Below are 56618 nucleotides of genomic sequence, written 5' to 3'. Positions count from 1 at the left end.
GCTTTGCCTGCCCGAGGAAAAATGAATTTCCGTGCAAATCATGATACGATAGAAGCGGATATTGGATAGGACAAAGAGAGAGAGGTGGCAGCCATATGGTTCAGGTAAAAATTTACGGCATTCGCGAGCGGCTCGGAGCGGTGCGGGAGACGTTGTCGGACATTATTCATTCCTGTCTGACCAAGGCGTTGGGCATCCCCGAGGAGAAACGGTTCCAACGTTTTATCGGTCTGGACAAGGCGGAGTTCGTCTTCCCCGCGGACCGGTCCGAGCATTACACGATCGTGGAGATTATGCTGCTTGAAGGCCGTTCGGCGGAAACGAAAAAAAACCTGATCCGGCTGCTTTACGAAGAAGCGGGAGCGTGCGGGTTGACGGAGAACGACCTGGAAATCATGCTCTTCGAAGTGCCGCGAGGCCATTGGGGCATCCGCGGGAAGCCGGCAGACGAGCTGCGCTGAACGCCCCGTTCGAGGTTGGAAGCCGTTGCCATGCCGATCAGAGAGAGGGAGAGGGAACCATTGATCAAAGCTGTCGTGTTTGACTTTGACGGGACGATTCTGGACACCGAGTCCGTTGCTTACGATGTTTTTCGCGACATTTTCTCGGAATACGGGGCGGAGCTGAAGCTGGAAAAATGGGCGCTCGGCATCGGCACCTGGGGGGCGTACGATCCCTATGACGATCTGGAGTCGCTGACCGGACAGCCGATCGACCGCCGCGCGTTGGAACAGCGGTACAACGAAATCTTCGCCGAGCGGGTGAAGAAGGTCGAGCTGCGGCCGGGCGTGGCGGCGGCGCTGGAAGAGGCCAAGCGCCGCGGCTTGCGCATCGGCCTGGCCACAAGCTCGTATCGCCGCTCGGTGGAGCCGCATCTGAAGGCGTTCGGGCTGCTGCCTTATTTCGACGCGATCCATACCGCCGACGAGGTGCGGAAGGTGAAGCCCGATCCGGCGCTGTACCTTCTTGCGCTCGCGTCGCTCGGCGTCCAAGGCCGCGAGGCGGTCGCGATCGAGGACTCGTTCAACGGGCTTCGCGCCGCCAAAGCCGCCGGCCTGTACGGCGTCGCCGTGCCGAATCCGCTGACGGCGGGCATGGATTTCTCCGAGGCCGATCTCGTCATTTCTTCGCTTGCCGAGCAGCCGCTCGGCAGCTGGATCGACCGTCTCGGCCCGCCGGAAAGCGGGAACGAAGCGGCCGGCTGAAGCCCGGCGCAACCGGAGGAGGGTGCCTTCACGATGAAGGCCCCTCCTCCGGCCGCTTCCGCACGCTTTTGCGGACAAGCCGGCCCATCCGGGCATGCCGCTCAGCCTTTGCGGTACCGGTTGGGCGATTGCCCCTCCAGCTTCTTGAACACTTTGCTGAAGTATTTTTCGTCCGCATAGCCGACCATGTTCGCCACCTCGGCGATCCGCAACGCGGGATTGCGCAGCAGCCGCTTCGCTTTCCCGATCCGGATGCGTTCGAGGAAGTCGGACAGGTTCTCCCCGAATTCCTGCTTGAACCTCCGCGAGATGTATTCCCGGCTGAGATGGAACTGTCCGGCGATCTCCTGCAGCGTCAATTCCCGGTTGTAGTTTTGCTCGATGTACCTGGCGATTTCGCGCATCATGTTGTTGTCCTTCTGCCGCTCGCCGCCCCATGCCGCGGCGAGAGCGGCGAGCCGCGCGTTCAGCTCCTGTTCCCACAAAGACAAGGACAGCCGTCCTTCCGCGTCCAGCGGGAACGTAAACGGCGCGGCTCCATGCGCCGGATCCCGATACGGCCCCGAAGATGCGGTCTCTTCCGGCTCCCGGCCAAGGGTTCCGCCTTCCCGGCCGCCTCCGGGCAGATCGCGCGCCCAGCGCGATTGCATCGCCTGAAACTGCATTCGCCACAGGTCCAGCTGCTCCGGCGTAATGACAGGAAGGCCCGCCACCGCCCGCATCCAGTCCGCGACGGCAGCCCGGATTTCGGCCTCGCTGCGGCTCAGCAGCGCAATTCGGAAGCGCTCCTCGTAATCCGTCGCCTGCGGCGCGGCCACAGCCGGCTTCGGCGGCTCGCCGGGCCCGAAATACCGCGTCCGCCGCTCGAGCAGGTTCCGCTGCCGAAGCGCCGCACGCGCCGCGGCGTAGGAATCGCCGGCGCCTTGCGGAAAGTCGGCCGCCGGGCCGATCCCGAAGTCGAAGCGGCTGCCCAGCGCCAGCTCAAGCCCGTCGTTGATCCGGACAAGCAGGCTCTGCAGCTCCGCGAACCGGTTCCAATAAAAGATCAGCAGTTCGTCTTCGCTGCTCCAATGCCGGCAGGCGAACCCGAGATTGTCCGGCCGCAAAAACTCGTTGCACACGTTGGCCAGCGAGAAAAACAGCAGATCGCGGTTCCGCTCGTATTTCTCCAGAACGGCCGGGGCCGCCGACAGCGCGCTCATGACGACGACTTGGCAGCGGTCGCCGGCTTTGAGCCCGAATTCCTCCTTCAGCATGTCGCTCGCCGCCGCGTAAGCGCCCGGCTCCGACACGAGGCTGGAAAACATCCGATCCCAGTACGCCGGCTTGAACCGGTTCATCTCCATGCTGCGCTTGCAGCTGAGCAGCCGGTCCCGCTCTTCCCGGCGCAGCTCGTCGACCGCCTTGCGCAGCGCTTCGGCAAGCTCCTCCTGGTCGATCGGCTTGAGCAAATAATCCTGCCCGCCGTATTTCATCGTACTGCGCACGAGATCGAAATCGTCGTGCCCGCTGATGACGATCCGGCGGACGGGATGCCCGCTTTCCTGAATCCAGCGAAGCAGGTCGCAGCCGTCCCGGACCGGCATTTTCATGTCCGTAATGACGATGTCCGGCCGCTTCTCCCCGATCAGCCGGATCGCCTCGTCGCCGTTGTCCGCCTCGACGATTTCGCCGATGCCGAACGCCGGCCAGTCGACCAGCATTTTCACCGCTTCGCGAACGTGCCGCTCGTCGTCCACAATCAACACCTTCATGGCTTCACCTCCCCCGAATGCGTAACCGGAATCGCGAGCGAGACGGCAAATCCCCCGGACGGCGGGGACTCGATCGCCATCTCCGCGGCCTCGCCAAAGTACAGCTTCAGCCGCATCCATACGTTGCTCAGCCCGATATGTTCCCTCCCGTCCAGCCAGATGCCGGAATGGGCCGTGCGGAACAGGCGCTGCCGCAGCTCGTCGAGCTTCGCCGGCTCCATGCCGGCGCCGTTGTCCTTCACCGTGACGGAGAGCCTTCCGTCCGCCTCGATCCGCGTGCGCAGCCTGATTTCCATGCGGCCTCCCTGCGGCTCGCAGCCGTGCTTGAACACGTTTTCCAAGATCGGCTGCAGCAGCATCTTGGGGACGAGCGCGTCAAGGGATGCCGGATCGAGCTCGTAAAGCACGTCAAGCTTCTCCCCGAACCGCTGCTGCTGCAGCTCCAGAAACGCTTTGGCGTGCTTCAGCTCGGCGCCGAGCGGCACGACCGTCTCGCTTGCGCTCATGTTGTAGCGCATCATTTTCGCCACGGCATTGATGAGCGAATACACCTTCGGCGCGCCCGACTGAAGCGCCAGCGTTCCGATCGATTGCAGCGCGTTGTAGAGGAAGTGGGGATTGATCTGCGCTTGCATCGCTTTGAGCTGATTCGTTTTGTTGGCGAGTTCCAGCTTGTATTCCCGGTTGATCAGGTCGTTGATCGTCGCAATCATCGCATTGAACCGCCGTGCGAGAATGCCGATTTCGTCGTTGCTTCGGACCGGAACGGAGACGTTCAGATTGCCTGTCTGCACTTGGCTGATATGCTGGATGAGCCGCCGGATCGGCTTCGTGAACCGGAACGAGATGAACAAGGTGGCGATGACGACGACGACGAGAAAAAACGCGAGAATGCCCGTGTTGATCGCACGGATTCCTTGCGCATTCTGGTAGAGGTAGGAATAGGGAAGCTGCTTGACGACGATCCAGTCCATATAGGGCGTGCGGAGCGTGTCGTAGACGACGATGCCGGAAAAGGCTTTGTCCTTCCATTTGAGGGTCCCGCTTTCGCCGGACGAGGCGAGCAGGCTGGCCGCCCACGGAGCCTCGAGCACGGCGCTTTCGGGATCGGCGTTCTCGGCGCAGACGATACGGCCGCCGCGGTCGATCAGGTATAGCGTCTCCTGCCCGGACAGCGCGAGCTTGCGGCAGATGGCGGCCAGCTCGTTCGTCTTGACGTCGATGGACAAGTAGCCGATGATTTCGTCGCTGGGCGTGCGGATGATCGGCCTGCGCAGCGTGACGACATCCGCCTGGGGAATTTTGCGGTTCCAATCCAGCTCGTAATGGCCGCTTGCGTGCGACGCTTCCATGAACGGCTTCGGATCGGACAGGCGCTCTGCGGGCCAGTTGATCCCGCTCTCCGTTCCTCCCCGGAAAAAACCGCGGGCGAGCAAATACGAAAGGCGATGGCCGCCGGCGATTTGCAGGTGAATCTGGTGAATTTCCTTGAGCGACTGGTACATGTTCAGCAGGTGGGCGTAGATCGTCGTCCGGTTGGCCAGATCGAACGCTTGCGGATCGATGTGGGGGCTTGCCCCTTTCTCGATCATCGCGAACAAGGAGGCGGGCGAATTGACGGAATGGTATGCGGCGAGCGAAATGCGGTTGATATTGTCCGTGTAGTTCAAAATGTTGGTTTTGCCCAATGCCAACAGTGTCCGATTGTCCCGGATGGACTTGCGTGTGACGGCATCCTTGATGTAATAGTCCGAAAGAAACATGGAAAGGGCAATCGGAATGATCGTGGCCGCCAGCAGCAGCCCCATCAGCTTCTTGCGGATGCTCGTTCCCGGCATGTCGGCGTCTCCCCTCAGGTCAATATATTACACCAAACCCATCATATCTATCGGTGGTTCAAAAAACAATATGTCTTTATATTTTAGGTAAATCGCAAGGATGAAAAGGGGGCTAGGGCATGTCTTGGCGCAAAAGGGCAAGCGAGTGGGCGCAGCAGTGGATCTTCGTCGGACCGGGGCTTGCGGCCTTCGGACTCATCGTGCTCGTTCCGTTTCTGCTCGGCTTTTACTATTCGTTTACGGAATGGAACGGGCTTGACATGGACAAAGCCGTGTGGATCGGTTTTGACAATGTCGAGCGGATCATGAACGACGAGAAATTCTGGAAGTCGTTCTGGTTTACGATCCGGTTCACGGCTGTGACCGTCGCGGCGGCGAACGCGCTCGCCTTCGGGCTCGCGCTGCTTCTGACCCGCCCGCTCAAAACGCGGAACGCGCTGCGCACGATTTTCTTTTTGCCGAACGTGATCGGCGGGATCCTGCTCGGCTTTATATGGCAGTTCATTTTCACCAAGGGCTTCAAGACGATCGGAGAACGGACCGGCTGGCCGCTGTTCGAGCTGCCGTGGCTGGGCACGCCGGGCACCGGGTTCTGGGGGTTGGTCATCGTCTTCGTCTGGCAGACGGCCGGCTACATGATGATCATTTACATTGCGGCCATGGTCGGCGTGCCCAAGGATCTTCAGGAAGCGGCCAAAATCGACGGAGCGGGCTACTGGCAAACCGTGCGCCGCGTCACGCTGCCGCTCGTCATGCCGGCGATTACCGTCTGCCTGTTCCTGACCACGTCGAACGCGTTCAAGATGTTCGATCTGAACCTGTCGCTGACCAAGGGCGGCCCGGGCACGTCGACGCAGTCGCTCGCCTACAACATTTACGCGGAGGCGCTCGTCAACAACCGTTACGGGCTCGGAACGGCGAAGGCGATGCTGTTTTTCCTGTTCGTGTCGGTCATCGCCGTTACGCAGGTATGGCTGACGAAGCGCAAGGAGGTGGAGGCCTAATGAGCAGGGAACGCGCCGCGAAGCTGCGTCTTTTGGGTCTGGAGTCGGGGGGCATTGTGCTTGCGCTGTTGTTTTTGTCTCCCTTTTATTTCGTGCTGGTCAATTCGGTCAAGTCGCTGGGGGAGATTCTGGTCGACGCGGCTTCCTTGCCGAAAACGTACCTGTTCTCCAATTACGCGAAAGTGTGGGACGTCATCCGGTTTCCGAAGGTGCTGTTGAACTCGTTTGCGATCACCGCCGCGAGCGTGGCCTGCATCGTCATCATCGGCTCGATGACGGCGTACCGGCTCGTGCGCCGGCCTTCCTTGTTTAACAAAATGCTGTTCGGCTGCTTCATCGCCTCGATGACGATTCCGTTCCAATCGATCATGCTGCAGCTTGTCCGGGTGACGAGCCTGCTCGAATTGCGCGGCAACCTGCCCGGCATCGTCGTTTGTTACCTCGGCTTCGGACTGGCGCTGTCGGTCGTCCTGTTTCACGGTTTTATCAAAGGCGTGCCGACGGAAATCGAGGAAGCGGCGGTCGCGGACGGCTGCACGCCCTACGGCGTTTTCTGGAAAATCGTGTTCCCGCTGCTGCTGCCGATTGCGGTGACGGTCGTGATTTTGAATGCGCTGTGGATTTGGAACGATTACTTGCTGCCGGTGCTGATCATCGGCTCGAACAAGGATTTGACCACCATACCGCTTGCGGTGACGCGGTTTTTCGGCCAATATACGAAGCAATGGGATTTGGCGCTGGCGGGGCTGGCGATGAGCGTGGCGCCGATCGTGGCGATGTTTCTGCTGCTGCAGAAATATATCGTCGAAGGGATCACATCCGGTTCCATAAAAGGATAAAAAATCAATAGGTTACACTAAATTGAACAATACCGTCGGTAGTTCGGCATGACAGCGTTTTCTATAATGGGGGTCGTAGCAGGCAGAACACAGCCCAAAAGGGGAGGATGTCAGAATGAAACGTTGGTCCGTATGGATGCTGATTGCGGTGATGCTCGCGGTCGCCGGCTGCGGTTCGAGCGGGGGGAACGGTGCTAACTCGGGAGATGCGTCCGGCCCGTCCGGCTCGAACGCTTCGCCCTCGGCGGAGAAGAAAGACGTGACGATCAAGATTTTCAACTTCAAGGTGGAAATCGCGGACGCCTTCAACCAACTGGCGGAGGCATACGAGCAGGAGACGGGGGTCAAGGTCGAGATCGAGACGCACGGAGGAGGCGAAGATTACAACGCGCTGTTGAAAGCGGAAATCGCCTCCGGGTCCGAGCCGGAAATTTTCAACGCCGAAGGCTACGCGGCGCTTGAGCCGTACTACGACCGCGCGACCGATCTGTCGAACGAGCCTTGGGCGAAAGACGTCGTTCCGTCCGCGGCGGCGCCGGCGAGAGTGGACGGCAAGCTGCTTGGCATGCCGATGAATATCGAGGGCTACGGGATCATTTACAACAAGGACCTGTTCGCCCAGGCGGGCATTGCCGAGCTTCCGACGACGCTGACCCAGCTTGAGGATGCGGCGAAGAAGCTTCAGGAGAAAGGCATTACGCCGTTCTCGACGACGAACGAATGGTGGTCGATCGGGCATCATACGATTAACGTCGGCCTCGCCGAACAGTCCGATCCGGTCAAGTTCGTCGAAGGAACGAAGGACGGCACGGCGTCGTTCAAGGGCAACGAAGTGTTCGAAAAGTGGATCAACTACGTCGACCTCGTATTCAAATACAGCCAGAAGGATAAGCTGACGACCGACTATGCGACGCAGGTGGCCAACTTCGCCACGGGCAAGGCGGCCATGATTCAGCAGGGCAACTGGATTCAAGGCGATATCGACAAAGTGGCGCAGTTGAATCTCGGCATGATGCCGATCCCGATCGACGACAGCGGCAAGGGACGCATCTACACGGGTCCGGCCAACTTCTGGATCGTCAACAGCAAGTCCAAGCATCCGGAGGAAGCGAAAGCGTTTCTGAACTGGCTTGTCTCTTCCGAAACGGGCAAAAACTACCTGGTTAAGGAATTCAAGTTCATTCCGGCGCTCGTCACGATTCCGGCCGCGTCCGAGGACATCGGACAGCTCGGCGCCGCGGTGTCGGCGCAGGCGAAGGATGCGGGCGGCTGGCATTGGGGCCGCTACCCGGACGGCGTCATTCAGGGCTGGGGCGCGGCGATGCAGGAGTATCAAGGCGGACAGATCGGCAAGGATGAGCTGTTCGGGAAGCTGGATCAGGCGGTCAAGGATATCGTGCAGAAATAAAAAATGAAGGAAGCGACAGGCGCCCGCGGGCGCCTGTTTGCGTATTAAACGGCAACCCTGTACGTACAAGTTGGATCGTGTGGTATAATGAAAAAAAACGTCTTGAGGTGAACGGTTTGAATTCGCATTCCCCGAAATACTTGCGGCTGAAAGAAGAGATCGTCTCCTGGATCGCCGGCGGACGCTACCGGCCCGGAGACAAACTACCTTCGGAGAACGAGCTGTCCGAGCAGTTCGGCTTAAGCCGCCAAACGGTTCGCCAATCGATCGGGGAACTTGTGCAGGAAGGCTGGCTGTCCCGCGAGCAGGGAAAGGGAACGTTCGTCTCCCGCCTGTCCGGAGAGCGGAGGAACACGGGGATGAACCGGACGGTCGGCTTGATTACGACTTATATATCCGATTATATTTTTCCGTCGATCGTCCGGGGGGTGGAGGCGGCGCTCAAGGACCGGGGCTACCGGCTGCTTCTCTCCAGCACGGACAACCGCAAGGACCGCGAGCGCGAAAGCCTGGAAATGATGCTCGGTCAGGGGGTATGCGGGCTGATCGTGGAGCCGACCCGCAGCGCCGAGGGGAACCCGAACTTCGACGCCTACATGGCGCTTGAGTACCACGGCATTCCGCTGCTGATGATCAACGAAAGCTACCCGGACCTGGACTGCCCCTGCGTCAAGCTCGACGACGAAGCGGGCGGGAAGCTCGCCGCCGATCATTTGCTCAAATTGGGCCACCGGCGCGTCGCCGGCTTTTTCAAAACCGACGACCTGCAAGGCAGCCGCCGGCTGAAAGGATTTCTGCAGGCGCACCGCGAGCGGAAGCTGCCGGTCGATCCCGCGCTGCTGATCCGGTACGCCACCGAGCAGAAGGAGGAGCGGCCGCAGGCGGCGCTGCGCGAGATGCTGGCCCGGCCGGACCGGCCGACCGCGATCGTCTGCTACAACGACCAATTGGCGGTGGCGCTGCTCGACGTGGTGCGGGAAGCCGGCTTGCGCGTGCCCGAGGACTTGTCGGTCGTCGGCTTCGACGATTCGTTTCTCGCGACGGCGACCGAGATCAAGCTGACGACCGTGGCGCATCCGAAGGCGGAAATGGGCGAGGCGGCGGCGGACATGCTCGTCACCATGCTGGAGAGCGGGCAGCCGCCGGAAGAGACGGCGAAAGTCTACGCGCCGAAGCTGATCGTCCGGCAGTCGACGGCGCCTGCGCAAAGCCAGGCTCCATCCTGACGGAAGCGGAACGGGGACGGCCAAGCCGAACCCGTTCCCGTTCGAGTTTGTTCTCATTCCGAGTCTGTTCCTGATCCGAATCTGTTCTCATTCCGAAACTCGTCTGCGTTCCGAAAATGGTTCCCGTTCTGAAACCGGTTCCGAAACCTGTGCCGGACATATGATGTCGGAACAAGCTTAGGCAAGACACTCTCCTCTCGACATACATGTACGTACAAGTGTATAATGAAGCCGCATACATTTTTGAATATTCATAAGATACGGCCGGAAAGGGTGAGCCTGCTTTGCTGGAAGCGTTAAAAGAAAGCGTTTGCCGCGCCAATAAGGCATTGCCGGAATACGGGCTTGTCACCTTCACATGGGGCAACGTCAGCGGCTTCGATCCGGGCAGCGGACTGATGGTCATCAAACCGAGCGGAGTGGCGTACGAAGAGCTGACGCCGGAGCATATGGTTGTCGTCGATCTGGACGGCAACGTCGTCGAGGGCGGTCTTCGTCCGTCCTCGGACACGCCGACGCATCTTGTGCTGTACCGGAATTTTTCCGGCATCGGCGGCATCGTGCATACCCATTCGACCTGGGCGACGATCTGGTCGCAGGCGGGTCAAGGGATCCCCGCGCTCGGGACGACGCACGGCGATTATTTCTACGGAACGATACCGTGCACCCGCCCGATGACGCCGGAGGAGATCCGGGGGGATTACGAGCTCGAGACGGGCAACGTCATCGTGGAAACGTTCCGCGGCATCGACCCCAAAGCCGTGCCCGGCGTGCTCGTATACAGCCACGCTCCGTTCGCATGGGGCAAAAATCCGATGGAAGCGCTGCACAACGCCGTCGTGCTGGAGGAGGTCGCGAAGATGGCCTACCACACCCGACAGTTGAATGCCGGCATTCCTTCGATGCAGCAGGAGTTGCTCGACAAGCATTATCTACGCAAGCACGGCGCTTCCGCCTACTACGGCCAGCCGGGCAAGGAGCATGAAGCGTCGGCTTGAAGCGGCATTTTCGCATGATGCGCGAGGCGCTGCCATTTTTCTTGAAATCGGAGGAGGCTTACGATGAGCAAAAAGTATGCGATCGGTGTCGACTACGGCACGCAGTCCGGACGCGCGGTGTTGGTGGATCTGTCGAACGGCCGCGAGGTGGCCGACCACGTTACGCCGTACCCGCACGGCGTCATCGACGAGAAGCTGCCGGGTTCGGGCAAGCCGCTGGAACACGATTGGGCGCTTCAGCACCCGGACGACTACCTCGAGGTGCTTCGCCGCTCGATTCCCGCCGTGCTGAAGGAATCGGGCGTCTCCAAGGACGACGTCATCGGCCTTGGCATCGACTTCACGGCATGCACGATGCTGCCGGTGGACAAGGAGGGCGTTCCGCTCTGCTTCAAGCCGGAATGGAAGGACAATCCGCACAGCTGGGTCAAGCTGTGGAAGCATCACGCGGCGCAGGACGAGGCGGACCGTCTCAATGCGATCGCGGCGGAGCGCGGGGAGAAATTTCTGCCACGGTACGGCGGAAAAATTTCGTCGGAATGGATGATCGCGAAGATTTGGCAAATTTTGAACGAGGCCCCGAACGTGTACGAGGCGACCGACCGGTTCACCGAAGCGACCGACTGGGTCGTATCGCAGCTGACCGGCAACTTTGTCCGCAACAGCTGCACGGCCGGGTATAAATCGATCTGGCACAAGCGCGACGGTTATCCGAGCCGCGAGTTCTTCAAGGCGCTGGACCCGCGCCTGGAAAACTTGATCGACACGAAGCTACGGGGAGACATCGTGCCGCTCGGCACGAAAGCGGGCGAAATCACGCCGGCGATGGCGGAGCTGACGGGGCTTGCGGCCGGCACCGCCGTAGCGGTCGGCAACGTCGACGCGCATGCGGCCGTGCCGGCGGTCGGCGTGGTCGACGAAGGCAAGCTGGTCATGGCGATGGGCACCTCGATTTGCCACATGCTGCTCGGCAAGAAGGAAGTCGCCGTCGAAGGCATGTGCGGCGTCGTCGAGGACGGCATTATTCCGGGTTATATGGGTTATGAAGCGGGCCAGTCCGCCGTCGGCGACATCTTCGAATGGTTTGTCGAGGAAGCGGTTCCGGCATATGTGAAGGAAGCGGCGGACAAGGAAGGCGTCAGCGTTCACGAATGGCTGACGGAGCGGGCGGCCGCCTACAAGCCGGGGCAGTCGGGACTGGTGGCGCTGGACTGGTGGAACGGCAACCGGTCGGTGCTGGTGGATACGAACCTGACGGGCGTGATGGTCGGATACACGCTGCTGACGAAGCCGGAGGAAGTGTACCGGGCGCTTCTGGAAGCGACGGCGTACGGCACGCGGACGATCATCGACGCGTTCCACAGCCACGGCGTGGAGGTGAACGAAGTGTACGCCTGCGGCGGCCTGCCGCAGAAAAACCGGCTGCTGATGCAGATTTATGCGGACGTGACGAACCGCGAAATCAAGATTGCGGATTCGAAGCAGACGCCGGCGGTCGGCGCGGCGATGTTCGGGGCGGTCGCGGCCGGCTCGGCCAAAGGCGGCTACGACAGCATCGTGGACGCAGCGAAAGCGATGGCGCGCGTGCGGGAGGAAACGTTTAAGCCGATTCCCGAAAACGTGGCCGTGTACGAACGGTTGTACCAGGAATACCGCAAGCTGCACGATTACTTCGGCCGCGGCGAGAACGACGTGATGAAGCGGCTGAAAGCGCTCAAGGACGAAGTGTCGGCTTCCGCGCATTAAGCGGGAAGACGGCGGTTTGTTCCATGCGACGGGGCGAAGCAGACATCTGCGCGATGTCTGCTTCGTCCCGTTTTTTTTCTGCGCGCCGAGCCTCCGCTGGTCCTCCGCCGAGCCTCCGTTGGTCCTCCGCCGAGCCTTCGCCGGGCTACCGCCGGCCACTACCGGTCAGGTCCGGTTTTGGCTTCTTCGGTCCAAGCGAACGATTCGGGCAGCCGGATGCTCCTCGCCGAGAATCAAATCGCGGATGAGGCGGGAGGCGATGGCGCTGTACACGGTGCCGTTGCCCCCGTAACCCAGCGCGTAATAGCAGCCCGGCCGCAGCGGGTCTTCGCCCAGCCAGGGGAGGCCGTCGGCGGATTCGCCGAAAGTGCCGCACCACCCGTAGGCGAGCTGCAGCTCCTGCCCCCAGGCGGGGAACAGCTTTCGCACCTCGGACAGCAAGCGTTGGGAACGCCGATTCAGCTCTTCGCCAGTCGTCACCGGTTGGCTGTGAGGCTCATCCAATCCGCCTGCCATGATTCTTCCGTCGTTTGTCGTTCGCAAATACAGATAAGGTCTAGCCGTCTCCCACAGCAGCCAGCGATCGCGCCAATCGGCAAGCGATGGAAGCGGCTTGGTCACGATAACGTAGGACCGGTTCAGCCTGGCGTTGATCCACGGATGGCTGGCGGCTTCAGGGGTGTAGCCGATCGCGCGGACGACAAACTCCGACTCGATGGTGCCTGATGGGGTCTTCGCGATAAAGCGGCCTTTTTGTCCGGAAATAGACAGCAGAGGCGTGCGTTCGTAAATCGCCAGTCCGTGAGCGGCGGCGTCTTCGGCGAGGGAAACGACGAACAGATAGGGATTGATCTCGCCGTCGCCGCGCGTGACGATGCCGGCGGGCTTGCGGAACGGGAACTCGCTCTGGATGCGTTCGGCATCCCACCACTCGACCCCGAAACCGTGCTTGTCCAGCATCTCGTATTCGCGTCGCAGTTTCGGCACGTCCGCTTCCGAACTGGCCAGGTACAGGCTGGTCCTGGGTTTGTAGCCGACATCCCGGGCAAGCAGGCCGGCGGTGAGCCCGAGCTGTTGGACAGCGGCTTTGCATTCGCGGTAAAAGGCGGCGGCATCCGCTTCACCGATCTGCGCGGCGAGCTCGGACAGCATCATATCGTTGGAATACTGCAGCAGACCGGTGTTGGCGGAAGTGCTTCCGGAGGCGATTCTGTCCCGCTCGATCACCGCAGCCGAAATGCCGCTGCGCGCCAGCACGTGGCCGCACATGATGCCGGCCATTCCGCCTCCGACGATAAGCGCCCGACATCGGGCGGTGCCTTCGAGCGAAGGATAAGCCGGGGGATTCGGCCGGGTCGACGGCCAATACAGCGAGCCGTAATGCAGCGTCAATTCAGTCCCTCCATCGATGTACGGATGTTCAAAGTATGCGCAAAAACCGCGCCGGGCTTTCGCCCGCTCCGGCTTTCGACTACAATAAAGGACAGATTGACAAAAAAAGAAAAGCCGTCCGGCGAGGAGAACGAACAAGGCGAACAAGAGAGATCGGACAAAACGAACGAGAGAGATCGGACAGACCGAAGGAGAGGCGAGAGTAGACATGGACGGGACAATGTACGGGGACCGGTCGTCCCCGTTCGGCTGGGGGGACGAAACGGATTCCCGCAAGCGGCGCGATCGCCGCTGGATCGGGCTTGATTGGCTGCTGGTCGCGATACTGACGCTTTTCGCGGCATTGACCTCATTCAGCGATCTCGGCGACCGTTCCGCCGCGCAGACCTATTGGAAACCCGGCGCGCCGGGCGAAGGCTTCATCGCGGATTTCGGGGAAGTGCGGCAGGTCGACCGGACCACCCTTTACGAAGGACCGGGCGCGACGGGAGAAAGCAGAATCGAATATTCGGTCGACGGGGTTCGATGGGAGCCTTATCTGACAGTCGAGCACAAGACGAACCGGGTTTTTACGTGGAAATACGAGGACAAACCGGTCGAGGCCCGCTATATGCGCTTTACGGCCGTGCGCACCGGGTTTCGCCTGTACGAGGCGGGATTTTTCACGAAGGATAACTGGACGCCGATCGCCGTTGCCGACGTTGCGCCGGTCGGCCGTCCCGATTCGAACGCCGAAGGGGACGTCCGGCACGTTTTCGACGAGCAATCCGAGGTTCCCTATCGTCCCGATTACCGCAACAGCATGTATTTCGACGAAATTTACCACGGCCGGACGGCCTACGAGTTTATCGAGCGGATGGAACCGTATGAGAACACGCATCCTCCGCTCGGCAAATGGCTGCTTTCGTGGGGCATCGAGCTGTTCGGGATGACGCCGTACGGCTGGCGGTTTATGGCCGCCGTTTGCGGCACGGCGATGGTGCCCGTCTTTTACGCCGCGGCCAAAGGCATGTTCGGCCGCACCCGATACGCCTTTTTGGCAACGCTTCTGCTCGTGCTGGAAGGCTTCCATATCGTCCATTCCCGCATGGCCAACGTCGATATTTTCGGCGTCACCTTCACCATCGTCATGTATTATGCGATGTACCGTTTCGGAGAATCGGAATGGCGCGCAGGCCGGCTCGGCCGTCCGCTCGGCTGGCTGGCTTTGTCCGGCTTTTTCTTCGGCTGCGCCGCGGCGGTCAAATGGAACTATCTTTACGGCGGGGCGGGACTTGCGATCCTGTTTTTCCTCGCCTTGTACAGACGCCTGCGGGAGCACAGGCTGCGCCGGGAGAGGGGCTATTTCAAACGGCTGATCGCCGTACTCACGGCGGCCGTGCTGTTTTTTGTCGTTGTGCCTGTCGGCGTTTACAGCCTGTCGTATATTCCGTTCGTGAAAGCGACCAAAGCCGACGACGGCATCAACGTCCAGGATTTGTGGAAATACCAGGAAAATATGTACAATTACCATAAAGGCGTTAAGGAAAAGCATCCGTATTCTTCGAAATGGTATACGTGGCCGGAAATGCTGAGACCGGTCTGGTATTACGGCGGCAAGGATTTGCCTGCCGGACAGGCCCAGAGCATCGCGGCCATCGGCAATCCGCTGATTTGGTGGGGAGGGCTCGCCGCGCTGCTCGCGTCGTGGTTCCTCGGCTGGCTGCGCCGGGACCGGGTGGTGCTGACGATCGCGGTCATGTACCTGTCCTTCTACGTTCCGTGGATCGTCGCGCCGCGCAGCATTACGTTCCTGTATCATTATTTTCCGATGGTTCCGCTGCTCATTCTGTCCATCGTCTGGATGCTCCGCTGGATGGAGGAGAATTTCCGGTTCGGCCGGAGAGCGACGGCGCTGACGGTCTGCGGAGCTGCCTTTTTGTTTGTCTGGTTTTATCCGGTGTTCACGGGAATGATGATTAGCAGGGAATGGATGAACGTGGCGCTTCGCTGGCTGCCGAGCTGGGGATTCTAGTAATGAAAGGGGTGAACCTATGAGCCGTGCCGTTTTTCTGTCGGTCGTCGTTCCGATGTATAACGAAGAAGAAGTGATCGAAACGACGTACCGGCGAATCACGCAAGTGCTGGAGGCGCTGGGCGAGACGTACGAGATCGTGTTCGTCAACGACGGAAGCCGGGATCGGACGGCCCCGATCGTGCGGGAGCTGGGCGCAAGCGACAAAAGGGTGAAGCTCATTGATTTCTCCCGCAATTTCGGGCACCAGATCGCCGTGACGGCGGGCATGGATTACGCTTCGGGGCGGGTCGTCGTGTTGATCGACGCCGATTTGCAGGACCCCCCGGAGCTGATTCCGGACATGATCGCCCGCTGGCGGGAAGGCTACGACGTCGTTTACGGAAAGCGCATCGCCCGAAAAGGAGAGTCCTGGTTCAAAAAAGCGACCGCATCGGCTTTTTACCGCATTCTTCAGGCCATGACGTCGGTCGATATCCCGCTGGACACGGGGGATTTCCGGCTGATGGACCGCAAGGTGTGCGACGCGATCCGGCAAATGCGCGAGCGCAGCCGCTTTATCCGCGGCATGGTCAGCTGGGCGGGCTTCCGTCAAACGGCGCTCGAGTACGTCCGCGAGGAACGCTTTGCCGGCGAGACCAAGTACCCGCTGCGCAAAATGATTCGCCTGTCGCTCGACGCGCTCACCTCCTTTTCGACCAAGCCGCTGAAATTCGCCGGCATTCTCGGCTTCATGATGTCGGCGGCCGGGTTCATCTACTTGCTGGTCGTCCTGTACCAGAAATTTTTTACGGATACGACCTTGCAGGGCTGGACCTCCATGGTCGTCATCAGCCTTCTGTTTCACGGCATTACGCTTTCGCTGCTCGGCGTGTTCGGCGAATATATCGGCCGCATTTACGAGGAAACGAAAGGAAGGCCGCTTTATGTGGTGGCGGAAACGCTCAATGTGGAGCGGGAAGAAGAAGCGGAGCTTCGTGAGCGGCAGCTTGATTTGAGGAGGTAAGCTGGATGTGTGAAATGTGCAATCGGGAGCATCCGGACGCGTTTCCCGCGGACGTGCCGCTGGTCGTGACGACAAGAGGAGGCTTGCCGGAAAACCAGCACCGGGGAAGAATTAGCATCGTCTCGGTGGACCGCGGGGAGGAGCTGGAGGCGTACGGAGATACGAAGGCGCCTGTTTTTATCCGCTCGACGGGCAAGCCGATGCAGGCGATCGAGCCCTTGCTTGGCGGCGCGGCCGAAGCGTTCGGCTGGGAGGACCGGCATTTGGCGATGCTGGCGGCCTCGCACCGAGGCCATCCGGAGCAGATCGCCGCGCTTGAGGACATGCTGGCGAAGTCGGGCGTGCCGGAGGACGCCTATGCCTTCCGGGCGTCGGAGCCGATTAATGCGCGGGCGCGCGATGAGTGGGCGCGCGGCGGCGGCGTTCCGCGCAAGATTTATCATACGTGCGCGGGCAAGCATCTTGGCATGCTGGCCTGGTGCAAGCTTATGGGATGGCCGCTGGAAGGGTACGAGCGGCCGGAGCATCCGGCGCAGCAGCGCATTGTCCGCCGCGTCCGCGAGTGGCTGGGCGCAAGCGAGGCGGAGACGGTCGTCGGCCGCGACGGCTGCGGCGTGCCCGTTGCGGCGGTTCCGCTGTGGCGCGCGGCGCTCGGATACGGGCGGCTTGCGTGCCCGGATGCCGCTCCGGACCGCAAGGCGGCTGCGGCGGCCGCCCGAGTAACCGCGGCGATGAACCGCCATCCGGAGCTTGTGGAAGGGCCGGGCAGGCTGGCCAGCTTGCTGCTGGCCGACCCGAACGTCGTCGCCAAAAGCGGGGCGCAAGGCCTGTTTACATTTGGCTTGCGCAAGGAACGGATCGGCGTCGCCATTCATCTGTCGGACGGCTCGGAAGCTTCCTGGGGCCCGGTCGTCATTTCCTTGCTCGAACGGCTCGGGGGCGTGTCGGAAACGACGATGGCTTCGCTTCGCGACCGTTTTCCCCGCGCGTTCGTCAACGATGCGGGCGCGGTGGCGGGAACCCGGGAAGCGGTGTTTTAAGCGTTCACCGAAGCGCGGTATTCGCTCGGCGATTGACCGTAATACCGGCGAAATTGCTTGGAGAAGTAAAGCGCGTCGACAAATCCGACGGAAGAGGCGATTTGTTCGATCGTCAGCTCCGGGCGCTCGCGAAGCAATCGGCGGCCGTGGTCGACTCGCGTCCGCGTCAGAAAGGCGATCGGCGTCAGGCCCGTATGGCGGCGGAACAACCGGGACAGATAAGCCCGGTTGTAGCCGAGCGCCTCGGCCATCGATTCGATGGTGATCGGCTCGGCATATTGCGTGGACAGATAGCTGGCCGCCTGGCGAACCAGCTCTTCGGCATGCGAGTCGGGCCTGAGCTTGGCGGGCCGCTCCTCCCGCCTTGCTTCCTGCAATTCCGCCAGCAGCAAATATAAATGCCCCGTCGCCTCCAGCGAGGAGGAACGCCGCCTCGACCGGAAGGCTTCGTAAATTTTTTTGCATCTTTCTCCCGGACGCCGGTCGCTTCCGCTGTCTACGGTCGGGGACTCGGGATCGAGCCCGGCTTCTTCGACAAGAGCGGCGGCCCGTTCGCCCGAAAACGCTACCCACCGGTAGCGCCACGGTTCCTCCGAATCGGATACATAACTGACGAGCTGGCCGGGATGAATGAGGAAGCTGTGTCCCGCTCTCAACGCCATCGCCGCATCTCCCGCAACGAACGTCCCTCGCCCCGAAATCACATGATGGAGCAAATAGTAGTCGACGATTTTGGGCCCGACCCGGTGTTCCGGACGCGTCTGGCTTTCGCCGGCGAACAGCACGGAGAGCCCTTGCTTATGGTCCGTCTCCGGCCGGACGGGGTTGGACGCGACCCGGTACGTTGGCGCTTTAGGCATTAACGGCAACCTCCTTGTTTTCTTCTTCATATTTTAACACGTTGCAGCCTTTACGGGCTGCCGGAAGTCACATTTATCCATATGAAGCGCACTTCCCGCCATTTTGCCGCGGCCTTGCGTTCAGTATACTGGTAGCAAATCCGCTTTCCATAAGGAGAGGTAACGAGATGCCGCAAATCACGGAACTAAAAAAGGAATTCACGAAGCGCTTTGGCGGAAGCGAAGACGGAATTCGCGTGTTTCACGCGCCCGGCCGCGTCAATCTCATCGGGGAGCATACCGATTACAACGGCGGCGCCGTTTTTCCGGCTGCGCTTACGTTCGGCACGACGCTGTTGATCCGTCCCCGCGGCGATTTGCAGCTTGGCCTTGCGTCGACGAATTTTCCGGTCTCAAGCACGATTTCGGCCCGCGGACTTACGTTTAAGGAAGAAGACGACTGGTTGAATTATCCCAAGGCGGTCGTATGGGAATTGGCCCGTCGCGGCATCGATCTGAGCGTCGGCTACGACTTGCTGTACCATGGCGAGATTCCGAACGGGGCGGGACTTTCCTCCTCCGCTTCGATCGAGGTCGTTACCGCTTATGCGCTGCTGCGGATGGAAGGAAAAAAGACGGACCCGGTGGAAATCGCCGTCTGGTCGCAGCATGCGGAAAATGAATTCGTCGGCGTCAAATGCGGCATTATGGATCAGTTTGCCGTCGCCAACGGCAAGAAGGATCATGCCATCCATCTGAACTGCGATACGCTGGAATATGAGCTCGTCCCGTTCCGCTCCGGCGATTACCGGCTGGTCATCGGCAACACGAACAAGCGGCGGGGGCTTGTCGACTCCAAATATAACGAACGCCGCTCGCAGTGCGAACAAGCCGTGCGCGAGCTTAGGGCCGCGTTTCCGGAATTGAAGCTGCTCGGTCAACTGACACTGGCCGAATTCGAGGCAAACAAGTCCCTCATCGGAGATGAAACGGTTCGCCGCCGAGCCAGACACGTCGTGGAAGAGATCGATCGCGTCAAGCAATCGATCGACGTACTGAAGCGGGGCGATTTGGCCGCCTTCGGTTCCCTGATGAACGCCTCGCACGATTCGCTTCGCGATCTGTACGAAGTCACCGGCCCCGAACTCGATGCGATGGTCGACGCCGCGCGAGCCGTTCCCGGGGTGCTGGGTTCCCGCATGACGGGCGCAGGCTTCGGCGGCTGCACGATTTCGCTCGTTCACGGGCAATCCGTAGACCGGTTCATCGAAGAAGTTGGCCGGAAGTACGAAACGGCAACCGGCCTGAAACCGGATTTCTATGTATGCGATATCGGCGACGGCGTTCGCGAATGGGAAGGAGAGGCGTAAAATGGCTGTTCTTGTTACCGGCGGAGCCGGGTATATCGGTTCGCATGCGGTTGCGGCGCTGCTCGAAAAAGGCGAAGACGTCGTCGTCGTCGACAACCTCTATCAGGGCCACCGCGAAGCGGTATTGGGCGGCAAGCTGTATGTAGGGGATATTCGGGACGAAGCGTTTCTGGCCGGCGTGTTCGCGGAAAACGACATCGACGGCGTCATCCACTTCGCCGCCCATTCGCTGGTCGGCGAAAGCATGCAGGACCCGGGGAAATATTACCATAACAATGTGTACGGCACGTTGTGCCTGCTCGAAGCCATGAAGAAAGCGGGCGTTCGCAACATCGTGTTTTCGTCGACGGCCGCGACCTATGGCGAACCGGAACGGGTGCCGATCGACGAGTATGATCGGACGCTGCCTACCAACGCTTACGGCGAAACGAAGCTGGCCATGGAAAAGATGATTCGTTGGTTCGACACGGCGCACGGCGTCAAATCAGTATCGCTGCGGTATTTCAATGCGGCGGGCGCCCACGAGAGCGGCCAAATCGGGGAGGACCACAAGCCGGAGTCCCATCTCATTCCGCTCATTCTGCAGGTCGCGCTCGGCCAACGCGAAACGATTTCCATCTTCGGCGAGGATTACCCGACGGAGGACGGAACCTGTATCCGCGATTATATTCATGTCAGCGATTTGGCCGACGCGCACATTCTCGCGCTCGAAAAATTGCGGCAAGGCGGGGAAAGCGCAATTTACAACTTGGGCAACGGAACCGGATTTTCCGTCAAGCAGGTTGTCGAGACGGTTCGCCGGGTGACCGGCCATCCGATTCCCGCCGAAGTGAAAGCCCGGAGGGCCGGGGATCCGGCTGTGCTGATCGCTTCCTCGGCGCGCGCCCGTACGGAGCTCGGATGGCAGCCTCGCCGCAACCGCCTGGAAGACATCGTGGCCAGCGCCTGGGAATGGCATCGCAACCATCCGAACGGTTACGGAAAGTAACGGGAGGCGATGCCGATGAACGCAAGAACGACGGCGCCGACCAGCACCCAACAAACGGTCGGATTGCATATCGAACGTCTTGTCGCTTATGCGCTGCGCAACGGTCTCATCGAGCCGCTCGATGCCGATGCCGCGAGAAACGCGCTGCTCGATCTGTTCGGCCTTTCCGAACCGCCCGATCTCACCGGTTCCGCCAACGCCCCTGGCGATTTCTCGGCCGACAGCCTCGTTTCCCTGTTGGAACCGTTGCTGGATGCGGCTGCGGAGATGGGACTCATTCCGGATGATACGGTCACATCCCGCGACTTGTTCGACGCGCGCATTATGGGCCTGCTGTTGCCCAGGCCTTCCGAGACGGCAGCCAGGTTCCGGTCGCTGGTGCGGGAGCGCGGCATTGAAGCCGCAACCGCCTGGTTCTACAAGCTGAATATCGACTCCAACTATATTCGGATGGATCGCATTCGCAAGAACGGCTATTGGCTGCACGCCACCGAGTATGGGGAGTTGGAAATCACCATCAATCTTTCCAAGCCGGAAAAAGATCCGAAAGAAATTGCGCTGCTGAAGACGCTGCCGCAGTCCCATTATCCGAAATGCCTGCTTTGCAAGGAAAACGTCGGCTACGCGGGACGCCTCGACCATCCGGCGCGTCAGAATTTGCGGATTTTGCCGCTGGAGCTGCAAGGGCAGACCTGGTATTTCCAATATTCGCCGTATGTATACTACAACGAGCACAGCATCGTGTTCAGCGGCGAGCACGTTCCGATGCGGATCACCCCGGCAACGTTCAGGCGGCTTTTGGACTTTATCGACCGGATGCCGCACTATTTTATCGGATCTAACGCCGACCTGCCGATCGTGGGCGGCTCGATTTTAAATCACGACCATTTTCAGGCCGGCCGCCACACGTTTCCGATGGAAAAAGCCCCCGTCGACGAATGGGGCGAGCATAACCGCGAGCCCGAAGTGCAGGGCGGTATCGTCAAATGGCCGATGTCGGTGTTGAGGCTTCGCTCCAAGGATCGGGAGGCCCTTCTTCGCGTCGCCGACCAAGTGCTGGCGCAGTGGCGCGAATACAGCGATCCGGAGGCCGAAATCGTGGCCTATACGGGCGACACGCCGCATAATACCATCACTCCGATCGCGCGCCTGAAGGACGGAGCATACGAACTGGATCTCGTGCTGCGGAACAACCGTACGAGCGAAGAGCATCCGTCCGGCATTTTTCATCCGCATCAAGAGCTGCATCACATCAAAAAAGAAAACATCGGCCTGATCGAAGTCATGGGCCTTGCTGTACTTCCGGGACGTCTGCAGCAGGAACTGGCCCAGATTGCCGACATCCTTGCCGGCAGAGCGGCATACGATGAAACGGCGCTGGCCGATTCCGGCCATCCGCTCGCCAAGCATGCCGGCTGGATCGCCGACCTCGTCCGGGTCCACGGCACGTCCCTGTCCTCCGAAGCTGCCGATGCTGTACTGCGCTCGGCTGTCGGAGACAAATTCCGCGACGTGCTGCGCGACTCCGGCGTATTCAAAGACGATGAGAACGGCCGCTTGGCGTTCGCCAAGTTCCTTCGCGGCGTAGGCTTTGCGTAAAGGCCGGCTTTTCAAGGAGCCCCTGCGTGTTCCGGGTTTGTTCGGAGGCGCGGGGGCTCGTCGTATCTCTCGTTCCCGCTCTTTTATTCGATATCCCCTTCGCTCAGGAAAAGGAGATACCGGATCGGATTTCTACATGCAAAATCTCAAAAAGATGCACGAACTTCCCCACGGATGCAAAACCTCCAACGGATGCAAATCCTCCAATGGATGCAAATCCTCCAACGGATGCAAATCCTCCAACGGATGCAAATCCTCCAATGGATGTAAACCCTCCAAAGGATGTAAACCCTCCAAAGGATGCAAATTTTCAAAAGATACGTAAATCTCAAGGATGCAAATCCTCAAAAGATACCTAAATATCAAAAGGTTGCACAAACCTCAAATAGCTGAGCAAAACCTCAAAAGGATATGCAAACCTCGAAGGATACGTAAATATCAAGGATTCGCAGATCTCGAGGGATACCGCAAACATCAAAGGATGTGCAGACTCCAATGGATGCGCAAACATCAAAGAATGCAAAGACCTCGAAGGAAACGCAAACCTCAACAGGATGCCCAGACCTCCAATGGATGCGCAAAACTACGCTTGAGAACCAGGTCACTTCCGAAGCGATGCGGAGTGCAATCCGAAGCTGCGCCTTGGAAATGCAAGGGAACGCAAGATCGATATGACGGTAGGATCGGTAGCGAACGGTACGCAGATGGCGTGCAACGGGTATTTTAGTTGGCTGCTTTAACAAGAACTGCGGCGATTCGCGAAAGTCTGCGTCGGCTTGTTTTGGAGCCTGTCAACCTCGGGTAGGTAATGGCCGGCGTGATCGCGCAATCTCGAAGGAGTTCTTCGAACATCGGTCGGGCTCGACGGTTCCACATATAGCAGAAATGGTCAAGATAAACTTGCAGATGTTTACCCCCAATGCCGCGGAACCGTTTGGCCATCCAGGACTCGGATTCCCAGACAAGTTTGCCCAGCAGCATCTTGAGCTCGCTTCCTTTGTATGCGGGCAGCATAACCACCTGCGCTGTGCGGTCCACATGCTGAGCCAGGAACGAATCCGTCTTGGGAACTCTATACTTTGAGGCGCCGTCCGGAATAGGTTGAACTTTAATTTTTAGCCGGGTAAAACGGTTTTCCCTATCGATCGATGCTCCGGCGAGAAGGGGATGCTCCTGTTTATGCCATTTGGGCGAAGCGCTGATTTTCCGATGATAGATGGCGTTTTTGACGTGTACGATTCCGGTCAGAAGCTGCTTTGCCTCAGCGCGGCTCATCGCGTATCGGAGCTTGTGGCAGATCAGCCATGCCGTTTTGTACGTAACTTTTAAAATCTTGGAGAGTTGGCGCGCGTTGACGCCCTCCGGACGGGAATGAAGATAAATCGCCTGAAACCAAATGCGGAGCGGGGTGCGGCTGCCTTCCATGACCGTTCCGGCAATTAACGAAGTCTGCTTTCGGCAAGCGCGGCATTCATACAGCGGGAGACGGCGCGAGGAAATGACATATGCATGAGGATGTCCGCAGCGCGCGCAGCGAAACCCATCCGGCCATTTGGCGGCGAACAAAGCGTCGATGCAGTCTTCTTCCCTGCCGAACATGCGGCAGAAATCCGCAAAAGCAACCAGGATTTCCATCGTTTTGCCCTCCCGCTATTCCGAACGGAATCATTTTCCATAACAAGTATACCAAACGTATGTTCGCATTTCAAGGGGTTTTCCTTCTTTGATTGTAAAATTGCCAGAAAAAAGAAACAGATCGAAAATTACCTGAGCGAACGGGATATCGAAGCAAGGGAAAGGGGAAGGGCGACCGGCATTCTGAATCGAGGGGATATCGGCGAAAAGGACGAACACGGCGTCATAGGCGTCATAGGCGTCATAGGCGTTATAGGCGTTATAGGCGTCATAAACCTCATAAACCTCATAAACGTCATAAATGTCATAACGTCATAAATGTCATAGATGTCATAGACGTTATATTAGACGGCAAGCATGTCTTGTTGGCTTGTGTTTGACGGCATGTCGAGGGCAAAGAGGACGGAGGGTTCTGAGCGGACGGGACAACCAAAGGCCGAGGCCGAACCGGAAGGAAGGGGGATTTTCTGAGGCGACGGGATATCGAATAAATATCCGAAAAATCGGAAACGGACGGCTTGCCGACCAAAAGAAACGGACGGTCTGCCGATCAAACAAACCGTCCGCGCGGCCGTTCCTGCGGAAAGAGCAAAGAGACGGCAATCTTTACGGAAAGAGCAATGAGGCGGCAGTCCTTACGGGAAGAGCGAAGAGGCGGCCATCCCTAAGGGAAAAGCAAAGAGGCGGCCGTTCTAGCCCCGAAGCTTCCCGAGCTCCGATACTAAAGCTTCGACTTCGCGAATGCTGAAGCGGTCTTTGGACTCGACCATATCGTAAATGTCTTTGATGTCTTCGTAACGGTCGACGCCGAAATGGGAAGCCTGCATCGCCGCGCCCGAGGCCATGCGCAGCTTGGTTTTGATCGCCTCGATCATATACGCGATGTTTTCTTTGGTGGGTTGGGACAAATCCATATTACCTCTTCCTCTCCTTCGTTCTGGCCGATTATCGGATACGGACATTGTACCATTACCGCCCGAGCGGGGCCAGACGCATCGAAAAGTGGCATTGTCCCCCCTATCGTGATAACCTTGTTACAGGTATACAGAACGCATTTTTCAAGGAGTCGCCCTGACCGAATGTCTGAGTTTGCAAATGTTTGGACCGAAATGGCGGACGCCGGCGGACTAAACCGTTTTTTTGCCCGGATTGCCGCGCGGCATGCCAAGGAGGATGTCGTTTTTCTATGCATCGGCACCGATTGTTCGACAGGAGACAGCCTGGGGCCGTTGACGGGCACGATGCTGCGCGAGAAAGGGTTCCCGAATGTCGTCGGTTCGCTTGAAGCTCCCTGCGACGCCGACCGGTTCGCGGAGATGACGGGTTCCATCCCACCGGAGCTGGTTGTGATCGCCATCGACGCCTGCCTTGGAAAACCGGCTCATGTCGGGCGCTTTCGGGTCGCGGACGGTCCGCTGCAGCCGGCGCGTTCGGTCGGAAAGGCGTTGCCGCCTGTAGGCTTATACAGCGTAGCGGCCGTCGTGAATGAAGCCGGTCCCAAGCCCTACTGGACGCTGCAATCGACGTCGCTGCGCAGGGTTATCGGGATGGCGCGGGACATTGCGGAAGCGGCGGCGCGAAATTGGCTGTGATGATGCGATTACGCTGTGATTGCGCAATTACGTAGAGAGGATGTGTTATCGTGATGAAAAAAATGAAGCTTGCCGACGGGCTGACGGTCGCGTACAAAGACGAAGGGCAAGGAGCCCCCGTCGTATTGCTGCACGGTTACTGCGGTAGCAGCCGCTATTGGGACAAGGCTCTGCCGCTGCTGGCGAAGGAAATGCGGATTATCGCGCCCGATGCGAGAGGCCATGGCGATTCCGGCGCGACCGAAGGCGTGTATTCGATGGAACTGCTCGCGGACGACGTCGAAAGGCTGCTCGACGCCCTGCAGCTGCCCAAGGCGTATGTGCTGGGCCATTCGATGGGGGGCTATACGGCGCTGGCCTTCGCCGAGAAGCACCCGGACCGTCTGCTTGGCGTAGGCCTCGTGCATTCGACGGCCTATCCGGATGACGAAGCCGGCAAAGCCGGGCGGCTTAAAGTGGCGGAGCGCGTAGAGAAGGAAGGCGTGCGGCCGTTTATCGACGAGCTGGTTCCGAAGCTGTTCGCTCCGGAGCACAGAAACGCGATGCCGGACGAGCTTGAGGCCGCCAAGCGGATCGGTTACGGCACTTCCGCGCAGGGGGCGATCGGATGCGCGCTCGGCATGCGGGAGCGGCCCGACCGGCGCCATGTGCTGGAGCAGGTCCGCGTGCCCGCCCTGCTTCTGGCCGGGGAAGCGGATGCCGTCGTGCCGCCGGAGAAAAGGTTCCCCGTGGATCGGCCGAACGTGGTCCGTCACGAATTGAAAGCGGCGGGGCATATGAGCATGATGGAAGCGCCGGAAGCGTTCGCGCAGGCGGTCGTCTCTTTTGTCCGGGAAGCGGAAAAAGCGCGTGCGTCCGGCCGGGAGGAGACCGGCGGAAATGTATGATCGGGATTACCTGATGCGGCTCATCAACCAGACGTCGGCCGTGCTCGCCCGTCTTCTGGGGCTGAAGGAGCAGAAGAAGCCGGACGAGGCGCTTGAGGCGATCGACGAGTTTTTAAGCAAAGAGCTGCGGATGCGCTCCAGGCTTGCGCTCGGGCTGTCCGATTCGGATTTGCTCGCCATGCTGTCCGTAGGCGGCGTGCCGAATCCGGAGATGATCGGGACGGTAGCGGTCTTTTTGCAGGAAGAGGGATATTTGCTGTTCGAAACGGGGCGTTTGGACGAAAGTCTGATGCGATATGAGAAAGCGTTGCGGCTTATGATGCACGTCCTGCGCGAGAACGGGCCGATCGACGGGCTCAGGCTTGAGGAGCGCGCGGACGAGCTGGCGGCGAAGCTTGCTCCTTACGAAGTCGCTCCCGCCACGAGAAAAGCGGCGTGGGAGTGGTCGGAGCGCGCCGGAAAGTATGCGGACGCAGAAAATATGCTTTATGAGCTGTACGAGATAAACGCCGTGACTCCGGAAGAAGGCGGCGCCTTCTACGACCGGCTTGAGGCGTTGGATGACGCGTTGCTGGAAAAGGGCGGGCTGCCCCGGGCGGAGCTGAGGGACGGCAAACGACAATGGAGCAAGCTGGCCGGCGAGGCATTGCCAGGCGAGGAATTGTCAGGCGAGGAAGAGGAAAGAGAAAGGGAAAAGGCAGAATGAAAGACGATACGGTAAAGGAAAACCGGCGGAGCGATTCCGCGGACCCGCAGCGGCAGTTGGACTTTTTGCTTCGGGAGGCGGTGGCGGAACAATCGCTGCTCCATGCCACGTTCAGCCAGCCGAGACGCAAGGACGACGCGCAATCGCGCAAGGTGACCGTGCGGCCGATGCTGCTGAAAAGCGGGCTGCGCTACCAGTTCGAGCGGCAAGTCGGAAACAAAGCCTTGCACGAGAACCGGCCTCCGGAGGAGGCGGTAACGGAGATGTTGCGGCTGCTTGCCGAGGACTACCGGCAGGGGCTGATCAAGACACCGCAGGCCGATCTGCAGATATTGGTAAGCAAAAAAGGAAAGACGACGCTTCTCCGCCAGCCTCCGAGCGCCAAAGGGGACCGTCTGACCCCGCCCGGGCACAATCGGACGAAATCGTATTTGCTGCCGGAAGGAGACCCCGTTCCCTTTCTCGTCGAGCTGGGCGTCATGACGCCCGAAGGGCGCGTCGTCAAGGCCAAGTACGATAAATTCCGCCAGATCAACCGGTTCCTGGAGATGGTCGCGGATGTGTCCGTCCATCTGCCGAAGGACAGGGAGATCCGCATTGTCGATTTCGGCTGCGGCAAATCGTACTTGACCTTTGCGCTCTACCATTTGCTTGCCGTCAAAGAAAAGCGCAACGTCCGCATCGTCGGCCTGGACCTGAAAGCGGAGGTCATCGAAGCCTGCTCCCGCCTTGCGGAGCGTCTCGGCTGGGACCGCCTCTCGTTTGCGGTCGGCGATATCGCCCGGTACGAAGGAGAAAACCAAGTCGATATGGTCGTCACGCTGCATGCCTGCGACACCGCGACCGACGCCGCGCTGCTGAAAGCGATTGGCTGGAACGCGCAGGTTATCCTGTCGGTGCCCTGCTGCCAGCACGAATTGTTCGGGCAACTGTCGCAGCCGCTGCTGAAGCCGCTTCTCAAGCACGGCATTCTCAAGGAGCGGTTCGCCTCCTTGGTAACCGACGCCGTGCGGGCGCAACTGCTGGAGCTTGCCGGGTATCGGACGCAGCTGCTGGAATTCATCGATTTGGAGCATACGCCCAAAAACCTGCTGATCCGGGCCGTAAGGCTCGAGAATGCGCCCGGGCGGGATGCGGCGAGGGAGCGGGAGCTGCTGCGGGAGTACGCAGCGTTTCGTGATTTTCTTCATCTATCGCCTTACATGGAAAAGATGGCCGAAGGAAGGCTGGCAGACCGGCTGGCGGAGAAATAAGAAGAATAATAATTTTTGGAAATCAATTTGGAGTTATTGTTGAAAAAATCCAGACTATGGTAGAATAGAGGAATAAAGTCCCATTATTTTGGGAGCAGAAACATGAAAAGGTGAGCCGAATTGGGACTCCTACGGCCTGACTTTGTTCTTTTTGTCTGTTTGTTTGCCATGCTTGTCGGCGTAATTGCGTTTAGCCGCATTACGCGAACGCATAAGGCGTATTTGGCGTTCCATTTTGTGCTGATGCTCTGGCCGTTCGGACAGTTCAGCGCCAGAATGACCGATTTGCTGGAATACAAGATGTTTTACTGCAAGCTGTCCTTCGTCGGCATTGGAATGCTGGGGCCGGGATGGCTCTTCTTCGTGCTGATTTTGACCCAGCTCGCCTCCCGGCTTAACGCTCTTCGGGCAGCGCTTTATATGACGCCGGCTCTGGCCAGCATCGCCGTCATGATCTGGAATCCCGGCAACGCTTTCCTGAATCTGGCAGACGAGCAGGGGGGAAGAGAGTACGGGTTTTTGTTCTGGCTGTTCGTCTTCGTCCAGCTATGCTATCTGTCGGTGACCCTGGTCGTCATGTTTCACTCTTTCCGCCATACCCGTTCCATCCACCAGCGCAAGCAGCTCGGTATCGCCCTGCTCGGAATGTTTATCATGTCGGGTTTTACGGTCGTCGATCTGCTCGTCAACGTGCTGCTGAACAAATGGCTTGCCGTCATCCCCGGTATTACCTCGGCGGGCATTCTTTTTTCTTGCGGCTGCTTTGTTTTGGCAATTTACCGCTACGGCTTGTCCGATACGCTCAGCATGGCCCAGCGGGATATCATCGAGCATATGCCGATGGGCATCGTTGTAGTGGACGAGCACGGCAAGGTCCTGGCCGCCAACAAGGCCGCGGGCCTGTTCGTTCAGGTCAGGCAGGGCGATACGTTCTCGATCGAACAATTCCTTGCTCCCCTGCAGCCCCAAAGCGAAGCGAAAGAATTCCTGTACCGCTACCGCTACCATCCCGCCGAAAAAGCGCAAACCGAGCTGTCGTTCCCGGACGATACGGGAAGGTACATATCGATTCAAATGTCGCCGGTCATCGGTTCCATGAACAGCGTGCTCGGCCGCGTGATCACGTTTCACGAGGTGACGGAGCTGCGGAAGCTGGTCGATGAGATGAACCGCAAAAACGAAGCGCTGCACGAGCGCAATCTGGAGTTGATCACGGTCCAGGAGGAGTTGTTCCGCCTCAACCAGAAGCTGGAGCAGATGGCCATAACCGACAGCCTCACCGGCTGTTACAACCGGCGGTTCCTGATGCAGCAGCTGGAGCATGAGGTTCTGCGGAACATGAGGCACAGAATCCCGTTTTCCATTTTTCTGTTCGATATCGACCATTTCAAGCAGATCAACGACCGGTTCGGCCATCTGGTCGGAGACGAGGTGATTTGCAGGACGGCCGACGCGGTCCGATCGGTGCTTCGCCGGTCCGATATTTTGGCCCGTTACGGGGGAGAAGAGTTTACGATTTATTTGCCGCATACGAATGCCGAGCAGGCGGAGGCGCTGGCGTCGCGGATCATGCAGGCGGTTGAAAACAACGTCATCGAAACGGGGAACATGCAGGTCAAGATCACGATCAGCATGGGCATCGTTTCCGAAGATCCGGCGGAGAGCAAGGAAGACGTGAAGGAATATTTGCGCGACCTCTTCCACCGCGCCGATTCCGCTTTGTACCAGGCCAAGCACGAAGGACGCAACCGGGTCGTCGCCAGCCAGTCCATATAGCGTTTCCATTATTTTCACATGTTCGGAAAATATGATATAGTTGGGGCAGCGGGCAGTCGGCATCCGCAACTTGTGGACTGAAAGGTGGCAGCTTCGTTATGCTTCAGGACGGCCGGACAGCGAGATCGGAGTCGGCGAATCAAGAAAGGGAACTGCTTCCCCTGAAGGTGTTGCTTCATTGTCGGACCGCCGTGGAGAAAGAGAATTTCTTAACCACCGGCGTGATGACGCAGGTCGAAGGCGAATTGTTCGAGATCGAGCTGCATGAGTTCGATCTGTTCGAGCTCGGCGAAACGGTCAAGCTGACCGTCTATTCGCCGGCCGGCATTCATTCCTTTACGTCTATTGTTTTCGCCAAATACGAGGGAGCGATCGCGGTGATTCAGCCCCCGGATCTGCATTTGCGGTTTCAGGAAAGGCGCGAATTTTATCGCGTGGAAGCCAGCGGTATGGCGCGGATCCTGCGCGTGGTGCAAGCGGACGGCACGGTCAAGCTGCTGCCTCGGCCTTTGGAAGCTTCGCTGCGGGACATCAGCCTGGGCGGCGTCGGCATGACGATGCCCGAATCTCCGGAGCTGGCTAAGGCGAAGCGTCTGGGCGCCATTATCGACCTGGGGTTCACGTTCGCCTGCGATTTGGAAATCATGCGATGCGTACGGGAGGACGAAGGGCTGTTTTTCGGGCTGAAGATGAAGGTGCTGGATCACGACAAGCTGCGGCCGCTGCGGGCGTACGTGCTGCGCCAGCAGGTGGAAAAGCACGTGCAGAGCCGTTCCATGGACAGCGGCAAACGGAGCTTTAGCAAATGATATGATGAAACAAGGAAGAAGAATCCGGACGTTGGCGGGCGGATGCGCGATTGCCGCCGTTCTGGGGTTGTCCGCTTGGCGAAGCGGGATGTTTTTCGATGCGGATTTTTACGGTCTGGAAATCGTGCTTATGGTCTGCGCGGCGCTCGCTGCGATTGCCGGAAGGCTGCGGCCGGGGCAGATCCGGACGCCGGCGTGGTCGTTTGCGCCGGCGGGGATGGCCGCCCTGTTCGCTCTGGAACTCGCGCTCGGTCCGGCTACGGTCAAAGGAACGACGGACCTGCTTATCCGTTGGACAACCTATGCGTCCTGGATGGTGCTTCTGGCCTTTTTTTTGATACCGAACGAAGATAACAGAAAGGCCGGCTGGCGTGCATGGCACGCCGTCGGTCTATTTGTCGTGGGCGGAGGCTTGGCCGGCTGGCTCGGCTTCGTCGGCGATCCCCGGCTGGTGTTCAGATCAGGAGATTTAGCGCTTGCGGCGACGGGAGCGAGGCTGGCCGGATATTTGGAATATCCGAACGCGTTCGGCGCGGCTGCGGCGGCCTGGGTGCTGGCGCAATGGCAGCTTCTGCTGCACGGAAGGCGGGCGGAGATCGTATTCGCGGCGCTGACGCTGGTGCCGTATACGACCGCGCTGCTTTTGACCGAATCGCGGGGCGCGTTGCTGGCGCTGGCTTTCGGATTTGCGCTGGCCCTCATGCTGCAGCGGCGCGAACGCCTCGGCATGGGCCTTGCCGCCGCGGGGGCGGCGATTGGCTTGTCCGCATGGGTTGCGAGGGCGGCATTTGCCGCGATGCTGGACGGCCATCCGGGGACGGCCGTATGGCCGCTTGCGGCCGCGACCTTGGCGGGAGCGTTGGCGCTGCTGGCGCTGCGCGGCCGCTTTCCGGCGGTGCGGGCAGGTCGGGCCGGACGGATCGCGGCGGCGCTGACGACGGTGCCCGGAGGCGCCGCGGCGCTGGCGGCGGGCCTTGCGGCCGCGTATGCCGCGCTGGTCGGCGGCGGCTCGGCCGATGCCCGCGTCGGCGGGCAATTCGAAACGGCCGTGTCCAGAATCGCGTTTTATACGGACGCGCTCCGCATGTTCGCCGATCACCCGCTGCTCGGCGCGGGCGGAAAAAGCTGGCGGATGCTGGTGGGCTTGTACCGGCAAAAGCCTTATATCGGCAATGAGGTGCACAGCGGGTATTTGGACATATTGCTCGACGTGGGACTGATCGGACTTCTGCTGCTGCTCGGCATGCTTCTGTGGTGCGCGCTCAGGCTTCGGAAAAGGGCGGACCAAGCGTGGGGTCCGGCGGCGGTGCTGCTGGCCCATTCGGCGATCGATTTCGACTGGTCGTACGGCTTTATGTGGCTGATGCTCATCGCCTGGCTGGCGCTGCATCTGGCGGCGGCGGAGGCGGATCGGGCCTCCGCGTCAGTCGGGGCGTTCGCGGCAGCGGACGCGAACGCGGAAGGCGCCCCGCGGCGCGCCGTCCGGCGCCGCGGGGCGCTGCACCGCATAGCGGGGCTGCTGCCCGCCGCTATGCTGCTCGGCTGCGCCGCGGCGGCTTTGCCCGTCGCCTGGCACAGCCTGGCCGCGGCTCGCGCGTACGCCGACGCGCCGGCCGCGGCCGGTCCCGCGCGCGAAGCGAAGCTGCGCGCGGCGCTCCAGGCGAATCCGGCGTACACCCGGATTCGCCTGGAGCTTGCCCCTCTCCTGCCTCCGCAGGAGAGGGTGGAGCTGCTGGCGGCGGGGTTGCGGTACGAACCGCACTCGCCGCCGCTGGCCCTGGCGCTCGGCATGGCCTATGCCGAGCTTGGGGACGCAGCCCGCGCGCGCGGCTATCTGCGCGAGGGGCTGCGACTGAACCGCTTCGACCGCGACGCCCAGAACGCCGCGATCGCCCGCATGGCCCGGCTTGCCGAACGGCTGTCGGACGCCGGGGCGGAGTCCGCGGCCCGCGAAGCCGCCGAGGCCGCGGTGGAATTTTTCGAGCGGTACCGGGAGCTGTACCGGCGCGTGTACGCAGGCGGGAACAATCCATGGGACGCCAAGCGCGACAACCTGTTCTCGGGCGCCAAGGGCAACGCCGCCAAGGCGATGCTGCGGATTGGCCGGACCCAAGAGGCGCAGGACGTGCTGCGCGAAGTCGCGGAGGAGGAAAACGGGGACTGGAGGGAAGAAGCGAGGGAGCTGCTCCGCCGGCTGGACGAAGCGAACCGCCCGGGCGGCTAAGCGGCAATAAGCGTTAAAAGGCCAAGGGGGCTGGTCTTTGACGGGAGCATGTCCGCCGGTTTTGGCATACATTGGATCAGAAAACCCGAAAGGAGTGAGATCCAATGGCCGCCAAGCAACCCTCTCCCCCAAAAGCCGATCCCAAGCGTTCGAAAGTGTCGAAACGCGGCGCGCAAAGCCCCAAGCGGCAGACGAACGATCCGATACTCGGCCGTTTAACCGTCGTATGGGTTCAGCCGAGCGGGCTTCCGCTCAATACGACCGGTTTTAGGGCCCGCCTTTTCCGCAACGACGCATCCGTCAGCACCGCCTCCTTCGACAGCTTCGGGGTAGCCCGCTTCAGCAAGATCAGAACGCTTACGAACGTAAGCTATACGCTGCGCGTATTTGACAGCAACGGCGTCCTGTTCCGGACCCGCACGATTCCGGCCGGCGTCGAGACGTACACCATTATCGGCTGATTGATCTTTCCTCCGGTCATTTTGCCGGTCTTTTCGCCGACCGGACCGTTTTATGGAACGCTTAAAGGCCTTTCCCGTAAACAAAAGCGGAAAGGCCTTTTTCAACGCGTGTCCGTTCGCGTATACTTAGGGCGTAGGTCGTGTACATAAGCCGAGATGGGAGAGATCAGAATGAGCGATATGCTGGTGCCGCTGTACAAATTGCCCGAACATCGGTCTTTATTGCAAAAGCTGTCCGAAGGAGGCATCGACGTTCGACGGGCGATCGCGCCCGAAAAACACAAAGTGGCCGGTTGGGTTCGCGAACATTTTAACGAACGGTGGGCCGACGAATGCGAGGTCGCATTCGCCCACATCCCCGTTGGCTGCTGGATCGCCGTGGAGAAGGGCGAGTTGATCGGCTTCGCCTGCTACGACTCCACTTGCCGGGGATTTTTCGGACCGACCGGCGTATCGGAGGCGGCCAGAGGCAAAGGGGTCGGCAAAGGGCTGCTGCTTGCCTGTCTGCACGCGATGCATGCGGAAGGTTACGGTTACGCGGTCATCGGGGGCGTAGGGCCGAAGGAATTTTACGCGAACGCGGCCGGCGCGATCGAAATTCCGGACTCCACTCCGGGCATTTATAAAGGCATCCTCTGACCGGCATGTAACCGGCTTGCACGAAAAAACGCACCGTCAGGCGGGGGACCCGTCTTCTCCCGCCCGACGGCTTCGGATTTTACCCGCCGAACGCGTCGCGGAACGCCGCAGCCAGCCTGGCGCGGTCGACGTTCCAGAGGGCGGCGATTTCCCCGCTCAGTTCCTTTTCCCACCAATCCGCCAGCTTTTTGCGGTCGTTGCGGTTTTCGTGCACCCATAGCAAATGCTCGATGACCCGGCGCGAATACACCTCTTCGGCCCGTTTTACAAGCTCGGGAGGGACGTAAAGCTTCAGCCTTTTGGCCGTGCGATACAATTCCTTGGAGCAGGCCCGGCGGATGCTGCGCGGGGTCGGCAGCGAGGCGGCGTGCTTTTCATGACCGGTTTTCAAACGGCATCCTCTCCTGCCTACAGGCTATGCGGGAGAAGGCGGGAGTGTTACTGCACGACGATGTAGCCGACCATCGGCACGCCGTTAGCCGGATCGTTGTGCGTCGTGCAAACGATCGGATAAATGCCGGCCGCTTCCGGCGTAAACCGGATGACGGTCGTCTTGCCCTTTTGCACCTCGCCGCTGAGATTCAGCCCTTCGATGACGAAGGGATGCGATTGCCCGTTTACGCCGGTAATGCGCAGCTCGACGGGAATGCCTTTCTTGACGACGACGGTGCCCGGACTGAAAACATACGATTCGATCTCTTTGCCGCTTGAGGACGTCGATCTGAATTCCCCCGTAACGATATTTCGGACCTGGGGTTCCTGGGAGACTGGGGCAGATGCGGCTTTCGTTTGATGCCAGCCCACGTAAGCGCCCGCCACAATCACCGCCGCCGCCAGCAGGATGTACCACTGAATTCTTTTTTTGCTGATGAATACGACTTTGCTCATTTTCCGCTCTCTCCTCTACATGTTGGTCCTTCGGATGTGGATCCTTGGGCTACTCGTCCTATCGAAAGTCTATGCGCCTGCCCGTCCGGGCATGACAAGCCGATCGCGCCGGGCGCGGCGGGCAGCCGGGCTCGCGGGATTTGGAAGAAAACCGGCCGTGTGCTAGAATAGGAACCGTTGAACGCTGGCCGCAAATCTGGAATAGAAAGCAGGTTGTTTGTTCATGATGGATACGATTCACCAGTGGCTGTCCCAACTGCTTCAGTGGATCGAGAGCCTCGGTTATTTCGGCATTATCATCGGTCTTGCCATCGAAGTCATTCCGAGCGAAATCGTGCTGGCTTACGGCGGCTATCTGGTGTCCAAGGGAGACATCAGCTTTGCGGTTGCGGTCATTTGCGGCACGATCGGCGCGGTTTTGCAGCAATGGCTGCTGTATGCCATCGGCAGGTACGGCGGCCGGCCTTTTCTGGAAAAGTTCGGGAAGTATTTGCACTTGAAATCCAAACATATCGATCTGGCCGAAAAATGGTTCGAGAAATACGGGCCGATGATCGTGTTCACGGGCCGGTTCGTGCCGGTGATGCGGCAGGTCGTTTCGATTCCGGCGGGAATGGCGCGGATGAAGCTGGGTACGTTTACGTTTTTGACGCTTCTCGCCTCGATCCCGTGGTCGCTGCTGTTCGTCTGGCTCGGCTGGAAGCTGGGCGACCAATGGGAGAACATCGACGAGAAGGCGGCTCCTTACGTTCAACCGGCGATTCTGATCGCGATCGCGCTGCTGATCGTCTATTTTCTCTATCATTATTTGCGCAAAAAGGGCAAATCCGTCTGACGGAAGCCCGGGGCGTTCCGCGGTTGTGGGGCTCCCCGGGCTTTTGCTACAATGAAGTCGTATTCGATTACGGCTGGAAACGGGGGATTGTGGATGAGCGCTTTGCTGGCTGAAAAGCTGAACAAAGGCATTTCGCCGCGCCAGTTCATGGACGGCATGACGAAGAACAAGGAAGCCTTCCTCGAAAACTACGAGAAATTCGAATGGCCGGACGCGGAGCTGCGCGAGTTTTTCGAATCGCTGAACCACCGGGACGATTTGCGCTGCCTGATCATTTCCGCCGATTGGTGCGGAGACGCGCTGCGCAGCGTTCCCGTCGTATTCAGGGCGACGGAAGCGGGCGGCATTCCGACCGAAGTGTTTATCATCGAGCAGCACCTTGACTTGATCGACCAGCATTTGACGCTTGGCGGCCGTTCCATTCCGATCGTGCTGTTCACGGACACCGGCGGCCACCTTCTCGGCAAATGGGGACCGCGTCCGAAGCACGTGCAGGAAGCGATGATCGCGTTCAAGCAGGAGAACCCGGACCGGGAAGCGCCGGATTACCAGGAGAAGCTTGCCGCCGTCCGCCAAGAAATGGTCAAGCGCTACGGCGAAAGAACCGAATACACCCCGGTCATCTTGCGGGAACTGCAAGACATTCTTTCCCGGGTATAAGGAGCGCATATGCTTACGTTTCAACGATTTACGCTCGGTCCGCTGCAGACGAACGCTTACGTTCTCATCGACGCAGGCCGCACAAGAGCCGCCGTCATCGACCCGGGCATGCCGGACCCCGCTCTGCTTCGCCGTCTGGAAGGGCTGACGGTGGAAGCCGTCCTGCTGACGCACGCCCATTTCGATCATATCGGCGGCGTGGACGAGGTGCGCAAACGCTTCGGCTGTCCGGTTTACCTGCACGAAGCCGAGCGGGACTGGCTGACGGACCCCGCGCTTAACGGCTCCCTCCGCTGGAGCGAAGTTACCGCTCCGGTGCGAACGGACCCGCCCGACCGCTTCTTAAAGGACGGCGACAAGCTGGAGCTGCTCGGCGAGACGTTCGAGGTCTATCATACGCCGGGCCATTCCCCCGGAAGCGTCAGCCTGCGCTGCGGGGAGTTCCTGTTCGCGGGGGACGCGCTGTTCCGCCGCTCTGTCGGCCGCACGGACTTGCCTTTCGGCGATTCCGAGACGCTCGTGCGCTCGATACGCGACAAGCTGTACGCCTTGCCGGATTCGCTGATCGTCCTCCCGGGGCACGGCCCGGAGACGACGATCGGGGAAGAGCGGACCGGCAATCCATATGTCCGGCTAGAAAAATAATCCTTTACTTACAATCATTCATCTGTTATATTGACCTTAACAAGCAATCTCATAAGCGATGGCCTGCGAAGAACGCAGACGTACGAGAGCTTAAGGCTCTCTTCGTCCGCGTTCTTTTTTCGTTTTCGCAGGTTTCGCTGAATTCGTTGAATAAGGAGGTCTCGCGTGAACCGCAAACGGCAAATCGCCATCAGTTTGTCAGCCGCGTTGTTGTCGGGAGTCGTTGTGTACGGCGTTTATCTGCTTCAATTGAGGCAGATCCGGCTGGAGGAGACGGTGCAGGTGGTCGCTCCGAAGCAGTTCGTTCCGGCCGGATCGACGCTCGAGAGAGGCATGCTGACCGAAGTTTCCTTGCCCAGAAGCGCCGTAACGAAAAACATGGTTACGCGGGCGGCGGACGTCGTCGGCATGCAGACGCATGCGCCGCTCGGCACGCTGGAGCCGATTCTGGATTGGAAGGTCGACCGCTACCCGCTGCTGCCGCGTCCGGGAGAGGCGACGTTTCAGATTCCGCGCGAATACGTCAAGTCGGTCTCGAACGGCATCCGGGCGGGAGACCGGGTTCTCGTCTACGTTTCGTCTTCGGAGGGGACCTCCCGGAAATTGTTCGGCTCGCCCGTCGTCGTCGCGTCGGTCAAGACGTCGAGCAACGCGGAAATCGACGACCCGAAAAATTCGAACCTGATGTCGCTCGCGGAAGGCGACAAGGAGCGGATGTACGCGTCGAGACGGGATGCAAACGGCAGCATCGATTCGGTGAACTTGAATCTGACCGAAGCGCAATGGCTCGCGTTGGACGAGTCGTGCAAGGACGGAAGCGCCAAGCTGATCATCGCGTTTGACGCTTCGACGTTCGGAGAACTCGGGAAGGAGGATCGGCCATGACGGAGAAACCGGGGCGGCTCGTGGCGTTCGCGGGCTCGACGCCCAACATCGGGACGACGCTCACCGCCTTTGGCACGGCTTACCGCATCGCGACGGTAACCGGCAAGCGCGTCGGATTTCTGTGCCTGAATTTGAAGAGCGCCAAGACGCACCTGTACTTGGGCATAGACCGGCCCGAAATGACGCTGGACGGACTCCGGCCGGAGCTTCGCGCCGGCACCTTGACCGGGACGAAGCTGCGCCAGTACGCGTTTTCCCCCTCGCGGCTGAACGGCCTGCACGTGCTGTTCGGCAATATGGCCAGGGATCAGGCGGAGTATTACGATCCGCAGCAGATCGGCCGGCTTCTCGCGGCGGCCAGGGAGGCGTTCGACTTGACGGTCGCGGACGTGAGCGCCTATTGGGACAACGCCGCCACCGTCTGCGCGATGCGGGAAGCGGATTTGCGCATGCTGGTGACGACGCCGAATCTGACGCATTTTCAGGAGGATGTGCGGCGGTGGGCCGGCCAGGTGGGCACTCAATTCGGCATTTCGAAGGAGGGGTACAGATTGGTTGTATTGGGAGGACAACCGAATTCGGGAGGTTACGGGATGAAAGAAATCCGCAAAGAAACGGGAGCTGTCGAGTTTTCGGAGCTTCGTTTGAAGGAGAGCGTCCATTTGCAGTTGGACAGCGGACGGCTGGACGAATGGCTGGCGGCGGAAGAGAGGAACGCGGCCGCTTTTGACGCCGTGGCGGAGCCGCTGCTGAAGCAGCTCAATTGGGCGGAGCGGCTGAAGCGGACGGAGCGCCCCTGGGTGCGCCGGCTGCTCATGCACAGGAGCAAAAGCCGATGAGTCAGGCGGTTCAAGGGGAGACGCGGTTCTCCGCTTCGGCGTACGCAGCGGAGCTGAAGGCGGGGACGGACGAAGGCCGGGGACTTGCCGCGGCGCCGGCCGCCGGCGGTCCGAACGATCTTCTCGCGCTGACGGAGGAGGTGCGCCATATGCTGGCGCTGCCGAGAGGCTGGAGCGAGGAGGAGCGCAAGCAGTATGCGGAGAAGCTCAACCGCGCCGTCATCGGTTTTCCCCAGGAGCGGTCGGAGCTGCTGGCGATCATATCCGACTGGATCATCAAGAAGCGGCTGCAGCATGCGCCGGTAGCCAAGCGGCCCTACGGGACGCTTGCGGAAGCGCTGTTCGCGGAGGTCATCGGGCTCAATGTGCTGGAGCTTGTGCTTCGCAATCGCGAGGGGCTGGAGGAGGTGCAGGTGGTCGGCACCCGCATTTTCGAGGTGCGCGACGGCAAGGCGGTCGCTTCGCCTTACCGGTTCGATCACGTAAGCCAGGTGGAGCGCATCCAGCAAAACCTCGTGCTGTTCAACAACGACCGCATCAGCCCGCGCAAACGATGGGCCGAAGTGCTGCTGCTCGACGGTTCGCGCGTGACGATGACCGGGTTCGGCTTTACGGCGCAGCCGACGCTGACCATCCGCTTCTACAACGTGCGGAGGTTCGACCTGGAGACGCTGAGCCGGCCCGAGTACGGCACCATCGACGACACCATTTGCAGATTGCTGCGCGTGTTGATCGCTGCGCGCTTCAACATGGTCGTCATCGGCGCGACCAATACCGGCAAAACGCATTTCATCAAGGCGCTCATCGCGGCCATGCCGGACGAGGAGCGGATCGTGACGATCGAGGGGCGCTTCGAGCTGAGACTGCAGCGGGATTTTCCCGACAAGAACGTCATCGAGTACGAGGCGGAGGAGGATGATCCCGCGCACGGCCCGCGCCAAGCGTTCAAGCTGGCGCTGAGGCAGTCGCCGCAGCGGATATGCCATGCCGAGATTCGCGACGAGGATGCCAACATCTACGTTCGCGCCTGCACCCGGGGACACGAAGGCAGCATTACCTCCGTCCACGCGAACAGCCTGGAGGATGTGCCGGAGGCGATTACCGACATGTGCATGCTGGACGGGAGAGGGATGAATCCGGTTCGGCTGACGAAGCGGATCGCCGAATACGTGACGCAGATCGGATTCGAGATGCGCATGGTTCACGGCAAGCGCAAACTCGTCCGGATCGGGGAGTTCGGCACCGAAGCCGGGGAAGTCGTGGTGCGGGATTTGGTCGTCTACGACGAGGACGCCCGCCGCTGGCGGTACCCGCTGAATTTCTCCCCGAAGGCGTGGGAGCGGATTCGCCGGGCGGATGCGTCCGGCTGCGCCTGGCTGCGCGAGGTGCAAGGGGGGAGCGGAGGATGAAGGCGATTCTCGCGATTCTGGTAGCCGTTTTGTTCGCGCTTTTCTTCGTGGCCATTCGCACGGGGCTGGAATGGGGAATCGACCGGAGCGCGCGCAGGCGCAGGCTGCGTATCGGGCGGGAACGGCGGGAGCCGGCTTTCATTCGGGTTGAGGCGTTGCGGAAGCTCCGCGACTGGAAGCCATACGGGCATATAGCGGACGTGATCGCCGCGGTCGGTGTGCGGATGACGCCGGAGGCGTTCGCCGTCGTTTCGCTGCTCCTGGGAGCGGCCGGCGCGGCGCTCGGGGCGCTGCTTTTTCCGTCGTTCCGTTCCGTTTTATTGCTCGCCCTCATGCTCGGGCTTATCCCTTACTGCTGGCTCCGGATTCGCCTGGTGAACCGGCAGATGGCGACGCGGCTTGAATTTTTGCCTGCGATGGAACTGTTTTACCAATGCTATCTCGTCACGGGAAGGCGCCATATCCGGACCGCCCTGCAAAAGACGGTGGAAGAGCGGAGGCTCCCGGGCGAAGTGCAGGCGGTGTTCGAGCAGTTGTACCGGCATTTGTGCGTGGGCGGCGACGACGAAGAAAGCCTGCGGCGGTTCGCGCTGTCGGTCGGCAATGTTTGGGCGGATTATTTTTGCAGCATCGTCAAGGTGGCGCTGACCGAGGGGAACGACGTGTCGGACAACTTGCGGGAACTGGTCGACGACATGCGCAAGACGCGTCTCGAAGACCAGGCGGAGCGAAACAAGCTGCTGGAAATCCGGATCGCGAATTTTACGCCGGCGCTGTTTCTCCTGCTGTTTCTCGGCATCAATTTCCGCATGAATCCGGAGAGCAGCTATTTGTATTATGTGGCGGATCCCGCCGGCAGAAGCATGCTGCTGCAGGCGGTCGCGATGATGTTCGGCTCGTTTCTGATGGGCTTGTATCTGTCGCGCCGCCGGCTGTAGCGGGGTCCGGACGGAAGGCCGCGTTCGGAATCCCTGGAGAATCCATCGAACGAAAGGGGAGAGGCCGACTGGATTTCGGAACGGGGTTGTTCGGCGTTGTCGTATGGGTGGTCCAATTTGCGCTTGCCGCGATCGGCTTTTCGGCTTTGCTCCGGGTTTTGTTTTGGCGGCGGCCGCGGTGGCGCGTATCGTGGCGGACGTGGAAGCGCTGGAGCCCGCCGCTCTGGTGGCTCAAGCTGACGGGATGCGACAGGGAAAGCCCGGCGCTTCAGGAGAGAAGGGTGCTGCTGGCGGGGTGCGGCATCCGCTTCGATCCGGCCGTTTATTTGGCGGCTAGACGAAGCCTGCTGACGGTTTTGCCGGCCGCGGGCGCCGGCATCCGGATGCTGGGGGACCTGGCGCCGATTCCCGGGCGGATCGGGTGGAACGCGCTCGTCGCGGTCGGCCTGCTGTTTCTGCTTGCGGCATACGACCGTCCGTTGCTGGCCGCCGCGAAGCGTTACCGCACCGACCGCATCCGGAGCGAGCTTGTTGCCATTAGCAGCCAGTTGCTCTATTATGCGGGCTCCCGGCTTCATCTTCACGGGAAGCTGATGCGGTGCATGCCCTACGCCCGTCTCATCCGCGGCGAACTGCATATGCTGCTCAACGAATGGTACCACGATGCCGACGCCGCGCTGGTCCGCTTCAAGGACCGCCTCGGCACGAGCGAAGCCTACGGGTTTGCGGAGACGATCCGGTCGCTGCGGCTCGGGGAAAGCGAGGAAATCTATCATTTACTCCGGGAGATGGTAAGGGAGTACAAGGCGAAAATCGAGATGGCCAGGGCGGGGCGCAAGGAGACCGCCTCCTACGGCTTGTTTGTGCTGGCCGGCATCCCGATCCTGTACACGTTTCAGATTTTTTTGTACCCGTGGGTGCAGGAAGCCCAGAAGCTGTTCGACGCGCTCAGTTCGTAGCGCAATGGCCGGCATCCGGCCTGCAGTTCACGGAAAGGGGGTGGGCGCGTGAGGAACATCCTGATTACGGTGATGATGTTAATTGTGGTCGCTTTGATGTTTACGGAAATCATCGCGAAGGACGGGACGGGAACGAGAGACCGGATTGAAACGCAAGGCAATACGACCAATACGGCGATCGGTTCGTTGGCGCCTTAAGGCGCGTCCCGTAACGGCTATTTGGGAAAGGAGAGTCGGACGTTGAGGCAAATCTTGATGACGACGCTGCTGATTTTGACCGTGGTTGCCATCTACATGGGGGTCGTTGACGGTAGCGAAGGAACGGGAGAACGGATCCGATCTTCCGGGGATACGATGGCCGATGGAATCTCCCGGATCAGCCCGTGAAGCAGCTGCTCGTATTCATATTGTTTGCGGCCATGTTCTGCTGGCTCATGTTTTCTCCCGTATACAAGCACGTGCTGGTCATTCGCCAGGCGCTGCTGCAGCAGGAGGTCGACTATTTGCTGGAAGTGGGCGCAAGCGGCCGTTACGGCTATATCGGCGAGGCGATGGTGGCCGAATCCCGGGAGCGTCTGTCCGGTTACGGCTTTCAGCCGGGAAAGCTGGAATACGACATTTCTTCCACCGAGGGAACGGGGGGAACCGACGCTTCCATGCCGTTGCCCAGGGGCGTCGGGCTGAAGCTTACGATCCGGTATCCGTACGAGCAGCTGCTGAACATCGACCGGCTGATCGGCGTCGAGCCCCCGGATGCCCATTCCCGGATGGCGGCATCGGGAATGAAAATGAGCGAGTACGTGCCGTAGACATGGGCTGCGCGGCAGCCGCCTCGCCGCGGCGGATCGCTTTGCGCAAGCCGGTTGCGGAGGAGCCGTATGCACAAGCTGGTCTTCGGCGTGCTGATGATCGTGATCTGGTGGATGCTGCATGCGATGCAGATCGACGAAGAAATCGCCATCGGCACGCTGTACGAAGGAAAACGCGCGATTAACCGGGCCGCCCACGCGGCAGCCCAGCAATTGGACCGGAATAAGCTGGAACAGGGGATCGTCTCGATCGACGAGGCGAAGGCTTCGGCAGCCGCCCTTTCGTATTTGCAGGCCAACCTGCGGCTGCAAGAAGATCTTGCGCCGCAGCCGGGCAGCCTGCTCCGCGATCCGGTCGAAATTCGGGTATTCCGGATCATTAATGAAGATGTTCAATTTCCGTACACCTATATCAACACGGAGTACGATTTTCAAGTGACGTTGGACCGCCCCGGCGTCGTGCTGATCGCGCACATGGCGTATCCCAGGCTGTTCCGCGCGCTGCCTCCGATCGAATGGGAATTGAAAGGGGCGGCCGAGCTCGTTTTCTAGCATCCGAACGGGGGCGTTGCCGTGCGTCACGAAATTTTCGGTCCGGCCGAAATCGGCCGGATTTTTTGTTGTCCGCCGGGCTGCGCGCGACATGATTGACGTAAAAACGGCTGCGTATTGCCTATGGGGGATATCGCCATCCGCATACGGGAACGGCACCCAAAGCGGGGAGGCGCACTTGACATTCGCAGCCTTTAAGTATATATTTTGCTTACTAAAAGTTAGTGATCCGTTGAACTCAGGCCGGCCGTTGAAGGTAGTGAGAAGTATGCGTTCCTTTGGGAAGTTTGGCTAGGGAAGCTCAGGGAATTCAACGGTACTCCGGGCAAGGGAAACGAATATAATAGTCGAAAAGCCGTCAATGAACCGTTCATGCGTCCCGATACGATATTTGCAAAAGGACGTCGAAATTTAGTAGGCTATAGATAACATCGTTTTCATCAGGGGGAGGGGAACGGTATGTTGAAACTGGGGGAGAAAATCATCATCGTCGGCGACAGCTTCGAACAGAATCTTCCGGTGGGAGATTACGGATACATCATTGCATACGACCGCAACAACGACAGCGTCTTTGATTATATTATCCGGGTGCCGAAGGCGAACCGCCAATTCTATGTGTCGGCCCGCGACATCGAACGCGAAGAAAAGCTGCTGGCGCTTGAGGCCGAACGGATCGAACGGGAAGCGCTGATCGACTTTGCGCTTGCGACCCGCAACGAGGAGCTGTTCAAGCGCATCATGAACGGCGAATCGACGGCGTTCAAAGACGGCGGGGAAGATAAAGAAGTGATGAGCCGCGACGAATTCATCCGCCAAGTGAACCTGAAAGCGTGGATTTGAACGAAATCCGGAACAGGGGCAAGCTGACCGATACCATATCGGCCGGCTTGCTTTTTTTTCGTTCTCCGGTAATCGGGCGTGCCATCCGCTAGGACGGCGAGGCCGGCCGGCTTGGCTCTTAGGCGCCGACAAACGCGGGAACCGGCACGGGAGACGGCCGCCCGAACAGATAGCCTTGCAGCAGCGGGACGCCCGCCTTGCGCAAATAGCGCCAATCCTTCTCGTCGTCCACGCCCTCGGCAAGCACGGTTCCGCCAAAGCGGGAAGCGCGTTCCAGCGCTTTTTCGATAAGGCTTTGTTTCAGCAGGCTCGCGTGGCACCCCTGGACCATGTCGCGTTCGAGCTTGATGTAATCCGGCTGAAGCCGTTCCATCGTTTCCAGCGTGGCATGTCCTTCGCCCAGGTCGTCCATCGCCAGGCGAATGCCCTGTCCTCTGTACGCCTTGAAAATATCGGAGAGATGGCGGATGTCGTGAAGTTCTTCCGTTTCCACAACCTCGAAGACGAAGTCGGCCGGATCCATGCCGCTCGAGCGGATGGCGCTGACCGTTTCCTGCAGGAAAGAGGTCGGACGGTACAGGGATGACGGGAGAAAATTGACGAATTTTTTGATTCCGTTGGGCACGTGGCGGGCGGCGACCCGGATGGCGGAATTGCGCGCTTCCCGGTCGAGGAAGGAATGAAGACCCGATTCCCGCGCGATCGAAAACAGCTCCGCAGGCCGAAACGGAGGGTGCTCCGGCAGCGGTCTGAGCAGAAACTCGTAGCCGAAAAGGGCGCCGTCCGCGCGGACGATCGGCTGCAGGTAACTGGTAAACCGGCGGTGCAAAATCAAATCGGAGATCCGGTCGTTTCCGACGCGGGAAAAGAGGAATTCGACCGACTCCCATCCGTCCTCCTTCCCGTAGGCGGATGAATCGGTTTCGGGACAGGCCGCCGGGCCGTTGTCCGATCCGGAATCATTTGCGTCGTCATACGTTATTCGGCAGCGCAAGCTGCGATATTGCTCGGGCGCGAGCCGGCGCTGCAGCGCGGTGACAAGCTGGAGCAGCGGAGCGGGCTCCTCGTAGGTTGCGGACCATACCCTGCCGCCTTTTTCGCGGTCTCTTTGCAGGGCCAACTCGTCCAGGATGTCGCACACCTTGGGATCGTCCGAAGCGAATTCGAGCAATCCGGCATCCCTGAGCGGAAGCCGGCGGTTGCAGATGTGATGCTGGCGCATATTTCCACCTCCGTACGGCATTGTCATTCTATTATTGCCCAAATTCCGCGTTTGCGAATCGCAAATCCGGAGAAGGAAACGCGGGCGGCCGAAGAACGATTCATTGAGTTCAAAACCGTTGTCCGATATAATAATGAAAATGATCGGACAGCCGAACGTGAGGAGGAATACCGAAGATGAGCATTAGCGTCAAGGACGTCGAACATGTCGCCAATTTGGCCCGGCTGGCGCTGACCGAGGCCGAAAAGGAGCAGTTCGCCGGCCAGCTCAGCGCGATTTTGAAATACGCGGAGAAGCTGAACGAATTGAACACGGACGGAATCGAACCGACCAGCCACGTGCTCCCGCTGTACAACGTGATGCGCGAAGACGAGGTAAAGCCTTCGCTCCCGCATGCGAAGGTAATGGCCAACGCGCCGGAAGAAGAGGACGGACAGTTCAAGGTGCCGTCCGTGTTGGAATAGGGTAAAGCCAGCTTACGATTCGTTTTTGCCTCGCAAAAACATAAGGAGGAACTTATCTTGTCGTTGTTGAATCAGCGATTGCGCGAAGTTCATCATCTGCTCAGCCGCAAGGAGCTGTCGGTAACGGAGCTTGTCGACGCTTCGTTCAAACGCATTGCCGAAACCGAGGAGCGGATCGGCGCTTTCTTGACGCTCGACGAGGAAGGCGCGCGGAATACGGCCCGGCAGCTGGACGAAGGCTCCGCCGAAGGCGCCGGTCTGCTTTACGGCTTGCCGGTCGGCATCAAGGACAACATCGTCACCGAAGGGCTGAGAACGACTTGCGCGAGCAAGTTTCTGGCCAATTACAACCCGATTTACGATGCGACCGTCGTGACCAAGCTGAAAGAAGCCCGGACGGTCACCGTCGGCAAGCTGAACATGGACGAGTTCGCCATGGGCGGCTCCAATGAAAATTCCGCCTTTCATACGACCCGCAATCCGTGGGACACGGACCGCGTGCCCGGCGGCTCCAGCGGCGGTTCCGCCGCAGCGGTCGCGGCCGGACAAGTTTATTTCGCGCTCGGTTCCGACACCGGAGGCTCGATCCGCCAGCCGGCCGCTTACTGCGGCGTCGTCGGCCTGAAGCCGACGTACGGGCTTGTTTCCCGTTTTGGCTTGGTGGCGTTTGCATCCTCGCTCGACCAGATCGGCCCGATTACGAAAAACGTCGAGGACGCCGCCTTCGCGTTGCAGGCGATCGCCGGTCACGACGAGCGCGACTCCACTTCCGCCAACGTGGAAATTCCGGATTACGCGGCCGCGCTGACGGGCGAAGTAAAGGGTATGCGCATCGGCGTGCCGAAGGAATATCTCGGCAAAGGCATCGATCCCAAGGTTAAGGAGCGGGTTCTGGAAGCGCTCAAGACTTTCGAATCGCTTGGCGCCGTCTGGGAAGAAATATCGCTCCCTCATACGGAATATGCCGTTGCCACTTATTATTTGCTCGCTTCCTCGGAAGCATCCTCCAACCTGGCCCGGTTCGACGGCGTCCGCTACGGCGTAAGGGCCGACAACCCGGAGAATTTGCTCGATTTGTACCGGCGGTCCCGCAGCGAGGGCTTCGGAAACGAAGTGAAACGCCGCATCATGCTCGGCACGTATGCGCTCAGCTCCGGCTACTATGACGCTTATTACAAAAAAGCCCAGCAGGTACGGACGCTGATCAAGCGCGATTTCGACCAGGCCTTCGAAAAATACGATTTGATCATCGGTCCCACGGCGCCGACGACCGCGTTCCGCATCGGCGAGCAAGTGAACGATCCGCTCACGATGTATTTGAACGATATTTGCACGATCCCGGTCAGCCTGGCCGGCGTGCCGGCAATCAGCATTCCGTGCGGCCTGGCGGATGGTTTGCCCGTCGGTCTGCAAATTATCGGCAAGCCGTTCGACGAGGCTTCCGTGCTGCGCGCAGCGCACGCGTTCGAAAGCCATACGGACCATCACAAGCTGCGCCCTGCGCTGTAATCGAACCCAAGGAGGAGCAACGAATGTCCATCCTTTCCCCATACGAAACGGTTATCGGGCTGGAGGTCCACGTCGAGCTGCATACGAAGTCGAAAATTTTTTGCGGCTGCTCGACGTCCTTCGGCGCCCCGCCGAACACGCATACATGCCCCATCTGCCTCGGCCATCCCGGCGTGCTTCCGGTGCTGAACCGCCAGGCGGTGGAATTCGCCATGAAGGCGGCGATGGCGATCAACTGCGAAATTGCCGAATGGTGCAAATTCGACCGCAAAAATTATTTTTACCCGGATTCGCCGAAAGCGTACCAGATTTCGCAGTACGACCAGCCGATCGGCCGAAACGGCTGGATCGACATCGAAGTCGACGGCAAGACGAAGCGGATCGGCATTACCCGTCTGCACCTTGAAGAGGATGCGGGCAAGCTGACGCACATCGAGGGCGGCTACGGCTCGCTCGCCGATTTCAACCGCGTCGGCACGCCGCTTGTCGAGATCGTCTCCGAGCCGGATATCCGGTCTCCGGAGGAAGCGAGAGCTTATTTGGAAAAGCTCAAGGCCATCATGCAGTATTGCGAAGTTTCCGACGTCAAGATGGAAGAGGGCTCGCTTCGCTGCGACGCCAATATCAGCCTTCGTCCGCGCGGCCAGAAGGAATTCGGCGTGAAAACCGAACTCAAAAACATGAACTCCTTCCGCGGCGTTCAGCGCGGGCTGGAGTATGAGCAAATGCGGCAGGCCGAAGTGCTCGAAAGCGGCGGCGTCATCGTGCAGGAGACGCGCCGTTGGGACGAAGCCCAAGGCAAAACGTTCAGCATGCGAGGCAAGGAAGACGCGCACGACTACCGTTATTTCCCCGACCCGGACCTCGTCCGGCTGCATATCGACGAGGAGTGGAAGGCTCGCGTGCGGGCGTCCATTCCGGAGCTTCCCGATGCGCGCAAAGCCCGCTACACGCAGGAATACGGCCTGTCTTCCTACGATGCGGGCGTGCTGACGTCCTCGAAGAAGCTCGCCGATTTGTTCGAGGAAAGCTTGAAGTATACGAGCGATGCGAAGGCTTCCGCCAACTGGATTATGGGCGATCTGCTCGGCTATTTGAACGCGAACAACCTGGAGCTGGACGACGTCAAAATCACTGGCCAAGGGCTTGGCGAGATGATCGGCCTGATCGAAAAAGGCACGATCAGCAACAAAATCGCCAAAACGGTGTTCAAAACGATGCTTGAAAAGGGCGGCTCGCCGCAGCAGATCGTCGAAGAGCAAGGGCTTGTGCAAATCAGCGACGAAGGCGCAATCATTGCGATCGTCGACGAGGTCATCGCCCGGAATCCCCAATCCGTCGAGGATTACCGCGGCGGCAAGGAGAAGGCGCTCGGCTTCCTCGTCGGACAGATCATGAAGGAAACGAAAGGCAAGGCGAACCCGGGGCTTGTGAACAAGCTTCTTTTGAAACGTCTTAAAGCCTAAACGGCGGCATAAAAAACGGCAAACCCGGATTTCGGTCCGAGGTTGCCGTTTTTTTGCAAATAAGGAGGGATATCGTCGTGGTGATCGAGCGATTGCATTTGCAGGACTACGATACCGCGGAGGAGCTGTGGAGTCTGCAGCAGGCTGCGTACCGCATGGAACTGGCGGCGATCGGGGAGGCGGTGGAGCTTCCGCCTTTGAAGGATACGGTCGCCTCCCTGCAGCGGAGCGCCGAAACTTTCTGGGGCTGCCGCAGCGAAGACGGAGAGCTGATTGGGGCGGTTGCCGCGGAAGAAGAAGGCGGCGTCGTCACGGTTTGCCGCATGATGGTTCATCCCGAATTCTTCCGCCAAGGCATTGGAAGCCGGCTTCTGGACTGCGTCTTGAACGCATATCCTGAGGCGAGAAGGTTTGAAGTTACGGCGGAAAAACGAAATGCGCCGGCGATCGCGCTTTACGGGAAGCTTGGCTTTTCGCCGGTCGGCACCGTCGAGCCCCTGCCCGGCATTACGCTCGTTCGAATGGCAAAGGACGTCCGGACGCAACCTTAGACTTTAGTCGGGTTTTGTCCCCGCCGCCAAGCCATTGCCGGGCTTGGATCGGGGTGCTACAATATGGAAAACGCTAGGAAGGCGAGAGGGAATGAACAATCCATGGGTGCTGGACAACTGGCATCTGATGATGAGACTGCTGCTGTCCGTCCTTCTCGGGGGCGTAATCGGTTTTGAACGGGAACGGAAAAATCATGCCGCGGGTCTGCGCACGCATACGCTGGTCAGTCTGGGTTCGTGCCTTATTATGATTTTATCGATATACGGATTCTCGGAATTCGTCGGCCAGCCGGGCGTCCAGCGCGATCCGGCGCGGCTTGCCGCGCAAGCGATTACCGGCATCGGGTTCCTCGGAGCGGGAACGATCCTGTTTACGGGCAAAGCGATTACCGGGCTCACGACGGCCGCGTCGCTCTGGGTCGTGATGGCGATCGGACTGGCGGTGGGAGCCGGCTTTTACGTGCCTGCGGCGGCGACCTCCTTACTGACTTTGTTCGTGTTATGGGGCTTGAATATCCTGGAAAAGCGTTACGTGAACAATTTGAAGGAGCATTTGTTTACCGTAACGCTGGACGGGAACATGCCGGTGACGGAACGGATCGAGGAGCTGCTGCGGCAGAAGGAAGCGAAGCTGCTCAAAATCCGCCTGGACGAACTGGAGCGGGATGGCGACGATGCCGCACGCATTCGTCTGCTGATGAACGTCCGGCTTTCAAGGGAGGAACAGCTGCTGTCCGTCACGGAGCAAATCCGGAAGCTCGAAGGGGTTCGTTCCGTCGCGGTGGAATGAACCGAAAAACGCAGGGGCGGAGGCACAAGAAGCCATTTTTGCTGGAGGGTTGAACCATGAACGACACTATGCGCATACGGAGGAAAAGTAAATGGATTGCCGGCCTCCTGGCCATGTTCGTGCCGGGAACCGGTCACATGTACCTGGGGCTGATGTTCAAAGGCGTCGCGATCATGATGCTTCTTGGGCTGAATATTTGCGGCATCGTATTCACGGCGGTCGAACTGAACGGAAACGTGCTCTCGATCGTATTGCTCAGCCTGCTGATTCCCATCCTGTATTTTTACAACCTTTTCGATGCGCTGCAGAGCGCCGATCTGGTCAATGACCGCTCCCGCGCGGTGGAATGGGGATACGGCTGGCCCGGCCAGAACGGATGGAACGGGAACGATACGCCTCCGTCTCCCGAAGGCGCGCCGCTCCAGCAGCCCCAGCCTTACCAGGCGTACCAGCATCCGTCCGTTAACGGCGGGGGGACCGGACTTGTGCTGCTTGCGGCCGGGGGACTTGTGCTGCTTACGGTCATCGGCTTTGAGTGGCCGCAGCGGCTGCTGCACGAAACCGGATCGGTCGCAGGCGGGATCGTTCTCATCGCCGCAGGCGTTTTCATGTGGATGAAGGAACGGCGCATGCACCCGGACGGCCACGAGTGATGAATGCTTCTTCCATTGACAATCCGGAAAATTTACACGTACAATGGGGTTAACATACTGAAAGGCTGTGAGGAGCATGGACTCCAGGGTTCATCAGGCCGTGGACCAGCTCAAATCCGGAGGGGTCCGGATGACGCCGCAGCGTTACGCCATTCTTCAGTTTCTGATAGAGTCGCGGGATCATCCGACTGCGGATGACATTTTTCAGGCGTTATCGCCCCAATACCCGAGCTTGAGCGTGGCGACGGTCTACAACAACTTGAAATTGTTCGTGGATGCCGGGCTCGTGAAAGAACTGACGTATGGGGACGATTCCAGCCGCTTCGATGCGGATTTGTCCGACCATTATCATGCCATCTGCACCAATTGCGGAGTGATCGTCGATTTCGACCATCCTCCGGTTCGGGATGTGGAGAAGGCGGCGGCCACCCGGACGGGATTTCTCGTTCAAGGCCATCGCATGGAAGTTTACGGCCTTTGCCCGACGTGTGCGGCGCTCCGAGCTTGACCTTGACTTTTTTCGAACGATATAGACGCGCGAAGGACATCCTGCGCGCGTTTTTCATTGGGCTATTTCCATTCGAACGGATAAAGAGAACGCTTTCAATCAGATGGCCGGGCTGCCGCGTTGCAACCGGACGACGGTTTCGCTCGTCCATTCTCATGGACAGCCAAGATATGGGGAGAGTGAGCGATTGGAAACGACGTTGATGGCCAGCCGCCGCCGGAGGCGCAGGCGATCGGGGCCGGTATTTTTGTTTTTGCTGCTGGTCGCGGCATCCTGCGCGTTCGTCGTCTGGTGGGGGATGAATCAGCCGAACCGGAATCATATCGTGCCGGAATATATGGAAAAGCCTCATCCGATTATGCTGAACGGCCAATGGATGAAAACCTATGCCCGGGGCGAAGGGGAAGGCTTGCTGATTCCGCTGGAAGCGGCCGAGCAATTGCTGGGCGACGGAATACGTTACGAGAAAGCCGGCGAATCGATTATTTTGACGACCGCAACGAAAGTGCTGCATTTTAAGACGGGCGAATTGGACGCGACGTTGAACCGGAAGCCGTTCGCCTTAACGTTTGCGGCCCAGAAAGTGGACGGAGTTCTGTATTTGCCGTTCGCGCCGCTCGAGCAGCTGTTCGGCATCCGGGCGGAAGCCGGAGCCAAGAGCGGAATCATAACGCTGACCCTGCCGGATTCTTCGCTTCAAAAAGCCAAAGTTCCCGGCAAGGAAGGAGAAGGCAAAGGAGTCAAACTGCGCAGCGGTCCGGGCCGCAAATTCCCAATCGTGGAGGATTTGCAGGCGGGCGCTTCCCTCATTCTCTGGGGCGAGGAGGAAGGCTGGTACAAGGCCCAATCCGCCGAAGGCCATATCGGCTATGTGGCCAAGAAAGATGCCGTCCTTGCGGATATCGAGCGGGTGCCTTCGCCGTCCGAAGAAACCGAGGAGCCTTTTGTGGCCTGGAAGCAGACCGGAAAACGAATCAATATGACCTGGGAGGCGGTCTATTCGGCCAATCCGGATACGTCCCAAATCGGCGAGCTCACCGGCGTCAACGTCGTCAGCCCGACCTGGTTCGAGTTGCAGGACGGAAAAGGCACGATCAAGAGCAAGGCGGATGCCGGCTATTCCGCCTGGGCCCGCGCGAAGGGCATTCAGGTATGGGGGCTGTTCAGCAACGGCTTCGAACCGGACCGGACGACGGAAGCGCTGGCGACCTACGAGAGCCGGGCCAACATGATCCGGCAATTGCTGGCATACGCCAAGTCGTTCCGGCTGCAGGGCATTAATATCGATTTTGAAAATGTATATACCAAAGACAAGGACAATCTCGTTCAATTTGTGCGCGAGATGACGCCGCTTATGCACGAGCAGGGGCTGGTCGTTTCCATCGACGTCACCCCTAAGTCGAACAGCGAGATGTGGTCCTTGTTTCTGGACCGCAAGCGGCTTGCCGAAACGGCCGATTATTTGATTTTGATGGCCTATGACGAATACTGGGCGACCAGCCCGACAGCCGGATCGGTTTCCTCCCTGCCTTGGACGGAAGCGTCCGTGAAGCGGCTGCTGGAAGAAGACTCGGTGCCGAGGGACAAGCTGATCCTGGGCATGCCGCTTTACACCCGCCTGTGGACGGAAACGCCGGACGGCAAAGTCACGTCCAAAACCATGAGCATGAACGCGGTCAAAGAGCTGCTGAAGGAGAAAAAATTGACCCCCAGGTTATCTTCCGATACGGGGCAGCACTATGTGGAGTACAAGGAAAACGGCGCCACGAAAAAAATCTGGATCGAGGACGCAACCTCCATTCAAGCGCGCGCCGGGCTGGTCAAAAAATACGGTTTGGCCGGAGCGGCCACCTGGCGAAGGGGCTTCGAGTCCGCCGATATCTGGAAGGCGCTGGATCAGGCGCTGCAAAGCTATCCGTAATATAACGAAAGCGCAGCTTCGGGGAAGCCGGTTCCCTGAACTGCGCTTTTGTTTTTTTGAATCGATTCCGTTATTTGGCTTGCGGAGCCGTCTGTTCCGAAGTTTCCGTCCCGGTCGTCGCCAGGGACGGGTCCCATGTCAGAATCGTATGGCAGTACATGCAGCGGTCCGTTTGGCCGAGCATTTTGGTGCGCTTTCCGCATTCCGGGCAATCGATGACCGGCGCGTTGGTGGAAAGCATGCCGACCCAAAAATAAATGATCATGCTCGCCATGCAGGCGATCAGTCCGAAAACCATGAAGATGCCGGCAATAATTTTCCCGACCTGTCCGAACATCAGAATTCCGCTCGTGCCGAACACCATCAGTCCCATTCCCCCGAACACCGCCAGCAGCGCCCACGTTCGCAGGGTGGAAATTTTGCTTGCTTTTAACCTCATACCGCGTTGCTCCCGTCGTCTAATTAATGAAGCTTCGGCAGGAAACCGAAACGCTATGTAGAAAGATAAATACAGTCGCACTTCTCATTATAGCCCACAATTCGCGTACAGGCCACTTGTTCGAAACGCAGGCGGTTTTGTCGCGTACAAAGGCGGTGTCGGTCATGAGTCGATTGGATGCAAGTGGTTTGTTCTATACGGATTTATTCAGCCGCGAGAAGGGGTTGATCAGCTTGATGCTGGTGTCGAACCCTTCCGCCCACCACACTCTGATTGACGGAATGGATCGTCTTGTTCTTGCGGTGTGCGAAGAAGTGGCCGACAAACGGGACCTGGAGCATTGGATGTGGGGAGGAACGCGAATTCTCGTTCGCAGGGTAACGAAGAGCCGGCTGGAAAACGAGTTGGGCGGCGGGGCCAATACGGGACTTGCGCAGTGGCTGGCGTACGGCGACATCCTGCTCGACCGCAACGGCTACCTCGAAAAGCTGCGGCAATCCGCGAGCAGGTGGCCGGAAGCCGCCAAGGAACGAAGGCTGTTGTGCGAATACTCCGATTTTGCCAAATCGTATTGGCTGGCCAAGATGAGCTTAAGCGACGGACATTTTATGGATGCCTACAATTACGTCCTGATGTCCCTGCAGCATTGGGGGAACCTGGTGCTGATCGAAGAAGGCATGCGTCCCGACAGCAACGTCTGGGAACAGGTGAAGCGGGTCAATATGGGCATTTACAAGCTCTACGAAGAGCTGACCGCCAACGAGGAAACCCTGGAGCAGCGCGTTCGGCTTGTGATGCTGGCTTGCGAATTTTCCCTTGTTACGAAAATGAAAACGTCCTGCGCGCTGCTGCTTCGGCTGCTTGGCAGCCGCCCGGAAGGGTGGAGTTCGGCCGAGCTGGCCCATCATCCGGAACTGGCCGGCTTGCCGCTGGACCTGGAATCGGTGCTGTTCAAGCTGGTTAAGCGGGGGTACGTGCGGGAAATGACGCGATCGCTTCGGGACCATGTCAGCGGTCTGCTCGAAATAAGGTATGTGGCGGAGCGCTTGAATTGACCATACTTGCTCATGCCGCCAGGACAACGTCCTGGCGGTTTTTTGTTATTTTTCTTGAACGAAGCCGAAAGAGAATTTATAATTTCGATAACGATTCTCATTATCGATTTTGAATTTACAATCTCCGCTTGGAGCTGATCGAAAGATGTACGGAAACGAACCGGTAAAAGGGGAATTGCTTTTCCACCAAACTTCCGTCAAGGTGCTCGAAGACCAAACCATCGTCACCGCCCCCGCGGGCCGAGGCGTATTTCGAACCGGACAAAACGGAGAATGGATTGCGCTGGCGGAAGGAATGCCTCCGAAGACGCATGTGAACCGGCTTCAATCGATGGACGGCACCCTCTATGCATGCACGGACAAGGGGATGTTCAAGCTTGAGGAAGAGGTCTGGCAGCCGATGGACATGCCGATGATCTGTTATCAATACAAGGAGACCGGGCACGCCGCATTCGCCGCCACCTCGCACGGGCTTTGGTGCAAAACCGCGAAAGGCTGGAAGAGCACGGCCTTCCCGCATGCGGCGGTTTATGATTTTTTGTACACGCCCCATTATATTTTCCTCGCCATGGATTGGGGCATCGCCATGTATGACCGACTTACCTGCACTTGGGAACGGTTTGTGTTGAACTCGAGGATTACGGGACTTGCGGTATTCGACGGCAGGTTGCTGGGCGTTACCGACCGCGGCGGATGGGTGCTTGGAAACAAGAAAGGGAACTTTGACAAAGTCCGGTTTCCCGGCATGTATATCTTCAATGTGGCGATGCGGGAACGTTCCGTTTATGTTTGCGCCGATCGGGGGCTGTACCGGCTGAACATGATCAGAAAGCAGCCCGCGCTCCTGTCCGTATGCATAGGTTGCCCGGTTACGGACCTGGATATAAGGGACGACTGTTTGTATGTGGCGACGCTGAGCGAAGGCGTTCAAACGATCGACATGCGCTGAGACGGGCCAAAACGGCCGGGGAAGGAGGTTAGAAAATACTGAAAAATAAGATCTTTTATTTTGCGAAAAAGGGCGTTGACGAACGCGCCGGAGTTGTGATAAATTAATTCTCGCCGCTGAGAGATGGCAACGCGAAAGGCGATGTCGAAAAAAAAGTGCGGACGAAATAAAAAAAGTCCTTGCAAATCAGCGAGCAGATGTGATATATTAATCGAGTCGCTGTTATGACGGCGGCGCGAAAGCGAAGGCCTTCGGGCCAAGCGATTGCTCCTTGAAAACTGAACATCGAGCGTAATTCGAAACACCGTCAAGCAAGAGTTTTTCTTGCGAGACAAGCCAGAATGAATTTGGAGCCAAACGGCTCTTCGATAAACCGGTCCGTTGGACCTTTTATGGAGAGTTTGATCCTGGCTCAGGACGAACGCTGGCGGCGTGCCTAATACATGCAAGTCGAGCGGACCTTCGAGGGAGCTTGCTTCCGAGAAGGTTAGCGGCGGACGGGTGAGTAACACGTAGGCAACCTGCCCTTTAGACCGGGATAACATTCGGAAACGGATGCTAAGACCGGATAAGCAGTCTCTTCG

57 protein-coding genes and 1 rRNA gene are annotated in these 56618 nt (G+C 59.4%); 48 read left to right on the top strand and 10 right to left on the bottom strand.

From position 1 onward, the window contains the following. Positions 1-95 precede the first annotated feature (95 nt). Together F560_RS0113345 and F560_RS23290 are read left to right on the top strand one after the other, a co-directional pair. Complete coding sequence (locus F560_RS0113345) at positions 96-461, top strand: tautomerase family protein (RefSeq protein WP_019006238.1); 366 nt, start codon at positions 96-98, stop codon at positions 459-461. A 60-nt stretch (positions 462-521) separates the two neighbouring features. Then, positions 522-1205 (top strand): HAD family hydrolase, encoded by a 684-nt coding sequence (locus F560_RS23290; protein WP_019006237.1) that lies wholly within the window; start codon positions 522-524, stop codon positions 1203-1205. 101 nt (positions 1206-1306) lie between these two features. Here F560_RS23290 and F560_RS0113335 read toward each other — a convergent pair whose 3' ends face one another. Together F560_RS0113335 and F560_RS0113330 are read right to left on the bottom strand one after the other, a co-directional pair. Next, on the bottom strand, positions 1307-2959 hold the full coding sequence (locus F560_RS0113335) for a response regulator (protein WP_019006236.1): 1653 nt from the start codon (positions 2957-2959) through the stop codon (positions 1307-1309). Continuing rightward, positions 2956-4797, bottom strand: coding sequence for a sensor histidine kinase (locus F560_RS0113330; RefSeq protein WP_019006235.1), 1842 nt, complete (start codon positions 4795-4797; stop codon positions 2956-2958). The genes F560_RS0113335 and F560_RS0113330 overlap by 4 nt, the downstream gene beginning before the upstream one ends. A gap of 119 nt (positions 4798-4916) precedes the next feature. Here F560_RS0113330 and F560_RS0113325 point away from each other — a divergent pair, with 119 nt between their 5' ends. The 6 genes from F560_RS0113325 (at position 4917) to F560_RS0113300 (ending at position 12018) form a co-directional block, all read left to right on the top strand. Further along, a complete protein-coding gene (locus F560_RS0113325; RefSeq protein WP_019006234.1) occupies positions 4917-5801 on the top strand; it encodes a carbohydrate ABC transporter permease in 885 nt (294 codons plus the stop codon). Then, positions 5801-6640, top strand: a complete 840-nt coding sequence (locus F560_RS0113320; protein WP_019006233.1) for a carbohydrate ABC transporter permease — start codon at positions 5801-5803, stop codon at positions 6638-6640. Before F560_RS0113325 ends, F560_RS0113320 begins: the two co-directional genes overlap by 1 nt. Positions 6641-6755: 115 nt before the next feature. Beyond that, positions 6756-8048, top strand: coding sequence for an ABC transporter substrate-binding protein (locus F560_RS0113315; RefSeq protein ID WP_019006232.1), 1293 nt, complete (start codon positions 6756-6758; stop codon positions 8046-8048). A 116-nt stretch (positions 8049-8164) separates the two neighbouring features. Further along, positions 8165-9274: a GntR family transcriptional regulator gene (locus tag F560_RS0113310; protein ID WP_019006231.1), complete on the top strand. Its 1110-nt coding sequence runs from the start codon at positions 8165-8167 to the stop codon at positions 9272-9274. 284 nt (positions 9275-9558) lie between these two features. Further along, complete coding sequence (gene araD / locus F560_RS0113305) at positions 9559-10272, top strand: L-ribulose-5-phosphate 4-epimerase (RefSeq protein ID WP_019006230.1); 714 nt, start codon at positions 9559-9561, stop codon at positions 10270-10272. A 63-nt stretch (positions 10273-10335) separates the two neighbouring features. Next, a complete protein-coding gene (locus tag F560_RS0113300) occupies positions 10336-12018 on the top strand; it encodes a ribulokinase (RefSeq protein WP_019006229.1) in 1683 nt (560 codons plus the stop codon). A gap of 165 nt (positions 12019-12183) precedes the next feature. Here F560_RS0113300 and F560_RS0113295 read toward each other — a convergent pair whose 3' ends face one another. Continuing rightward, positions 12184-13410, bottom strand: a complete 1227-nt coding sequence (locus F560_RS0113295; protein ID WP_019006228.1) for an NAD(P)/FAD-dependent oxidoreductase — start codon at positions 13408-13410, stop codon at positions 12184-12186. 208 nt (positions 13411-13618) lie between these two features. Between F560_RS0113295 and F560_RS0113290 the strand changes: the two genes are divergently transcribed. From F560_RS0113290 to F560_RS0113280, 3 genes are read left to right on the top strand one after another with little or no spacing between them, the layout of a single operon-like run. Then, positions 13619-15424 carry a phospholipid carrier-dependent glycosyltransferase gene (locus F560_RS0113290; RefSeq protein WP_019006227.1) on the top strand — a complete coding sequence of 602 codons (1806 nt, stop codon included), beginning with the start codon at positions 13619-13621 and terminating at the stop codon, positions 15422-15424. Positions 15425-15443: 19 nt separating this feature from the next. Beyond that, positions 15444-16430 (top strand): glycosyltransferase family 2 protein, encoded by a 987-nt coding sequence (locus tag F560_RS0113285; protein WP_019006226.1) that lies wholly within the window; start codon positions 15444-15446, stop codon positions 16428-16430. Between the two features lie 5 nt (positions 16431-16435). Further along, positions 16436-17470: an asparaginase gene (locus F560_RS0113280; RefSeq protein WP_019006225.1), complete on the top strand. Its 1035-nt coding sequence runs from the start codon at positions 16436-16438 to the stop codon at positions 17468-17470. Here the strand turns inward: F560_RS0113280 and F560_RS0113275 are convergent. After that, a complete protein-coding gene (locus F560_RS0113275) occupies positions 17467-18330 on the bottom strand; it encodes an AraC family transcriptional regulator (protein ID WP_019006224.1) in 864 nt (287 codons plus the stop codon). The two genes, F560_RS0113280 and F560_RS0113275, sit on opposite strands and share 4 nt — an antisense overlap. A gap of 167 nt (positions 18331-18497) precedes the next feature. Between F560_RS0113275 and F560_RS0113270 the strand changes: the two genes are divergently transcribed. Genes F560_RS0113270 through F560_RS25600 form a run of 4 tightly spaced genes read left to right on the top strand, consistent with a single transcriptional unit; the run spans position 18498 to position 22625 of the window. Beyond that, positions 18498-19679: a galactokinase gene (locus F560_RS0113270; protein ID WP_019006223.1), complete on the top strand. Its 1182-nt coding sequence runs from the start codon at positions 18498-18500 to the stop codon at positions 19677-19679. Position 19680: 1 nt separating this feature from the next. Then, positions 19681-20667, top strand: a complete 987-nt coding sequence (galE, locus tag F560_RS0113265; RefSeq protein WP_019006222.1) for a UDP-glucose 4-epimerase GalE — start codon at positions 19681-19683, stop codon at positions 20665-20667. Between the two features lie 15 nt (positions 20668-20682). Next, complete coding sequence (locus F560_RS0113260) at positions 20683-22266, top strand: UDP-glucose--hexose-1-phosphate uridylyltransferase (protein ID WP_019006221.1); 1584 nt, start codon at positions 20683-20685, stop codon at positions 22264-22266. A gap of 26 nt (positions 22267-22292) precedes the next feature. Further along, the gene (locus F560_RS25600) at positions 22293-22625 is read left to right on the top strand and encodes a hypothetical protein (RefSeq protein WP_156828989.1); all 333 of its coding nucleotides are present in this window, start codon (positions 22293-22295) and stop codon (positions 22623-22625) included. 364 nt (positions 22626-22989) lie between these two features. On the opposite strand, the gene F560_RS23285 is transcribed toward F560_RS25600, so the two are convergent. Next, complete coding sequence (locus tag F560_RS23285; RefSeq protein WP_019006219.1) at positions 22990-23901, bottom strand: transposase; 912 nt, start codon at positions 23899-23901, stop codon at positions 22990-22992. A 692-nt stretch (positions 23902-24593) separates the two neighbouring features. Further along, a complete protein-coding gene (locus tag F560_RS0113245; protein WP_019006218.1) occupies positions 24594-24815 on the bottom strand; it encodes a DUF1128 domain-containing protein in 222 nt (73 codons plus the stop codon). A 165-nt stretch (positions 24816-24980) separates the two neighbouring features. Between F560_RS0113245 and yyaC the strand changes: the two genes are divergently transcribed. From yyaC to F560_RS0113200, 9 genes are all read left to right on the top strand, one after another. Then, a complete protein-coding gene (gene yyaC, locus F560_RS0113240; RefSeq protein WP_019006217.1) occupies positions 24981-25493 on the top strand; it encodes a spore protease YyaC in 513 nt (170 codons plus the stop codon). Between the two features lie 53 nt (positions 25494-25546). After that, the gene (locus F560_RS0113235) at positions 25547-26380 is read left to right on the top strand and encodes an alpha/beta fold hydrolase (protein ID WP_019006216.1); all 834 of its coding nucleotides are present in this window, start codon (positions 25547-25549) and stop codon (positions 26378-26380) included. Next, positions 26373-27086, top strand: coding sequence for a DUF6483 family protein (locus tag F560_RS0113230; RefSeq protein WP_019006215.1), 714 nt, complete (start codon positions 26373-26375; stop codon positions 27084-27086). Before F560_RS0113235 ends, F560_RS0113230 begins: the two co-directional genes overlap by 8 nt. Beyond that, a complete protein-coding gene (locus tag F560_RS0113225) occupies positions 27083-28339 on the top strand; it encodes a class I SAM-dependent methyltransferase (protein WP_019006214.1) in 1257 nt (418 codons plus the stop codon). The genes F560_RS0113230 and F560_RS0113225 overlap by 4 nt, the downstream gene beginning before the upstream one ends. Positions 28340-28459: 120 nt before the next feature. Beyond that, positions 28460-30115: a histidine kinase N-terminal 7TM domain-containing diguanylate cyclase gene (locus tag F560_RS0113220; RefSeq protein WP_026298266.1), complete on the top strand. Its 1656-nt coding sequence runs from the start codon at positions 28460-28462 to the stop codon at positions 30113-30115. A gap of 98 nt (positions 30116-30213) precedes the next feature. Beyond that, positions 30214-30924 (top strand): flagellar brake protein, encoded by a 711-nt coding sequence (locus tag F560_RS0113215; RefSeq protein WP_019006212.1) that lies wholly within the window; start codon positions 30214-30216, stop codon positions 30922-30924. A gap of 1 nt (position 30925) precedes the next feature. Further along, positions 30926-33148 carry a tetratricopeptide repeat protein gene (locus F560_RS23280; protein WP_019006211.1) on the top strand — a complete coding sequence of 741 codons (2223 nt, stop codon included), beginning with the start codon at positions 30926-30928 and terminating at the stop codon, positions 33146-33148. 104 nt (positions 33149-33252) lie between these two features. After that, positions 33253-33609, top strand: coding sequence for a hypothetical protein (locus F560_RS0113205; protein ID WP_019006210.1), 357 nt, complete (start codon positions 33253-33255; stop codon positions 33607-33609). A 171-nt stretch (positions 33610-33780) separates the two neighbouring features. Continuing rightward, complete coding sequence (locus tag F560_RS0113200) at positions 33781-34248, top strand: GNAT family N-acetyltransferase (protein WP_019006209.1); 468 nt, start codon at positions 33781-33783, stop codon at positions 34246-34248. Between the two features lie 79 nt (positions 34249-34327). On the opposite strand, the gene F560_RS0113195 is transcribed toward F560_RS0113200, so the two are convergent. Next, the gene (locus F560_RS0113195) at positions 34328-34639 is read right to left on the bottom strand and encodes a hypothetical protein (RefSeq protein WP_019006208.1); all 312 of its coding nucleotides are present in this window, start codon (positions 34637-34639) and stop codon (positions 34328-34330) included. A gap of 47 nt (positions 34640-34686) precedes the next feature. Beyond that, on the bottom strand, positions 34687-35136 hold the full coding sequence (locus F560_RS0113190; RefSeq protein ID WP_019006207.1) for a cupredoxin domain-containing protein: 450 nt from the start codon (positions 35134-35136) through the stop codon (positions 34687-34689). Positions 35137-35362: 226 nt separating this feature from the next. On the opposite strand from F560_RS0113190, the gene uptA reads away from it, so the two are divergent. The 13 genes from uptA to F560_RS0113125 all read left to right on the top strand — a co-directional run bounded on the left by uptA (position 35363) and on the right by F560_RS0113125 (position 44507). Continuing rightward, positions 35363-35971, top strand: coding sequence for an undecaprenyl phosphate transporter UptA (gene uptA, locus F560_RS0113185; protein WP_026298265.1), 609 nt, complete (start codon positions 35363-35365; stop codon positions 35969-35971). Positions 35972-36064: 93 nt separating this feature from the next. After that, the gene (locus F560_RS0113180; protein WP_019006205.1) at positions 36065-36631 is read left to right on the top strand and encodes a thioredoxin family protein; all 567 of its coding nucleotides are present in this window, start codon (positions 36065-36067) and stop codon (positions 36629-36631) included. 9 nt (positions 36632-36640) lie between these two features. Then, positions 36641-37276: an MBL fold metallo-hydrolase gene (locus F560_RS0113175; RefSeq protein WP_019006204.1), complete on the top strand. Its 636-nt coding sequence runs from the start codon at positions 36641-36643 to the stop codon at positions 37274-37276. 165 nt (positions 37277-37441) lie between these two features. Then, on the top strand, positions 37442-38161 hold the full coding sequence (locus F560_RS0113170) for a CpaB family protein (protein ID WP_019006203.1): 720 nt from the start codon (positions 37442-37444) through the stop codon (positions 38159-38161). Next, positions 38158-39000, top strand: coding sequence for a CpaE/TadZ family protein (locus tag F560_RS0113165; protein WP_019006202.1), 843 nt, complete (start codon positions 38158-38160; stop codon positions 38998-39000). The genes F560_RS0113170 and F560_RS0113165 overlap by 4 nt, the downstream gene beginning before the upstream one ends. Further along, positions 38997-40409, top strand: a complete 1413-nt coding sequence (locus F560_RS0113160) for an ATPase, T2SS/T4P/T4SS family (protein WP_019006201.1) — start codon at positions 38997-38999, stop codon at positions 40407-40409. The genes F560_RS0113165 and F560_RS0113160 overlap by 4 nt, the downstream gene beginning before the upstream one ends. Then, positions 40406-41347: a type II secretion system F family protein gene (locus F560_RS0113155; RefSeq protein ID WP_019006200.1), complete on the top strand. Its 942-nt coding sequence runs from the start codon at positions 40406-40408 to the stop codon at positions 41345-41347. Before F560_RS0113160 ends, F560_RS0113155 begins: the two co-directional genes overlap by 4 nt. Before the next feature lie 107 nt (positions 41348-41454). Continuing rightward, complete coding sequence (locus F560_RS0113150) at positions 41455-42306, top strand: hypothetical protein (protein WP_156828988.1); 852 nt, start codon at positions 41455-41457, stop codon at positions 42304-42306. A 48-nt stretch (positions 42307-42354) separates the two neighbouring features. Then, the gene (locus F560_RS25950; protein ID WP_019006198.1) at positions 42355-42504 is read left to right on the top strand and encodes a hypothetical protein; all 150 of its coding nucleotides are present in this window, start codon (positions 42355-42357) and stop codon (positions 42502-42504) included. Between the two features lie 42 nt (positions 42505-42546). Continuing rightward, positions 42547-42693 carry a hypothetical protein gene (locus F560_RS25595; RefSeq protein WP_019006197.1) on the top strand — a complete coding sequence of 49 codons (147 nt, stop codon included), beginning with the start codon at positions 42547-42549 and terminating at the stop codon, positions 42691-42693. After that, positions 42690-43115 carry a hypothetical protein gene (locus tag F560_RS0113135; RefSeq protein WP_019006196.1) on the top strand — a complete coding sequence of 142 codons (426 nt, stop codon included), beginning with the start codon at positions 42690-42692 and terminating at the stop codon, positions 43113-43115. The genes F560_RS25595 and F560_RS0113135 overlap by 4 nt, the downstream gene beginning before the upstream one ends. A 69-nt stretch (positions 43116-43184) precedes the next feature. Then, positions 43185-43667: a hypothetical protein gene (locus F560_RS0113130; RefSeq protein ID WP_019006195.1), complete on the top strand. Its 483-nt coding sequence runs from the start codon at positions 43185-43187 to the stop codon at positions 43665-43667. A 459-nt stretch (positions 43668-44126) separates the two neighbouring features. Beyond that, positions 44127-44507 carry a hypothetical protein gene (locus F560_RS0113125; protein ID WP_019006194.1) on the top strand — a complete coding sequence of 127 codons (381 nt, stop codon included), beginning with the start codon at positions 44127-44129 and terminating at the stop codon, positions 44505-44507. 118 nt (positions 44508-44625) lie between these two features. Here F560_RS0113125 and F560_RS0113115 read toward each other — a convergent pair whose 3' ends face one another. Beyond that, positions 44626-45729: an EAL domain-containing protein gene (locus tag F560_RS0113115; RefSeq protein ID WP_019006192.1), complete on the bottom strand. Its 1104-nt coding sequence runs from the start codon at positions 45727-45729 to the stop codon at positions 44626-44628. Positions 45730-45905: 176 nt separating this feature from the next. Between F560_RS0113115 and gatC the strand changes: the two genes are divergently transcribed. The 8 genes from gatC (at position 45906) to F560_RS0113075 (ending at position 53591) form a co-directional block, all read left to right on the top strand. Next, positions 45906-46193 (top strand): Asp-tRNA(Asn)/Glu-tRNA(Gln) amidotransferase subunit GatC, encoded by a 288-nt coding sequence (gene gatC / locus F560_RS0113110; protein WP_019006191.1) that lies wholly within the window; start codon positions 45906-45908, stop codon positions 46191-46193. A gap of 57 nt (positions 46194-46250) precedes the next feature. After that, complete coding sequence (gatA, locus tag F560_RS0113105) at positions 46251-47702, top strand: Asp-tRNA(Asn)/Glu-tRNA(Gln) amidotransferase subunit GatA (RefSeq protein ID WP_019006190.1); 1452 nt, start codon at positions 46251-46253, stop codon at positions 47700-47702. Positions 47703-47725: 23 nt separating this feature from the next. Next, positions 47726-49168 (top strand): Asp-tRNA(Asn)/Glu-tRNA(Gln) amidotransferase subunit GatB, encoded by a 1443-nt coding sequence (gene gatB / locus F560_RS0113100; protein ID WP_019006189.1) that lies wholly within the window; start codon positions 47726-47728, stop codon positions 49166-49168. A 77-nt stretch (positions 49169-49245) separates the two neighbouring features. Beyond that, positions 49246-49719 (top strand): GNAT family N-acetyltransferase, encoded by a 474-nt coding sequence (locus F560_RS0113095; protein WP_019006188.1) that lies wholly within the window; start codon positions 49246-49248, stop codon positions 49717-49719. A 91-nt stretch (positions 49720-49810) separates the two neighbouring features. Further along, entirely contained in the window at positions 49811-50509 is a 699-nt protein-coding gene (locus tag F560_RS0113090; RefSeq protein WP_019006187.1) for an MgtC/SapB family protein, read from the top strand. A 56-nt stretch (positions 50510-50565) separates the two neighbouring features. Then, positions 50566-51162, top strand: coding sequence for a TM2 domain-containing protein (locus tag F560_RS23275; RefSeq protein ID WP_156828987.1), 597 nt, complete (start codon positions 50566-50568; stop codon positions 51160-51162). 76 nt (positions 51163-51238) lie between these two features. Then, positions 51239-51670 carry a Fur family transcriptional regulator gene (locus tag F560_RS0113080; protein ID WP_019006185.1) on the top strand — a complete coding sequence of 144 codons (432 nt, stop codon included), beginning with the start codon at positions 51239-51241 and terminating at the stop codon, positions 51668-51670. Positions 51671-51857: 187 nt separating this feature from the next. Beyond that, complete coding sequence (locus F560_RS0113075) at positions 51858-53591, top strand: glycosyl hydrolase family 18 protein (RefSeq protein ID WP_019006184.1); 1734 nt, start codon at positions 51858-51860, stop codon at positions 53589-53591. Between the two features lie 70 nt (positions 53592-53661). On the opposite strand, the gene F560_RS0113070 is transcribed toward F560_RS0113075, so the two are convergent. Next, positions 53662-54030: a DUF2614 family zinc ribbon-containing protein gene (locus F560_RS0113070; protein WP_019006183.1), complete on the bottom strand. Its 369-nt coding sequence runs from the start codon at positions 54028-54030 to the stop codon at positions 53662-53664. A 164-nt stretch (positions 54031-54194) separates the two neighbouring features. Here F560_RS0113070 and F560_RS0113065 point away from each other — a divergent pair, with 164 nt between their 5' ends. From F560_RS0113065 to F560_RS0113055, 3 genes are all read left to right on the top strand, one after another. Further along, on the top strand, positions 54195-55085 hold the full coding sequence (locus tag F560_RS0113065) for a nucleotidyltransferase-like protein (RefSeq protein ID WP_169449903.1): 891 nt from the start codon (positions 54195-54197) through the stop codon (positions 55083-55085). A gap of 145 nt (positions 55086-55230) precedes the next feature. After that, positions 55231-56034 (top strand): hypothetical protein, encoded by an 804-nt coding sequence (locus F560_RS0113060; protein ID WP_019006181.1) that lies wholly within the window; start codon positions 55231-55233, stop codon positions 56032-56034. Between the two features lie 389 nt (positions 56035-56423). Continuing rightward, a 16S ribosomal RNA gene (locus F560_RS0113055) occupies positions 56424-56618 on the top strand; the annotation flags it as partial.

The organism is Cohnella laeviribosi DSM 21336 (assembly GCF_000378425.1).
GTDB classification, from domain to species: Bacteria; Bacillota; Bacilli; order Paenibacillales; family Paenibacillaceae; genus Cohnella; species Cohnella laeviribosi.
Note: the sequence above shows the minus strand (reverse complement) of the source record. Positions and strands in the feature narration are given on the sequence as shown.

What these genes read in the sequence shown, in the direction of transcription:
- F560_RS0113130 (WP_019006195.1), top strand. Translation starts at nt 43,185, where the DNA reads ATGCACAAGCTGGTCTTCGGCGTGCTGATGATCGTGATCTGGTGGATG.
- F560_RS0113290 (WP_019006227.1), top strand. Translation starts at nt 13,619, where the DNA reads ATGGACGGGACAATGTACGGGGACCGGTCGTCCCCGTTCGGCTGGGGG.
- F560_RS0113190 (WP_019006207.1), bottom strand. Translation starts at nt 35,136, where the DNA reads ATGAGCAAAGTCGTATTCATCAGCAAAAAAAGAATTCAGTGGTACATC.
- F560_RS0113070 (WP_019006183.1), bottom strand. Translation starts at nt 54,030, where the DNA reads ATGAGGTTAAAAGCAAGCAAAATTTCCACCCTGCGAACGTGGGCGCTG.
- F560_RS0113160 (WP_019006201.1), top strand. Translation starts at nt 38,997, where the DNA reads ATGAGTCAGGCGGTTCAAGGGGAGACGCGGTTCTCCGCTTCGGCGTAC.
- F560_RS0113065 (WP_169449903.1), top strand. Translation starts at nt 54,195, where the DNA reads ATGAGTCGATTGGATGCAAGTGGTTTGTTCTATACGGATTTATTCAGC.
- F560_RS0113330 (WP_019006235.1), bottom strand. Translation starts at nt 4,797, where the DNA reads ATGCCGGGAACGAGCATCCGCAAGAAGCTGATGGGGCTGCTGCTGGCG.
- F560_RS0113215 (WP_019006212.1), top strand. Translation starts at nt 30,214, where the DNA reads ATGCTTCAGGACGGCCGGACAGCGAGATCGGAGTCGGCGAATCAAGAA.
- F560_RS0113285 (WP_019006226.1), top strand. Translation starts at nt 15,444, where the DNA reads ATGAGCCGTGCCGTTTTTCTGTCGGTCGTCGTTCCGATGTATAACGAA.
- F560_RS0113060 (WP_019006181.1), top strand. Translation starts at nt 55,231, where the DNA reads ATGTACGGAAACGAACCGGTAAAAGGGGAATTGCTTTTCCACCAAACT.
- F560_RS0113280 (WP_019006225.1), top strand. Translation starts at nt 16,436, where the DNA reads ATGTGTGAAATGTGCAATCGGGAGCATCCGGACGCGTTTCCCGCGGAC.
- F560_RS0113180 (WP_019006205.1), top strand. Translation starts at nt 36,065, where the DNA reads ATGAGCGCTTTGCTGGCTGAAAAGCTGAACAAAGGCATTTCGCCGCGC.
- F560_RS0113125 (WP_019006194.1), top strand. Translation starts at nt 44,127, where the DNA reads ATGTTGAAACTGGGGGAGAAAATCATCATCGTCGGCGACAGCTTCGAA.
- F560_RS0113315 (WP_019006232.1), top strand. Translation starts at nt 6,756, where the DNA reads ATGAAACGTTGGTCCGTATGGATGCTGATTGCGGTGATGCTCGCGGTC.
- F560_RS0113080 (WP_019006185.1), top strand. Translation starts at nt 51,239, where the DNA reads ATGGACTCCAGGGTTCATCAGGCCGTGGACCAGCTCAAATCCGGAGGG.
- galE (WP_019006222.1), top strand. Translation starts at nt 19,681, where the DNA reads ATGGCTGTTCTTGTTACCGGCGGAGCCGGGTATATCGGTTCGCATGCG.
- F560_RS0113345 (WP_019006238.1), top strand. Translation starts at nt 96, where the DNA reads ATGGTTCAGGTAAAAATTTACGGCATTCGCGAGCGGCTCGGAGCGGTG.
- F560_RS0113115 (WP_019006192.1), bottom strand. Translation starts at nt 45,729, where the DNA reads ATGCGCCAGCATCACATCTGCAACCGCCGGCTTCCGCTCAGGGATGCC.
- F560_RS0113175 (WP_019006204.1), top strand. Translation starts at nt 36,641, where the DNA reads ATGCTTACGTTTCAACGATTTACGCTCGGTCCGCTGCAGACGAACGCT.
- F560_RS23280 (WP_019006211.1), top strand. Translation starts at nt 30,926, where the DNA reads ATGATGAAACAAGGAAGAAGAATCCGGACGTTGGCGGGCGGATGCGCG.
- F560_RS0113275 (WP_019006224.1), bottom strand. Translation starts at nt 18,330, where the DNA reads ATGCCTAAAGCGCCAACGTACCGGGTCGCGTCCAACCCCGTCCGGCCG.
- F560_RS0113155 (WP_019006200.1), top strand. Translation starts at nt 40,406, where the DNA reads ATGAAGGCGATTCTCGCGATTCTGGTAGCCGTTTTGTTCGCGCTTTTC.
- F560_RS0113235 (WP_019006216.1), top strand. Translation starts at nt 25,547, where the DNA reads ATGAAAAAAATGAAGCTTGCCGACGGGCTGACGGTCGCGTACAAAGAC.
- F560_RS0113270 (WP_019006223.1), top strand. Translation starts at nt 18,498, where the DNA reads ATGCCGCAAATCACGGAACTAAAAAAGGAATTCACGAAGCGCTTTGGC.
- gatC (WP_019006191.1), top strand. Translation starts at nt 45,906, where the DNA reads ATGAGCATTAGCGTCAAGGACGTCGAACATGTCGCCAATTTGGCCCGG.
- F560_RS0113165 (WP_019006202.1), top strand. Translation starts at nt 38,158, where the DNA reads ATGACGGAGAAACCGGGGCGGCTCGTGGCGTTCGCGGGCTCGACGCCC.
- gatB (WP_019006189.1), top strand. Translation starts at nt 47,726, where the DNA reads ATGTCCATCCTTTCCCCATACGAAACGGTTATCGGGCTGGAGGTCCAC.
- yyaC (WP_019006217.1), top strand. Translation starts at nt 24,981, where the DNA reads ATGTCTGAGTTTGCAAATGTTTGGACCGAAATGGCGGACGCCGGCGGA.
- F560_RS0113325 (WP_019006234.1), top strand. Translation starts at nt 4,917, where the DNA reads ATGTCTTGGCGCAAAAGGGCAAGCGAGTGGGCGCAGCAGTGGATCTTC.
- F560_RS0113090 (WP_019006187.1), top strand. Translation starts at nt 49,811, where the DNA reads ATGAACAATCCATGGGTGCTGGACAACTGGCATCTGATGATGAGACTG.
- uptA (WP_026298265.1), top strand. Translation starts at nt 35,363, where the DNA reads ATGGATACGATTCACCAGTGGCTGTCCCAACTGCTTCAGTGGATCGAG.
- F560_RS0113300 (WP_019006229.1), top strand. Translation starts at nt 10,336, where the DNA reads ATGAGCAAAAAGTATGCGATCGGTGTCGACTACGGCACGCAGTCCGGA.
- F560_RS0113225 (WP_019006214.1), top strand. Translation starts at nt 27,083, where the DNA reads ATGAAAGACGATACGGTAAAGGAAAACCGGCGGAGCGATTCCGCGGAC.
- F560_RS0113320 (WP_019006233.1), top strand. Translation starts at nt 5,801, where the DNA reads ATGAGCAGGGAACGCGCCGCGAAGCTGCGTCTTTTGGGTCTGGAGTCG.
- F560_RS0113260 (WP_019006221.1), top strand. Translation starts at nt 20,683, where the DNA reads ATGAACGCAAGAACGACGGCGCCGACCAGCACCCAACAAACGGTCGGA.
- F560_RS0113245 (WP_019006218.1), bottom strand. Translation starts at nt 24,815, where the DNA reads ATGGATTTGTCCCAACCCACCAAAGAAAACATCGCGTATATGATCGAG.
- F560_RS0113230 (WP_019006215.1), top strand. Translation starts at nt 26,373, where the DNA reads ATGTATGATCGGGATTACCTGATGCGGCTCATCAACCAGACGTCGGCC.
- F560_RS23285 (WP_019006219.1), bottom strand. Translation starts at nt 23,901, where the DNA reads ATGGAAATCCTGGTTGCTTTTGCGGATTTCTGCCGCATGTTCGGCAGG.
- F560_RS0113200 (WP_019006209.1), top strand. Translation starts at nt 33,781, where the DNA reads ATGAGCGATATGCTGGTGCCGCTGTACAAATTGCCCGAACATCGGTCT.
- F560_RS0113205 (WP_019006210.1), top strand. Translation starts at nt 33,253, where the DNA reads ATGGCCGCCAAGCAACCCTCTCCCCCAAAAGCCGATCCCAAGCGTTCG.
- F560_RS23275 (WP_156828987.1), top strand. Translation starts at nt 50,566, where the DNA reads ATGAACGACACTATGCGCATACGGAGGAAAAGTAAATGGATTGCCGGC.
- F560_RS0113335 (WP_019006236.1), bottom strand. Translation starts at nt 2,959, where the DNA reads ATGAAGGTGTTGATTGTGGACGACGAGCGGCACGTTCGCGAAGCGGTG.